Source organism: Streptomyces sp. NRRL F-5123 (genome assembly GCF_000721495.1).
Lineage (GTDB): Bacteria > Actinomycetota > Actinomycetes > Streptomycetales > Streptomycetaceae > Actinacidiphila.
In genome coordinates, this window is sequence record NZ_JOHY01000001.1 from 283,543 (window position 1) to 340,300 (window position 56,758).

Below are 56,758 nucleotides of genomic sequence, written 5' to 3' on the forward strand. Positions count from 1 at the left end.
ACGCCCTGCGGCTCGACCGCCGCCCGCACCGCGTCCAGCACCGCCCGCCGCCGCGCCCCGCGGAACCGCTCCTCCGGATCCCCCACCTCGACCTCCGTCCGTCCCGTGGAGCCCCAGGTGGAGGCCCGTCGAGATTTTTCACGAATGCTACATGTAATAATTCCGGGACTGTCCGCGGGCTCAGGGAGGCACAGATGGCGCCACCGTCCGAACGACCGTCCGATCCGGGGTCCGAGCGGGCCCGGGTGCTGGGCGACGCCCGCGCGGCGGCCGGGGGCGCGGGGGAAGCCGGCGGCGTGGTGTGGAAGCTCAGCGAGCCGGGGCGGCAGCTCGACGCCAACGTCGTACGGCTCGGGCCCGGCGCGCGGGTCGCGCCGCACGTCGAGTCCGACCTCGACGTGCTCGTGCTGGTCCTCGGCGGCAGCGGTGAACTCGCGGGCGGCGACGCGCCCGAACCGCTCGCCGAGGGCTCCCTCGCATGGCTGCCGCACGGCGCCCGCCGCTCCCTCACCGCGGGCGGCGCGGGGCTGACCTATCTGACCGTCCACCGCCGCCGGCCCGGCATGACGATCGGCCACCGCCCACCGGGCTGAGACCGGGCGGCCCGTCGTAGGCTGAGGCCCGTGCACATCTGCTTCGTCTGTACGGGGAACATCTGCCGCTCTCCCTCCGCCGAGCTGGTCTTCCGGGAGAAGCTGCGCGAGGCGGGCCTCGCGGGCGAGGTGCGGGTCAGCAGCGCCGGGATCGGGGACTGGCACGAGGGCGAGGGCATCGACGAGCGGGCCGGGGAGGCGCTCGCCCGGCACGGTTACCCCGTCGGGCACGTCGCCGCCCAGGTCGGCACCGGCCACCTGCGCGCGGACCTGCTCGTCGCGATGGACCGCGGGCACGAGAAGGCGCTGCGGGCGCTCGTCGACGACCCGTCACGAGTCCGGCTGCTGCGCTCGTTCGACCCGGACGCCGACGGCACGGACGTACCTGACCCGTACTACGGCGGCCCGGCCGGCTTCGACGCGGTGCTGGCCATGATCGAGGACGCCTCTCCCGGCCTGCTGGACTGGGTGCGCGAGCACCTGGAGGGATGAGCGGCGGCGCGGCGGGCACCGCGGTCGCCCGGCTCACCGGGCTGCGGGTCACCGCCGAGCGCCGGGTGTCCGGCGCCCTCGCCGAGGTCGAAGTCGACGGCGGCCGGGTCGTGATGGCCAAGCACGCCACCGCCCCCGGCGCGGTCGCCGCCGAGGCCGCGGGCCTGGAGTGGCTCGCGGCGGCCCGCGCGGTGCGGATCCCCCCGGTCCGCGGCCGCGACGCGCAGTGGCTGGTGACCGACCGGGTCGCGGAGGGCGCGGCCACCCCCGCCGCCGCCGAGCGCTTCGGCCGCGGCCTCGCGGCCCTGCACGCGGCGGGTGCCCCCGCGTTCGGCGCCGCGCCACCGGGCGGCCCGGCCGAGGCGTACATCGGCGCCGCCCCGATGCGCAACGCGCCCGGCGGCGGCCGCGCCGACTGGCCGCGCTGGTACGCCGAGCACCGGGTCCTGCCGTACCTGCGGACGGCGGTCGACGCCGGGGAGATCGGCGCCGCGGACGCCGCCGCGGTGGAGCGGGTGTGCGTGCGGCTGCCGGAGATCGCCGGGCCCGCCGAACCGCCCGCCCGGCTGCACGGCGACCTGTGGAGCGGCAACGTGCTGTGGGGCGCGGACGGCGAGGTGCGGCTGATCGACCCGGCCGCGCACGGCGGCCACCGGGAGACCGACCTCGCGATGCTGCGGCTGTTCGGCTGCCCGCACCTGGACCGCGTCCTCGCCGCCTACGACGAGGCGGCCCCGCTCGCCCCCGGCGCCGCGGCCCGCGTCCCGCTGCACCAGCTCTTCCCACTGCTGGTCCACACCGTCCTGTTCGGCGGCGGCTACGCCCGGCAGGCCGGCGCCGCGGCCCGCGCGGCACTCGCCGCCTGACGCCGCGGGCGGGAACGTAGGCTTCCGGCCATGGACTATGTGAAGCTCGGGACCACCGGACTCGACGTCTCCCGTATCTGCCTCGGCTGCATGAGCTACGGCATCGCGGACCGCGGCAACCACAGCTGGACGCTCGACGAGGAGGCGAGCCGGCCGTTCGTCCGGCAGGCCGTCGAGGCGGGGATCAACTTCTTCGACACCGCGAACGTCTACTCCGACGGCACCAGCGAGGAGATCGTCGGCCGGGCGCTGCGCGACTTCGCGTCCCGCGACGACATCGTGCTCGCCACGAAGGTGCACGGCCGGATGCGGCCCGGCCCCAACGGCGGCGGCCTGTCCCGCAAGGCGATCCTGACCGAGATCGACCACAGCCTGCGCCGGCTCGGCACCGACCACGTCGACCTTTACCAGATCCACCGCTTCGACCCGCACACCCCCGTCGAGGAGACGATGGAGGCGCTGCACGACGTGGTGAAGGCGGGCAAGGCCCGCTACATCGGGGCGAGTTCGATGTACGCCTGGCAGTTCTCCAAGATGCAGTACGCCGCCGAGCGGCACGGCTGGACGCGCTTCGCCAGCATGCAGGACCACTACAACCTGCTCTACCGCGAGGAGGAGCGGGAGATGCTGCCGCTGTGCGCGGACCAGGGCGTCGGCGTCATCCCGTGGAGCCCGCTGGCGCGCGGCCGGCTGACCCGGCCGTGGGACGCGACCAGCGCCCGCAGCGAGACCGACGAGTTCGGCAAGACGCTCTACCAGGACGGCGACCGGCACATCGTCGAGGCGGTCGCGGCCGTCGCCGCGGAGCACGGCGTCAGCCCCGCGCAGATCGCGCTCGCCTGGCTGCTGCGGCAGCCCGGCGTGACCGCGCCGATCGTCGGTGCGACGAAGCAGCAGCACCTCGCCGACGCGGTCGCCGCGGTCGCGGTGGAGCTGAGCGACGACGACTGCCGCCGCCTGGAGGAGCACTACAGCCCGCGCGGCATCGCCGGCCACGCGTAGCACGCGCGACGCGGGGGGCGGGCCCTGCCGGACCGTCCCCCGCGTGCGCACTCCCTTGCGTCGGTGTGTCAGGTCACCGTGACCGCCACGGTGGCCGGAGCGGCGGGGGTGCCGGTCGGGTCGGTGGCGGTCGCCTTCAGGGTGTGCGGTCCGGCGGCGAGCGGCTCGCCCGCGGTGCACGTCCAGCTGCCGTCCGTACCGGCGGACGCGGTGCACAGCGCCGCGCCGTCCGCCGTCACGGCGACCTGCGCACCCGGCTCGGCGGTCCCGGTGACGGCCGGGGCGGCGCCGACGGCGGCGCCCGCCGCGGGGGAGGAGACGGTCACCGGCGGGGCGAACAGCGTGCTGTCCGGCACCCCGTCGCCGCTGATCCGCACCGCGACGCTGTGCACCGTCACCTGCCCGCCGCCGTTGCGCAGCCGGAAGTCGGCGGCGGAGTGCTGCTGCCCGCCGAAGTAGGCGTCGTCGGCGGTCACGGTGGCGGTCCTCCAGGTGTTGCTGCCGGTCAGCTGGATGCCCGCGGTCGACTTGTACGGGTCGGAGGTGCCGTTGTCGTACTGCACGGAGAACGACCCCGTGCCCTGGTCGTAGTAGGAGACGGTGAAGGCGGCCGAGTAGTACCCGGCGTGGGCGATCGAGTCGTCGATGTCGAAGTAGACGTTGCTCTGGGTGCTGGTGCGCGCGGACAGTCCGCCGATCACCGAGGCGGTCGTCGGGCCGTCGAAGCCGCCCGAGGGCCGCTCGTCCTGGCTCATCCCGTACGCGTGGTCGTCCTCGCCGACGACCGCGCCGACCACGGCGGTGCCCGGCGGCAGGTCGGAGGCGTCGAAGGCGACCGGGGCCGACGCGTCGCCGGTCAGGCCGGACGGGTCGGCGACGGTGGCCGTGAGGGTCTGCCGCCCCGGCGTGAAGCCGCCCTCGGGGGCGCAGCTCCAGGCCCCGGTGCCGTCCGCCGTCGCACTGCACAGCGGCCCGGACACCTCCGTCACGGTCACGGTGCCGTTCGGCACGGACGTGCCGGAGACCGCGGAGGCCGGCTTGACGGTGGCTCCGGTGCGCGGGGTCGTGACGACCGGGGCCGGCGGGAAGGCGTGCCGGTCGGGCACCCAGGCGCCGGTGACGGTCAGGCCCACGCTGTGCACGCTGAAGGGCCCGGCGGCCGAGTGCAGCCGCAGGTCGCCGCCGCCTGCCTGCAGGCCGCCGAACCAGGCCCCGTCGAGCGTGACCTTCGCGGACTTCCAGGTGCCGCTGCCGGTCAGCGCGATGGTGCCGGCCTCGTGGTAGCGGTCGCCGGCGCCCGCGTCGTACTGCACCGACAGCGAGCCGCTCCCCGCGTCGTAGTACGAGACGTCCACCGTCGCGCCGTAGGAGCCGGTGGCGGCGACGTCGTCGCCGACGTCGAACGCCATGTCGGTGTCCGCGGTGCGGGCGGTGAACCCGGCGACGTCGCCGGGGGCCGCGGCCGTGGCGCCGGTCAGCGAGAGGCCGAAGTCGCGGTCGGTGCCGCCGAGCACGGTGCCGACGGTGGCGCTGCCGGACTTCACTGCGGCGTCCAGCCCGAGCTGCACGCCGCCCAGGTGCCTGGCCGCCTTCGGGGCGGTGCCGGTGACGGGGGCGAAGGGCAGGTCCGCGGTCGGCGCGGCGGTCTGCTGCACCACGTACGTCTTCCCCTTCTCGACCGGCACGGTCAGCAGGCCGGCGGTGCTCGCCTCGACGACCGCCTTGCCGCTCTTGCCGTCCACGACCTCGGTCGCCTTGCCCGGCCACGGGTTCTTGACCGTCAGACTGCCGGTGGCGGCGGCCTCGATCGCGGCGGTCGTCAGCTGCCCGCCCTGTACCTGCACGTCCGCCTTGCCACCGCCCTGGAGGTAGACGCTGCCCGCGCCGTTCCAGTCGGCGGGCCAGGCCGGGGCGAAGCGCACGATGCCGTCGTAGCTCTGCGCCAGCGCCTCGGCGACGGCGGTCGCGGCGCCGGACTCCTGCTCGATGTAGGGCTGGAAGCCCACCGAGTTCCCCAGGTCGGCGAAGCCGTTGGGGTAGACCTGGTGCCCCTCGGTGATCGAGACCAGGGCGGCGCGCACCTCGGCGGGGTCCTGCAGCCGGGCCGCGTCGACGGCGTCCATCGACCAGTCGTTGCCGCCCTTGTTGGGCCGGTGGTCGTACGAGCGCTGCTCCAGCGCGAAGAGCTTCGGGTCCTGGTCGCTGACGGTGTTCCACGGCCACAGCGGTTCCAGCTCGATGTTCTCGCCGTTGCGGCGCTCGGCGGCCGGCTCGTACGAGATCGCGATCATGTCCGTGCCGGTCGCGTCGGCCGCCGCCGTCTCCGCCTCGGTGTAGCCGGGGTTGAGCAGCTTGCTGCGGGTGGCCTGGTCGGTGCGCGGGTAGGGCGGGATCTGCTTCAGCGCGGTGCCGACCCGGGACACCAGGTCCTTGTCGGCGCCCCCGGCCCTGCCGAGGATGCCGGCGATCTGCCCGACGAGGGGGAGGACGGCGCGGTCGACGGCGATGTCGGTCGTCGGGTCCTGCACCGCCCACTGCGTCTCGTGCGCGTTGGCGTCGGCGTGCAGCAGGCCGTCGGCGCCCGGCTTCTGGTAGGCGAGCTGGAATTCGGTGACGGACTTGATGAACGGCCAGTAGCGCTCGAGCTGGGCCTTGTCGCCGGTTCCCTGGTACTGCTCCCACATGTACAGGGCGATCTCCGGGCCCGAGGAGATGTCCAGCGCGTTCCAGTTGGGGCTGCCGGGCTCGCTGCACGAGCCGTTCTCACCGGGGCCGGGGGAGATGCCGTTGCCGTTGAAGCGCATCGTCTCCGGCACGCAGGCACCGGGTCGGCCGCCCATCTGCTGCTTGGTCCACGCCTCGACGGCCGGCAGGTCGTCGGCGTACATGTCGAGGATCGGGGTGTTGAGCCGGTAGTTGCCGCTGCTCATGTTGGACGCGATCTGGGTGCGCAGGTTCCACAGCCAGTACGCGGACGGGGTCCAGGTCTGGCCGTCCTTGTTCCATGCGAACATGTCGGCCTCGCCGGCCTGGCTGCCCGGCAGGATGCCCTCCTTCATCGACGCCGCTTCCTCGTAGAGGTAGAGCGTGCGGAGGTTCTCGATGTAGTCGGCGCTGCCGTCGGCCGAGGTCATCGAGATCAGGCCGGTGTGCGACCAGAAGTCGCCCCACCAGCGGTCCTGGCCCTTCAGCAGCTTCCCGGTGGACGCGGTGGCGTCCTTGCCGATGACCTTCGCCGCGGCCTGGGCCGCGGCCTTCGGGGTGCCGCCGGTCCAGCCGGGGGAGGCGACGACGACCCGGAAGGTGCCGTCGGCGTGCGGGGTGAAGCCGACCTTCACCTCGGTGGGGCTCGCCACCGTGGTGCTCACCCGGCGGCCGCCGGCGGTGACGGCGGCGAGGGAGCCGAAGGTCTTGCCGGTGCCGATCGGCGGGGCCTGGTCCGTCCAGGTCTCCGCGAGGGTGCCGACGGTGCCGGACACGGCGGCGGCGGGCTTGCGGGGCGACCACAGGCTGATGCTCGCGGTCTGCGGGACGGCCGGGTCGGCGCCGGAGACGTCGACGACCAGCTCGTCCTTGTCCGCCGACACCCATGCGGTGAGCGACATGCCGCCACCGGACTCGTGCAGCACCCCGTCGGTGAGGTCGAGCTCGCCGTGGAAGTCGGCGGCGTGCGAGATGACCGACAGGCCGGGGATGGTGAGCCGGCCCGGCGACTTGCGGTCGGGCATGGTGTCGGAGCGGTTGAGCTGGGCGGTGAAGCCGTTCTCCGCCCACGCGGCCACGCCCAGCGCGCCGTTGCCGAGCGGCACCGACGCGGTGGGGTTCAGGTCGGGCGCGCCGAGGACGAGGTTCGAGCGGCTGACCACGCCGGACGTGTCGAGGTCGAACTGCCCGTGCCGCCATGCGGTGGTGGGCCCGGTGGCCGCGGTGGCGGAGCCCGCGTCCAGCACGGCCGCGCCCGCGAGGGCGGTGAGCGCGGCCGTGCAGAGCGCGACGGCCCGTCTGTACGGAACCCGCCGGGGTCGGCGGGGAGATATCTGCACGATGCCCTCCAGGGCGTCGATACGGCTCTCGGTCTACGGCGGCGCCGTAGTTGTCCGATGAATGTGCCCGCTTCCTGCCGGGTTCCCTGCGCAGCATGACGTCCGCGTGCCCGAACAGGGTGCGCGACTGGCATAACATCGGATGACTGTCGTTCTAGGCCATCGACGGGGACGCCGTAAAGACCCCTGACGCAAGCAAAGTGCCGGCCCGCGGCATCAGCCGCGGGCCGGCACGTCGGACGTCCGCAAACGTGTCCGGGAACGGGGGTGGTGAGCCGGCGTCAGCCGCCGGCGGGCGCGGGCATCCCGAGATCGACCGGGCCGCCGCCGGGCCCGCCCGACTTGCACATGTCGTGGCAGTCCTTCTCCAGGCTGCAGCACAGCGAGCACACCGCCCCGGCGTGGAAGGGGCAGCCGGCGACGTCCGGGCGCTCGAAGTCCTCCGCGCACACCGAGCAGGTCAGCGTCACCGCCGACAGCAGCCCGTCCTCGGCGAAGAGCGGCTCGGGCTGGTCGTCGACGCGCGCGATGTAGTAGCGGCCCTTGGTGGCCACCGCCAGCAGCGGCGACAGCACCATCGCGACCAGCAGTGCGATGAAGGGCGAGAAGGCCTTGGCGTACTCGCCGAAGGCGTGGAAGTAGGCGGCGATGGAGACGGCGGAGGCCATCAGCATCGAACCGAAGCCCACCGGGTTGAAGTTGTACAGGTGCGCGCGCTTGAACTCGACGTAGGACGGGCTGAACCCCAGCGGCTTGTTGATGACCAGGTCGGCGACGACCGCGCCGATCCACGCGATGGCCACGTTGGAGTAGAAGCCCAGCACGGTGTTGAGGAACCCGAAGACGCCGCCCTCCATCAGGGCGAGCGCGATCCCGACGTTGAGAAAGATGTAGACGACCCGGCCGGGGTGGCGGTGCGTCAGCCGGGAGAAGAAGTTGGACCAGGACAGCGAGCCGGAGTACGCGTTTGTCGTGTTGATCTTGATCTGGGAGAGGATCACGAAGAAGGTCGCCAGCCCCAGCGCGACCGGCGCGGCGAACGTGTGGATGCCCGAGACGAACTGCTGGATCGGCTCGTTCGCCTTGCTCAGGCCGACGTGCCCGGCGATGTAGAAGGCGAGGAAGGCGCCGCCGATCTGCTTGGCCGCGCCCAGCACCACCCAGCCCGGCCCCGCCGCCAGCACCGCGCTCCACCAGCGGCGGGAGTTGGCGGGCGTCTTGTCGGGCATGAAGCGCAGGTAGTCGACCTGCTCGCCGATCTGCGCGATGAGCGACAGCGCCACACCGGCGCCCGCGCCCACCCCCAGCAGGCTGACCGACGAGCCGGTCGGCGAGTCGCCGGCGAAGTGGGTGAACCGCGAGAAGGCGTGCGGGTCCTGGACCGCGATCGACACGAAGGGCGCCACCATCAGCACCAGCCATACCGGCTGCGTCCACACCTGCATCTTCGACAGCGCGGTCATCCCGTAGAACACCAGCGGCAGGATGATGAGCGCGCAGATCAGATAGCCCACGGCCAGCGGGATGTGCAGGCCCAGTTCGAGCGCCTGGGCCATGATCGAGCCTTCGAGGGCGAAGAAGATGAAGGTGAAGCTGGCGTAGATGATCGACGTCAGCGTGGAGCCGAGATAGCCGAATCCCGCGCCCCGGGTCAGCAGGTCCATGTCGATCGAGTAGCGGGCGGAGTAGTACGAGATCGGAATTCCGGTGAGGAAGATGGTGACCGCGGCGGCGAGAATCGCCAGCAGCGCGCTGCCGAATCCGTGCGAGATGGCGATGGAGCCGCCGATCGCGAAGTCGGCGAGGTAGGCGATGCCGCCGAGCGCGGTGGTGGCCACCACGTAAGGGGTCCAGCGGCGGAAGGACTTCGGCGCGTAGCGCAGCGAGTAGTCCTCCAGTGTGGTGTTCCGCGCCCAGTTGCTGTACCGGCGGGTCCTGGTGCCGGTGGCGCCGCCGGGGGGCGCGGAGGTGTCGACCGTGTCCGTCACGAGAACTCCCCTTTTTACGTCCGCGGGTCGTGGTTCCGCCGCCCGGGCGGGGGCCCCGGCGGCGTTGGAAGAGTCCCGCTCGCGTGTTTCCCGGCGATGTCCGGCTCTTTAAAAGGGATGACCGGGAGGGAATAAGCGTGACGCGCGTAGAAAGAAAGGCAGAGAAATCGAGAAAAGGGGTTGTCCCGGCGCGCGGAAAGACGCGCGCATTCCTGCCGCGGACCCGGGGGTGCCGGCCTGGAATTCCGGGCCGCGGGGGGTACGGGCCGCCCGCCGCGGCGGGCCGCCGGGCGCCGTCGCGGGTACGGCCGCCGGGCAGATGCTTCCCCCAGAAAATATTTCCTGCGGAAGGTACTGTCAATGCCCGGGCCGTGCACGGCCGTTGGAGGCCCCCGCGGGGAGGAGTGAGGTCACAGTTGCGCGAGGACCGCGAAGTCGAAGGCGTCCGCCCTGGCGAGGTAGACGGGCTGGTCCAGGTGGCTGCCGCGCAACCGCAGCGCGCCGCGCGGGCCCTCGTACCCGACCGACTGCCGTACCGCGTGCATCGCCCGTACGTCGCAGCCGCCCGCGAGCGCGGCCAGCGCGCCCAGCAGCCGCAGCCCCTCGTAGCAGGACTCGCCGAGGCTGCCCACGACCGGGGCGTCCAGCCCGAAGCGGCCGGCCAGCCGCCCGGCGAAGTCCAGCGACTGCGCGGTGGCCAGCGATGCGAAGTAGCCCGCTGCCGCCCACAGCCCCGCGGTGCCGTCGGCGCCGCTGGCCAGCAGGATGTTCTCGTCCATGTGGGTGCTCAGCCGCTGGCAGCGGGCAGGCAGCCCGCGGGCGGCGAACGCCCGGTTGAAGCCGGCCGCGTCCGCGCCCACCAGCAGCATCAGCACCGCGTCCGCCTCCGCTCGCTCGATCTGCCGCAGCACCGGGCCGAAGTCGGCGGTGCCCAGCGGCAGCAGCGCCTCGCCCACCGTGCGCCCGCCGCAGCCCCGCGCGTACCGCCGGGCCGCGGCCGCCGTGACGCGCGGCCACACGTAGTCGTTGCCGACCGTGAACCAGCGCCGCACCCCCGTCGCCTCCGCCAGCATCCGCATCGCGGGGCCCAGTTGGCGGCGGTCCGTCTCGCCGGTCAGGAAGACGCCCGGGGTGCGCTCGCCGCCCTCGTACTGCGCGGTGTAGACGTACGGCACCAGGTGCGCGACCCGCGGGGCCAGCTCCCGTCGCACCGCGGAGATGTGCCAGCCGACCACCGCGTCGACCGCCCCCAGCCGCACCAGCGCCTCGACCTCGTCGGCCACCTGCCGAGGCGGCCCCGCCCCGTCCACCGGGACCAGCCGCACCGGCCGGCCCGCCACCCCGCCGGCCGCGTTCAGCTCCTCCGCGGCGAGCTGCGCGGCCAGCTCGCAGGACGGCCCGAGGATGCCGCCCGGGCCGTGCAGCGGCACCACCAGGGCCACCGTCAGCGGCCGGTCCGCGCCGGACGCGGCGGACCCGCCCGGCGGCGCGGTGCGGAGGCTGCGGGCCGGCGGGAGCATGCGGCCACCTCCGGAGGGGGCGAGGGCACGTGGGCGGCGCGCGGCGGCGCGGCACGGCGGACGGCGGGGAATGTCGGACCCGGTCCCGGCACCCTTGCGGAGACCTCCTAATGTGGCCGAACAGTAGCCCCGGGAAAGGACACCGGCAAACATGCCCTCGCAGCCGCCGCGGCAGCCCGGACGCGACCTCGCGCTCGTCCTCAGCCGCGCCGAACGACTCGTCGTGGCACGGCAGTCGGAGGTGCTGGCGGCCGAGGGCTGCTCGGTCGAGCAGTGGCGGGTGCTCAGCGCGGTCGCCGGGGCCGGCGGGCTGCCCATGTCGGAGATCGCCGACTACGCGCTGATGCCCGCGCCGAGCCTGACCAAGCTGGTCGACAAGATGGTCGCCGACACCCTGGTCCACCGCCGGGCCGACCCCGGCGACCGCCGCCGGGTGCTGCTGCACCTGGCCCCGCGCGGCCGGGCGCTGCACCAGCGGGTGGCCGCCCTGGTCGCCGCCGACCACGCCCGGCTGCTCGAAGCCGTCGGCGACGCGGGCGGGCTGGCCGCGGCACTGACCGTGCTCGCGGACCTCGCCGCGGAGGCGGGCGCCTCCCCCGGCCGGACCCGCGTCCCGCGCTGACCGGGCGGTGCGGGCCGCGGGGCGGTCAGCCCTGCCAGCGCCACTCCGCGACCTCCGGCAGGTCCACGCCGTGCTCGCGGATCCATGCGTGGTGCTGCAGCCGGATCCCCTCCATGTGCTGCCGGACCCCCGCGGCGGTGACCGCCAGCCCGGGGACGCGGTCGATGACGTCCATGACCAGGCGGTAGCGGTCCAGGTCGTTGCGCAGCACCATGTCGAACGGCGTGGTGGTGGTGCCGATCTCCTTGTAGCCGCGCACGTGCAGGTGCGCGTGGCCGCGGCGGCGGTAGGCGAGCCGGTGGATCAGCCACGGGTAGCCGTGGTAGGCGAAGATCACCGGCTTGTCCGGGGTGAAGAGCGCGTCGTACTCCGCGTCCGACATGCCGTGCGGGTGCTCGTCCCGGGGCAGCAGCCGCGCGAGGTCCACGACGTTGACGACCCGTACGGCCAGCTGCGGCAGGTGGTGCCGGAGCAGTTGGGCCGCGGCCAGCACCTCCAGGGTGGGGACGTCGCCCGCGCACGCCAGCACCACGTCGGGCCCGCGCCGCACGTCCTCGCTGCCGGCCCACTCCCACAGGCCCGCGCCGCGCGCGCAGTGCGCGATCGCGGCGTCCATCGGCAGCCAGTCGAAGGACGGCTGCTTGCCCGCGACCACCACGTTGACGTAGTCGCGCGAGGCGAGGACGTGGTCGGCGACCGACAGCAGGGTGTTGGTGTCCGGCGGCAGGTAGACCCGGACGACCTCGGGCGCCTTGTTGAGGACGTGGTCGATGAAGCCGGGGTCCTGGTGCGAGAAGCCGTTGTGGTCCTGCCGCCACACATGCGAGGTGAGCAGGTAGTTGAGCGACGCGATCGGGCGGCGCCAGGGCAGTTTGCGGGTGGTGCGCAGCCACTTGATGTGCTGGTTGACCATCGAGTCGACGATGTGCACGAAGGCCTCGTAGCAGGAGAACAGGCCGTGCCTGCCGGTCAGGAGGTAGCCCTCCAGCCAGCCCTGGCAGGTGTGCTCGGAGAGGATCTCCATGACCCGGCCGTGCCGGTCCAGGTTCTCGTCGACGGCGAGGACTTCCGCCTGCCAGGCCTTGCCGGTCGACCGGTAGACCGCCTGCAGCCGGTTGGACGCGGTCTCGTCGGGCCCGACGAGCCGGAAGTCGCGGCGGCCGGCGGTCTCGGCCATGACCAGGTCCAGCAGCTCGCCGAGGACCCGGGTGGGCTCGTGCCGCGAGCCGCCGGGGGTGTCGACGGGCACGGCGAAGCGGTCCAGCGGCGGCAGCGGGAGGTGTTGCAGCAGTAGCCCGCCGTTGGCGTGCGGGTTGGCGCCGAGCCGCCGCTCGCCGGCCGGTACGCACTCCAGGACCTGCGGGCGCGGGCGGCCGTCCTCGTCGAACAGCTCGGCCGGGCGGTACGAGCGCAGCCACTCCTCCAGCTGCCGCAGGTGCCCGGGGTTGTCGCGGACGCCGGCCAGCGGCACCTGGTGGGCGCGCCAGGTGTTCTCGACGGGCTCCCCGTCGACCTCCTTCGGGCCCGTCCAGCCCTTCGGCGTGCGCAGCACGATGACCGGCCAGCGCGGCCGCTCCGTGGAACCGCCGGTGCGGGCGGTGTCCTGGAAGGCGGCGATGCGGTCCAGGGCGGTGTCCATCGCCGCGGCCATCGCGCGGTGCACCTCGGCGGGGTCGTCGCCGACGACGTGGAGCGGTTCGTGGCCGTAGCCGTGCAGCAGCTCGTCCAGCTCCGGTCGCGGGAGGCGGGCCAGGACGGTGGGGTTGGCGATCTTGTAGCCGTTCAGGTGCAGGATCGGCAGCACCGCGCCGTCGTGCACGGGGTCGAGGAACTTGTTGCCGTGCCAGGAGGCCGCGAGCGGCCCGGTCTCGGCCTCGCCGTCGCCGATCACGCACGCGACCAGCAGGTCGGGGTTGTCCAGCGCGGCGCCGTACGCGTGGCTGAGCGCGTAGCCCAGCTCGCCGCCCTCGTGGATGGAGCCCGGTGTCTCGGGCGCGACGTGCGAGGGCACGCCGCCGGGGAAGGAGAACTGCTTGAAGAGCCGCCCCATGCCCGCGGCGTCCCGCGTCACGTCGGGGTAGGTCTCGGTGTAGCTGCCCTCCAGCCAGGAGTTCGCCAGCACCGCGGGCCCGCCGTGGCCGGGGCCCCACACGCAGATCGCGTCCAGGCCGCGGGCGCGGACCACCCGGTTGAGGTGGGTGTGCACCAGGTTCAGCCCGGGGGAGGTGCCCCAGTGGCCCAGTAGCCGCGGCTTGATGTGCTCGGCGCGCAGCGGTTCGGTGAGCAGCGGGTTGTCCATGAGGTAGATCTGGCCGACCGCGAGGTAGTTCGCGGCCCGCCAGTGGGCGTCGAGGGCCCGCAGCTCGTCGTCGGGCAGGGCCGGGCCGGCGAGCGTGGGGGGCGTCGCGGGTTCGGATGCGTCGGGCATGCTGGCCTCCAGGCGGCGTGGGAGTCGTCCCGCACCAGCCTTCCCGCCCGCGGCGCCGGGCAGCGGGGCCGTTCGGGGGGATGTCCGGAAGCGGCCGGGCGACCCGGGCGGGGGAGGGCGGTGGGAGCTGCCGTGGGGACGGCCGCCGGAGGCAGCTGTGGGAGGCGGCGCGCCGCGGGCGTAGGCTCGTGGGCGGGCGACGAGGACGCGGGAGGCTGCCGATGCCGGGCTGGGGTGTGGCGCAGCGTGCGCTGTGGATCACGGCGGCGGCGGGGATCGCCCTCGACCAGTCCACCAAGGCGGTCGCGGCGGAGCTGGTGGAGGGCCACCAGCCCAGCCACCTGCTCGGCGGGCTGGTCACCTTCACGGCCTACCGCAACTCGGGGGCCGCCGGTTCCTTCGCGCCGCGCGCGACGCTGGTCTTCACCCTGCTGGCGATCTGCGTACTGGCCTTCATCGCCCGCAAGGCGCCGGAGATACGCTCCACCGGCTGGGCCGTCGGGCTCGGGCTGGTCTTCGCGGGCGCGGGCGGCAACCTCGCCGACCGGCTCTTCCGCACCCCGGGCTTCGGACGGGGAGCGGTGCTGGACTTCATCCAGGTCGGGCACGGCGGCATCTTCAACCTGAGCGACCAGTGCGTGACGGCGGGCGTCGTCGTGGTCATGGTCCAGCTGGTACGCGGCGTCCCGCTCTCCTCGCCGGCCCCCGCGTCCCGCACCTGACCGCGGCGCCCGGCAGGCGCGGGCCTCAGCCGGCGCCCTCCCCGGCCTCGAACTCCGCCGACATGGCCCGTACCAGCGCGGGCAGTCCGACGGCCAGCGCGTGCTGCTCCTCCGCGGACAGCGCGGCGAGCCAGCGCTCGTGCCGCAGCCGCATCGCGTCGGCGATCCGGACCGCGACCTCGCGGCCCGTACCGGTCAGCACCACCTTCTGGAAGCGCCGGTTGCTGGGGTCGCGGGAGCGCTCGACCCACCCCTTGTCCGTCATGCCGGCCACCAGCCGGCTCACGGTGCTCTTCTCCAGACCGAGGTACGAGCCGAGTTCGTGCTGCACGCACGGTCCGCCGGACAGGTACCCGAGCGCGAGCGACTCCGAGAGCGAGGCCCCGAGTCCCGGCACGACCCGCGACGGATCCAGCACACCACGTTGCCTGAACAGGCCGTCCATCGCCATTTCCAGCACATGGTGCGGTCCGGTGTGCATTACCACCTCCGTGGGTTGCGAGGGACAACCCTTGATCGGCGCGCCGCCGCCGCGGCGAGGGAGGCCGTGGGGGCAGTTGTTCTGTGCAACTCGGTGATCCACTCATGGTATCCGACCGGAGGGATCCCGGGCCGGGAGTGCTCACCGTACTGAAAGCACGCCAATTCGACGAGCTGTCAGGACGGTTGGGATCGTGCCGGAGCCGCGGCCGGAAAGGCAGCGGTGGCCGTCTCCTCTGACAGGCGAGGAGACGGCCACCGGACAAGAGGCGCCGCGAGTCGGCGCGGGTGTCAGCCGACCGGGTCGGCGGCCGACTCGGAGCCGGTGTCCGGGGCCGCGGGCGTGACGGCGGACCGCGTGCCGGAGCCGGACTTCATCAGGGCGCGGGTGCCGTCGAACGCGGCGCGGGCGACCAGCAGGATGATAAGGCCGTTGATCACGTGGAAGCCCATGATGACGGTGCCGGCGGTGGTGCTCTTGTCGTCGTCCCGGCCGCCGATGGTGTTGATGAGGACCTGCACGGGCACCAGCAGCGCGATCAGGAAGGTGGTGCCGATCAGCTTGCGGGGCACCTTGGCCACGGCGCCGACGACGGTCGCGACCACGGCCAGCGGCAGGATGATCATCTCCCCGTTCACCTTGTGCGCGTCGAAGGTGCTGTCCGTCTGCGGCTTGGTGAAGACGGCGACGCCGGCGAGGTAGAACTGCACGCCTATCGCGACGAGCAGCAGGACACACAGGACGAGGAAGACCTTGCGCATGGCGGGGCGTCCTTTCGGAATGCGGGCATGCCGGAATCCGGCCGTGACGGAACGACACCGGCTGACTCTGTCTGCGCGCCCAGGGTAGCGAGCCGGGACCCGCCCTACCCGGCCCCTGGGGGGAACCTAGGGGTTGTCCCGGAATCCGTGCAGCGTACGGCCGTTGACACGTAGGGGCCTACGGCGTGGCGCCGGCCGTCATCAGCGAGAGGATCGTCCGGCTCGCCAGATCGCCGGCCGCGCCGGGCTCCAGGCGGCCCTCGGCGACCTCCTCGGCGGCCAGGTGCATCAGCGTGTAGACGGTCGCGACCAGCCAGTCGGCCGGCAGGTCGGTGCGGAAGTCGCCCGACTCGCGGCCGCGCTGCACCAGCCGCCCTATCGTGCCGAGCACCGACTCGGCGTAGCCGCGCAACCGCTCCGGCGACAGCGTGGTGGAGGCCACCCGGTAGAGGTTGCGGTGCCGCTCCAGCACCTGCCAGGAGGAGCCGATCAGCTGCCCGAGCACCTCGCGCGGCGGGCCGTCGTCCAGCGGCAGCAGTGCGATCGCGTCCAAGGTCTGTGTGAAGGCGCGCTCCAGCGCCGCGTCGACGAGCGCCTCGCGGGTGGGGAAGTGCGTGTAGAGCGTCACCCGGCTCACCCCCGCGGTGCGGGCGATGGCCGACATGTTGACGTTCCCGTCGAGCGGGACGCACGCGAGTGCGGCGTCCAGGATGGCGGCGATGCTCCGCTCGGCGTCGGAGCGGCGGCGCCGTCCCGTCTCGCCGCTCGGGGCCGCCGGGTCGTCGTGCATGGCCGTCAGGATATCCGCATGTCCGTGCCCGGCCGGGCCGTGCGGCGGTGCGGCCCGCCGCACGGATCTCGGGTTCAGGACACCGTGCTTTGACAGCATGTTAGATTTAAGGAGCTGTCGGCGGGGACGGTGTGCGCGGAGCCTTGCGGGTCCGTACCCCCGGCGCGGTGCGGCCCGCACACGTTCATCCACCGGACGCGAGACAGGGACGACGAGGACACCGCCCGTGACTGCTGACCTGATCACCCTCGACCTGCTCGCCGTCGCGCTCACCGCGGCGGCCTGGCTCGCGGCGGGCGCCACCGCCGTCTCCCGCAAGGCGCTGATCGCCGCCTCCCTCACCGGACTCGGCGTGCTGCTGACCGCGATACGCGTGGTGCTCGTGGTGCTGCTCGGCACCGGCGGCGGATGGTGGTTCGTCCAGGAGAAGGCGCTGCTCGAACTCCCGCTGCAGGCCGTCACCGCCGGGGCCGCCGCGGTCGTCGCCACCCGGCGGCTGCTCCGGCCGGCCCTGGCCCGCGGCCCGCTGGAGGGCGACACCGCGCCGGTGGCCGTACCGCTGTTCGCCGCCGGGATCGCCGCCCTGTCCGGCCTGGTCGTGACACTGCTGATCGGCTACCCGGTCACCGTGGCCGTCGCGCTGGTCACCGTCGCGCTGGTGGCGCTGCTCGCGGTGGCCGCCTGGTGGGTGCTGGACGGGCGGCCGCGCGGTGTCGTGCTCGGCGCCGGAGGAGTGGCCTTCGTGGTCGGGGTGGCGGGCGCGCTGACCACCTTCGCCGGGACCCCGGCGACCGACGCCGGCGGCGGCCCCGCGATCGCCTACCCGCCCGCGAGGGGCGTCTCGGTGGCCACCCTCACCGGCCCCTCCGCCCCCGCCCCCGGCGGCACCGTGCGCCACTACAGCCTCCAGGCCCGCAAGGCGACGGTCACGCTGGCCTCCGGCCGCAAGGTCGCCGCCTGGACCTTCGACGGCACCGTGCCCGGCCCGCCGATCACCGCCGTGCAGGGCGACCTGGTCGAGGTCACCCTGCACAACGTCGACATATCCGCGGGGGTGTCGATCCACTGGCACGGCTACGACGTCCCGTCCGCCGAGGACGGCGCCGTCGGCCTCACACAGGACGCCGTCACTCCCGGGCACAGCCTCACCTACCGCTTCCTGGCCACCCAGGCGGGCACGTACTGGTACCACACCCACCAGGACTCCAACCAGGGCGTGCAGAAAGGGCTGTTCGGCTCGCTCGTCGTCACGCCGAGGCCCGCGCGCTCCCGGGCCGCGACCGGCGTGACCGCTGCGGCCGACATCTCCGTGCCGGTGCACACCTTCGACGGCCTGACCGCCGTCGGGGACCGGGACACCCTCGACACCCGGCAGGTCGCGCCCGGCAAGCCCGTCCTGCTGCGGCTGATCAACACCGACAACGTCACCCACCGCTTCACCCTGGCCGGAGCGCCCTTCACCCTCGACGCGGTGGACGGCAACGCCGTCGGCGGCCCCGGCACCCTGCGGCAGACCGCGCTCAGCCTCGCCGCGGGCGGCCGCTACGACCTGCGGCTGACGATGCCGGCCACCTCCGTCGCGCTGCTGGTCGACGACGACCGGGCGCACGGCCTGCGCCTGCTCCCCGGCGGCGGCAGGGCCGCGGCGGCGCCGGACACCGCGTCCTGGCCCGAACTCGACCTGCTCTCCTACGGCCGCCCCGCCGCCCGTCCGGCCACGGACGCGGGCCCCTTCGACCGCCGCTTCACCCTCGTCCTGGACCGCGGCCTGTCGCTGTCCGGGCCGGTCAAGGGCCGCGACTGGACGGTCAACGGCCACGCCTTCCCGGACGTGCCGACCCTCGTGGTGCGCAAGGGCGACCGGGTGGAGATGACCGTGGTCAACCGCAGCCTGGCCACCCACCCCTGGCATCTGCACGGCCACTCGGTCCGCGTCCTGTCCCGGAACGGCGACGCCGTGACCGGCAGCCCGCTGACCATGGACACCTTCGACGTCAAGCCGGGCGAGGTGTGGAAGGTCGCCTTCACCGCCGACAACCCGGGCCTGTGGATGGTCCACTGCCACAACCTGGTGCACGCCTCGCAGGGCATGTCCCTGACGCTGGCCTACGAGGGCGTCACCGACCCGTACGACATGGCGGGCATGCACGGCGACTGACGGCCGCCGCCGCGGCCCGTGTCCGCCAGGTACGAGGCGACGAGCGCGTGGGCCGCCGCGCGGTCCAGCGCCCGCCCCCGCCGGTACAGCTCGGCGTGCCCGCGCTCGTCGAGAGCCGCCACGGTCTGCGCGACCACCCGCGCCACGTCGGGGTTGTGGGTGTCCGGCGCGCCCCGGAGGACGTCGGCGGCGCCGACGATCTCCGCCGCCGCGTCCGGCCGGCCCAGGTCCAGGTGCAGCCGGGCCGCGGCCACCGAGGCCTGGGCCACCACCGGCATGTCCGGTACGGAGCCGGCCAGCCGGAAGGACTCCGCGGCGTGCCGGAACGCCCGCTCCGGATCGCCCTCCGCCATCGCCTGGTGCGCCAGCGCCGCGCCGAGCACCGCCCGCAGCAGCACCGGTGCCGAGGCGTCCCGGTCCAGCTCCTGGACCGCCGCCCGGTACTCCCCGGCGGCCTCGCCCAGATCACCGCGCGCCCGGTGCAGATTGCCCAGCGCCACCCGGGCGTAGAACAGTTCGCGGGCCGGAGCGGCGCCGGGAAGCGGACGCAGCATCGCGGTCAGCTCGGCCCGCGCCCGCTCGACGTCGCCGCGCCTGACGCGCGCGGTGGCGAGCGCGGCACGCTGCGAGATCGCCGGGTTCTCCGGGTCCAGCTCCCGCAGCAGGCCGATGGCGGAGGTCAGTTCCCCGATGACGGCGTCGAAGTCGCCGAGCACGGCGTCGGCGTCCGCGAGCGCGGTGAGCGCCAGCGCCGCCGCCCAGCGCTCGCCGGACACCCGGAACGCCCCCACCGCCGCCGCCAGGTCCTCGCGCATCCCCGCGACCTCACCGTGGTTGCCGCGCAGGAAGCCGCGCATCATCAGCAGCATGCCGCGTGCCCACGGTCCGCAGCCCGGCAGGTCGCGGTCGGCCGCCCACAGGCCGGAGTGCACGTCGTCGTCCCACAGCGCCAGTGTCACCTCGATCAGCGCCCGCGCCGGATACGCCTCCGCCTCCGGGACACCGGCCGCCACCGACCGCGCCTGCGCCCGGTCCGGTCCTGGCGTGACGGTGCCGCCGGACATCAGCCGGTTGAACAGGCACAGGGCCATGGCCGTCGCACGCGGCCCGGGCGGGGCGTCGCCCGGCACCCGCAGGGCCTCCAACAGCCGCTGCGCCGCCTCGGCGTGCGCGCCCTGCACCGTCCACAGCCACCCGAGCGCCGCCACCAGCCGCACCGCGCGTGGGGCGTCGGCCTCCGACACGAAATGCCGGAGCGCCGCGAGCAGGCTCGCCTGCTCGCCGGACAGCCGCGCGACCCAGGCCGGCTGCGCGGCACCGCGCAGGTCGTCCGCGGCGCCCTCGGCCAGCTCCAGGCAGTACCCGGCGTGGTCGGACCGCGCCCGCGCCGACTCGTCGCTCCCCGCCAGGCGTTGCAGGGCGAACTCGCGGATCGTCTCCAGCATCCGGTAGCGGGCCACCGGCCCGTCGACGACCTGGAGCAGGGACTTGTCGGCGAGCGCCGTGACGTGGCCGAGCACCTCGGCGGTGGCCATGCCGCCCCGCGCGCACACCCCTTCGGCGGTCTCCAGCGAGATCGCCGCCGGGACGACCGCCAGCCGCGCGGCGACCCACCGCTCCTGCCCGGTGAGCAGGTCCCAGCTCCAGCCGACCACCGCGCCCAGCGTGCGGTGCCGTGCGGCGGCCGCGCGGCTGCCGCCGTCCAGCAGCCGGAAGCGGTCGGTCAGCCGCCGTACGACCTCCTCCAGCGGCATCGTCCGCAGCCGGGCGGCGGCCAGTTCGAGCGACAGCGGAAGCCCGTCCAGCCTGCGGCACACCTCGACCACCGCCGCCACGTTCTCCTCCCGGACGGCGAAGCCCGGCCGGGCCGCGGCCGCCCGCTCGGCGAAGAGCTGCACCGCGGGGAGCGCCACCGAGTCCGCGGCGCTCGCCCCCGGTTCCGGCAGCTCCAGCGGACGTACCGGGCACAGCATCTCGCCCGGCAACCCGAGCGGCTCACGGCTCGTGGCCAGCACCCGCAGCCGCGGGCAGCGGCCCAGCAACTCCTCGGCGAAGGCGGCGACCTCCGCCGGCAGGTGCTCGCAGTTGTCGAGGACGAGCAGGCACTCCCCGCCGCGGAGAGCCTCCACCAGCGGGCCCAGCGGGTCGTCCGCGGCGGGACCGCCGTGCGGCCCCGGTGGGCGCAGCGCGAGCGCGGCGGCCGCCGCGCTCGCCAGGTCCCGCCCCCTGGCCACCGGTGCCAGCTCCACCAGCCAGACTCCGCCTCCCGCGGAGTCGGCCACCCCGGCGGCCACCGCCCCGGCCAGCCGCGTCTTGCCCACCCCGCCGGGGCCGACCAGCGTGACCAGCCGCCCCTGTGCGAGCCGCGCGGTGACCTGTCCGACCTCCGCGGACCGCCCCACCAGGCGATTCAGCGGCGCGCGGAGATTCCCCGCCGGGCGCGCGGGCGGGACCGGCCGGGGCGCGGGCGTGCCGCGCAGCACCGCCAGGTGCGCCGCCCGCAGCTCCGGGCCGGGGTCGGCGCCCAACTCGTCCGCGAGCAGCCGCCGGTAGGCGTCGAACGCGCTCAGCGCCTCCGCGGCCCGCCCCTGCGTGTGCAGCGTGCGCACCAGCAGCACCCGCAGCGGCTCGCGCAGCGGGAAGCGGGCGGTGAGCGCCTCCAGTTCGGCGACGGCCTCCCCGTGGTCCGCCGCGAATTGCAGCTCCGCGGTGATCCGCGCCTGGACCGCGTCGACCCTGGCCTCGGCGAGCCGCGCGGCGGCAGCGGCGGCGGGAGCGGTGCCCGTCAGGCCGGTGAGCGCCTCCCCGCGCCAGAGGCCCAGCGCCTCGCGCAGCGCCTCGGCCGCGCGCCGGCCGTCCCCCTCGGCGAGCAGCCGCCTGCCCAGCGCGGCGAGCCTCTCGAAGCGCCGCGCGTCCACGGCGTCGGGCGGCACGTCGAGGCGGTAGCCGCCGTCCGCCGCCACCAGCAGGGCCCGCGCGTCGCCCAGCGCCCGCCGCAGCCGGGACACCAGCGACTGGAGCGCATGGGACGGGTCGGCCGGGCCGCCGTCCGGCCACAGCCCGGTGACCAGCGACTCGACGGAAACGGTCCGGCCGGCGCCGAGCGCGAGCAGGGCGAGGAGCGTACGAAGCCGCGTACCGCCGACGTCCACCGGGCGGTCGTCCACGGTCACCCGCAGCGGCCCCAGGACCCCGATCCTCATGGCACGAACCCCCGTCTCCCGCGGCCCGGACCGCCCCGCGGCGAACGGCGGACCTCCCGGCGGCGGGCCCCCGGCGACCGCGGACGCGGCACGGCGAACCGGAGGCCCAGCGTAGCGGGAGCCCGGCCCGACAGCCGCCCCGCCAGGGAGAGTTGCACGCCCTGGGCCATGTCGCCTGCCGTGCACGCCCTGGCCCACGCCGCCTGCCGTGCACGCCCTGGCCCACGCCGCCTGCCGGGCACGCCCTGGCCCACGTCGCCTGCCGGGCACGCCTCGGGCCACGCCGCCCCCCGTCAGGGCCGGCCGGGTCCCCCCTCCGGATCCGGCCGGCCCGCCCGCCGGCGGTCGCGCCGGCGGTGCCGGAGGGACCGGAACCGCCGGCGTGCCACGCGGAGCGACGGGGGCCCGGGGCATCGGCAGCGGGAGAAGTCGCCCGGCCGGCGGCCCGGGCAGGGCGGCGTGGCGGAACGACGATGCACGGGACGGCTCGCAGATCGCTCGCACGCCGCTCGCATCCGCCGTGCGCGGGGCGGGAGCGGGCTGCGACCGGCGGGTGCTGCACTGGCCGCATGACTTCCCGTCCACTGCCCGGCAGCCCCGCCTCCGACCCCGCTGCCTTCGTCGTCCGCTTCTCCCGGGAGATGGCGCTGTCCGAGGAGGATCCGGCCGCCGTCGTCGACCGCTACCACTCGCCCGACGTCGTCCAGTGCAACGACGGGGCGGAGATGACCCGCGACATGCTCGTCGCGCATGCCGGACCGGTCCGGCGCAATGTCCTCGACGTACGCGTCGACGTCCAGGACAGCGTCGTGGACCCGGACGGGGCCGCGGTCCGCTACACGCTGCGCGCAGAGATGCGCAGGGGACCGGTGATCGTCACCGAGGTCTACGCCTTCGTGCGGTTCGCGCCCGACGGGCGGGTGCGCAGGATCGACCAGATCACCCGCGATCTGCCGCCGCCCGGCGGCGCGGACGCGTCCTGAGGCGCCGCCCCGCGCGGCGGGTCAGGCCGTGAAGGGGACCGGCCGCGGGCGAGGGCGGCATCGGGGGTCGCCGGGCGCAGGATGTGGTCGCGGACGAGGCCGCGCCCGCGATGTCGGCCCGGGAGCGGTACCGCGTCGGGACGATCTGCAACTGCCGGGTGGCCGGCGGCAGCGCGCGCTGGTGGACGACCTCCCGGACGCCCGCCATGAGGTGGTCGCCGAAGCTGCTGAGGGTGCCGCCGAGGACGACGATGTCCGGGTTGAGCAGGCTGGTGGCGTAGGCGACGGCCGCTGGCGAGGACCCGGCCGGCGGTCCTGAGGGCGCCCACCGCGGCGCTGTCGCCGCGCTTGACCCGGTCGATGTCGTCCCGCGCGTCGTGCCCGTCGCCCTGCCCGTGGCCGCGCAGGTCGCGGGCGAGCGCCCAGCCGCCGACGAGCGACTCCAGGCAGCCCCGGTTGCCGCAGCGGCACTGCGGGTCGCCGAAGCCGCTGATCGCCGCCGGGATCGCCGTGCCGACCGTGGGTGACAAGGCCACGCTGCCGTCGTCGCTGCCCGTCCCCGGCATCCCGGACGTGCCCTTCACCCCGCACACCTGCGGGTGATCGCGCCCTGCGCCTTCGCCACGGCGCTGGTCGGGATCATGGAGTCGATGACGACCGCACGGCTCGTCGACGGCCTGACGGGCACCCGTCCGACAAGAGGCGGGAGGCCGTCGGGCAGGGCGTCGCCGCCCTGGTCCTCGCGCGCGGCGTCGCCCGCCGGAGCACCGTCACCCCGCTGACCGGCCCGGACGGCGGGCGGCTCGGCTACGCCCTCGGCGGCGAGCTGGTCTTCGTGTCCGCGAGCGACCTCGCCGCACGGTTCGACTACGCGGGCGACCCCGACCGGGTCGTCATCGACCTCGCCGGCACCCGGATCCGGGACGCCTCCTCCGTCGCCGCGCTCGACGCCGTCGAGAGCACGTACGCGCAGCACGGCAAGAGCGTCGAGTTCACCGGCCTGGACGACGCGAGCGCCCGGCTGCGCGGCCGGCTGCGGGAGGCCGTGGCACCGGCCGCCGATGTGTGACGACACGTCAGATCCGGGGCGTGGCAGGATGCCTGCCATGACGACGCGACGCACGATCACCAGGAAGGACCGGGTCCGCAACCGGGTGGTCGTCCTCTTCCACCGCATCGGGCTGCCCTTCGGGCCGATGCAGCTGCTGACCGTTCCCGGCCGCAGGACGGGCATCCCGCGCACCACCCCGGTGGCCCCGGTGACCATCCACGGAGCCACCTACATCTGCCAGGCCTATCCGCGCGCGGACTGGGTGCAGAACGCCCGCGCCGCCGGCCGCGGCACCCTCACCCGCGGCCGCGAGACCCGCGAGGTCGACCTCGTCGAGGTGCCGGTGGCCGAGCGCGGGGTCGTCCTGCGGGAATTCCCGGCGCAGAACCCGCGGGGCGTCGGTGCCTTCCTGCGCAACGGCCTGGTCCACGAACCCACCGCCGACGCCTTCGCGGCCGCGGCCCCGGCCGTGCCGATGTTCCGCGCCGTCGCCCGGGAGCGGGCGCGGGGCTGACCGCGCGCCCGCCCCCGGACCGGCAAGGGCCTTGGTACAGTCGGTGGAGCAGGAAGATCAGCTCCGGGCCCGCGGGTCCGGGACGAGGGAGGCCACGCGTGGCGGGTGACGACGACATCTCCGGGTGAGTCCGGAGCCCCTGGCCACCGGGCGGCGCACGCGGTGCACCGCCGGGGGCCGCTTCGTCGTCCCTGAACGCCCGCCGGTGAGCGCGCGCTCCCTGCCCTGCCGTACCCGAGGTCCTGTCATGTCCGACGCCCAGATCATCTGCTCCCACCTGTCCTTCAGCTGGCCCGGGGACATCCCGGTCCTCCAGGACCTGTCCTTCACCGTCGGCCCCGGCCGCACCGGGCTCGTCGCGCCCAACGGCGCGGGCAAGTCCACCCTGCTCCGGCTGATCGCCGGGGATCTGCAGCCCACCGGCGGCACCGTCACCGTCGGCGGTGTGCTCGGCTACCTGCCGCAGACGCTGCCGCTCAGCGGCGACCTCAGCGTCGCCGACGTCCTCGGGGTCACCCCCGTCATCGCGGCGCTGGACGCCATCGAGTCCGGCGACACCGACGAGCGCCACTACGCCGTCATCGGCGACGACTGGGACGTGGAGGACCGCAGCCGCGCCCAGTTGGAACGGCTCGGCCTCGGCGACGTCACGCTCGACCGGCGGCTGCACACCCTCAGCGGCGGCCAGACCGTCACGCTGGGCCTGGCCGCGCAACTGCTCGCCAGGCCCGACGTGCTGCTGCTCGACGAGCCGACCAACAACCTGGACGGCCCTGCGCGGCAGCGGCTGCACACCGTCGTCGAGGAGTGGACCGGCTGCCTGCTGCTGGTCAGCCACGACCGCGCGCTGCTCGACCTGATGGACCGCATCGCCGAGCTCGACGACGGCGTGATCCGCACGTACGGCGGCGACTTCACCTCCTACCAGGAGGCCGTGGCCGCCGAGCAGGAGGTCGCCCTGAAGAACCTGCGCGCGGCCGAGGCCGACGTCAAGCGGGAGAAGCGGGAGATGCAGCAGGCCCGTGAGCGCGCCGAGCGGCGGGCGAACAACGCGGCCCGCAACATCGCGAACGCCGGCCTGCCGAAGATCGTCGCCGGCGGGCTCAAGCGCCGCGCACAGGAATCCGCGGGCAAGGCGGGCGGCACCCACGCCGCCCGGCTCGGCGACGCGCGGGCCCGGGCGGACGAGGCCGGGCGGGCGGTGCGCGACGACGACCAGATCGCGCTGGACCTGCCCGCCACCCGGGTGCCCGCCGGCCGCACCGTCTTCACCGGCGAGGGGCTGCGGATCCGCCTCGGGCAGCGCGAGGTCTTCGCCGGGGAGGGCGCCGACCTGGTCGTCCGCGGCCCCGAGCGCATCGCGCTGACCGGGGCGAACGGCGCGGGCAAGTCCACGCTGCTGCGGCTGCTCAGCGGTGACCTCGAGCCGGCCGCCGGCCGGGTGACCCGGGCCGCGGGCCGCTCGGCGTACCTCTCGCAGCGCCTGGACCTGCTGGACCCGGCGCGGTCCGTCGCCGGCAACCTGGCCGGGTACGCCCCCGGCATGCCGGTGGCCGAGCGGCTGAACCTGCTGGCCCGCTTCCTCTTCCGCGGGCCGCGCGCCACCGAGCTGCCGGTCGGCGCGATGTCCGGCGGCGAGCTGTTGCGCGCGACGCTGGCCTGCGTGCTGTATGCCGAGCCCGCGCCGCAGCTGCTGCTGCTCGACGAGCCGACCAACAACCTCGACCTCGGCGGGGTGGCCAGGCTGGAGTCGGCGCTGACGGCCTACCAGGGCGCCTTCGTGGTCGTCAGCCACGACGAGCGCTTCCTTGCCGAGATCGGCGTGACCCGCCGCCTGGACCTCGCCGACGGCGTCCTGCGCGAGGCGGTTCCACCGCAGGGGTGACCGGGGGGCCCGCGGTCCGGCCCGGGCCCGGGGCGCGGGGTTGCGGATTGCACGCCTGGCGCCCCGCGTCCCGGCTCCGGACCCCGTCGTCCGCGCCCCGCGCGCCCCGCGTCGCGGGTCCGGGACCCCGAACTCCGTGCCCCGCGCGCCCTGAACCCCGCGTCGCGCGCCGCGGGGTCCGGGGCGCGGGCCCCGCACTCCGGGCGCCCGCACTCCCCGCCGCGGGCCCCGTGCCCCGGGCCCCGCGCACCGGACCCGGGACCCCTCGCCCCGAACTCTGCGCCCGCGCCCCGGACCCGGGCTGCGGGGCCCGCGCCGCGGAACGGCTGCGGCGGTGCACACCGCCGTGCCCCGGCGTCGCGCACGCGCTCCGCGCCGCCTCGGGCGGTCCGGACCGCCCGAGGCGGCGCGTGATGCGCGGGAGGAATCCGGGCGTGCCCGTTGACCCGCGCGTGGGAGCGCTCCCACTATGGCTGCGGGTCACGCTCCTTCCCCCCCACGCGACAAGGAGGATCCATGACCACCCTTCAGCCACGCCTGCGCCGCAGCCGCCTCTGGGCGGCGACCACGGCGGGCGCGCTCGTCGCGGCCGGTGCCGCCTGGGCCGTGCACGCGCCGTCCGGCGCGGCCGCGGCCACGGCCGGCTGCGCCGTCGACTACTCCGTCACCAACTCCTGGCAGGGCGGCTTCGGCGCGTCCGTGACGATCCACAACCTCGGCGACGCCGTCACGTCCTGGTCCCTCACCTGGACGTTCGGCTCCGGCCAGACCGTCAGCCAGGCGTGGAGCGCGAACGTGACGGTCGGCGCCGCCCGGGTGACCGCGACCAACGTCGACTACAACGGAGCCATCCCCTCGGGAGGCACCGCCTCCTTCGGCTTCAACGGCGCGCTCACCGGCTCGGCCACCGCCACCCCGCCCACCGACTTCGCCCTCAACGGCGTCGCCTGCACGGGCGCCACCTCGCCCACCACGCCGCCCACCACGGCCCCGACGACCCCGCCCACCACGCCGCCGACCTCCACCCCGCCCGCCACCGGGCAGGGCCGCCAGGTCGAGAAGCTCGACCGCGGAGTCATCTCGGTCCGCAGCGGCTCCGGCAACCTGGTGTCCTGGCGCTGGCTCGGCACCGACCCGGACGACGTCGCCTTCAACGTCTACCGCGACGGCGCCAAGGTCAACTCCGCACCGCTGACCGGCGCGACGGACTACCTCGACAGCGGTGCCGCGGCCGGCGCCTCGTACACCGTGCGCGCGGTGGTGAACGGCGCCGAGCAGGCGGCGTCGCCGGCCTCGCTGTCCTTCGCCAACGGCTACCACGACGTGCCGATCTCCCCGCCGGCCGGCGGCACCACCCCCGACGGCGTCGCCTACACCTACGAGGCCAACGACGCCTCGGTCGGCGACCTCGACGGCGACGGCCGGCTGGACCTGGTCCTCAAGTGGTATCCGACCAACGCCAAGGACAACTCGCAGTCCGGCTACACCGGTGACACGATCCTGGACGGCATCACCCTCGACGGCACCCGGCTGTGGCGCATCGACCTCGGCCGCAACATCCGCTCGGGCGCGCACTACACGCAGTTCCAGGTCTACGACTACGACGGCGACGGCAAGGCCGAGGTCGTCACGAAGACCGCGGACGGCACGGTCGACGGCGCCGGCAAGGTCATCGGCAGCTCCGGCGCCGACTACCGCAACTCCTCCGGCTACGTCCTGTCGGGCCCGGAGTACCTGACGGTCTTCAACGGGCAGAGCGGCGCGGCCATGCAGACCGTGAACTACGACCCGCCGCGCGGCACCGTCTCCTCGTGGGGCGACTCGTACGGCAACCGTGTCGACCGCTTCCTGGCCGGCACCGCCTACCTCGACGGCACGCGCCCGTCGATCATCATGGCCCGCGGCTACTACACCCGCACGGTGATCGCCGCGTGGGACTGGCGGGGCGGCAAGCTCACCGAGCGCTGGAAGTTCGACAGCAACGACTCCGGCAACAGCTCCTACGCCGGCCAGGGCGATCATCAGCTCGCCACCGCCGACCTCGACGGGGACGGCAAGGACGAGATCGAGTACGGCGCCATGGCGATCGACGACAACGGCGCGAAGCTGTGGAACACCGGCCAGGGCCACGGCGACGCCCTGCATGTCGGCGACCTCGACCCCGGTCACCCCGGCCTGGAGGTCTTCAAGGTCGACGAGGACACCTCCAAGCTCGCGGCGTGGTTCGCCGACGCGAGGACCGGCCAGATCCTGTGGTCCAACCCCAGCTGCGGCTGCGACAACGGCCGCGGGGTCTCCGACGACATCTACGCCGGCAGCGCCGGCGCCGAGTCCTGGTCCTCCGGCGTCAGCGGCCTGTTCAGCGCCAAGGGCCAGAACATCGGCCGCAAGCCCGGCTCCACGAACTTCCTCGCCTGGTGGGACGGCGACCCGGTCCGCGAACTGCTCGACGACACCCACATCGACAAGTACGGCACCAGCTCCGACACCCGGCTGCTGACCGCGTCCGGCGTCCACTCCGACAACGGCACCAAGGCCACCCCGACCCTGTCCGGCGACCTGTTCGGCGACTGGCGCGAGGAGGTCGTCTGGCCCACGACCGACAACCGGGCGCTGCGGATCTACGCGACCCCGACCCCGACCGACCTGCGGATCACCACGCTCCTGCACGACACGCAGTACCGCACCGCCCTCGCGTGGCAGAACACCGCGTACAACCAGCCCCCGCACCCCAGCTTCTTCCTCGGCAACGGCATGCCGACCCCGCCGCGGCCGCAGGTCTACACACCCTGACGCCGTCCGGGTGCCGGCGGCCCGGGCGGGGGGCACCCCCCGTCCGGGCCCCCGGGCCGCGGGCGCGGGCGGGAGGCAGAATGGCGGGGTGCCGTTCACACTGAGCCACCCCGCCGCCGTGCTCCCGCTGCTGCCCGGCGGGCTGCCCCGCGGCCCGCTGGTGGCCTCGGCGCTGGTCGCCGGGTCGCTCGCGCCCGACGTGCCGTACTTCACCGAGTCGCTGGTGCACGGCACCTTCGGCTACGGGGAATTCACCCACAGCCCGCTCGGCATCCCCACCGCGGACGTGGCGATCGCCGCGCTGCTGGCCGCCGGGTGGCACTGGCTGCTGCGCGAGCCGCTGCTCGCGCTGCTGCCCGCCCGCTGGGCCGGCGCCGCCGAGGCGCTCACCGCCCCCACCGGCCGCAGCCGCGGCGCCGCGGGCGCGGGCTGGTTCGCGCTGTCCGCCGCGGCGGGCGCGGCCACCCATGTGGCCTGGGACGCCTTCACGCACGGCGGCCGGGTGGGCGTACGCCTGCTGCCGGTGCTCGACCGCACCGTGCTGGGGCATCCCCTCTACTACGACCTCCAGTTCTCCACGTCCGTGCTGGGCCTGGCCGCGATCGGCTGGTACGGCGCCCGCACGCTGCGGGCCGCCGTTGTCACTGCCACTGCCACTGCCACTGCCACTGCCGCTCCCGCTCCCGCCGCCGAGCGCGGGGCGCGCCGGTTGCGGCTGTCCCGCCGGACGAAGGCGGCGGCGACCGTCCTGATCGGCGCGGCCGCGGCGGTGGGCGTGGCGACGCGGCTGGCGGGCTGGGACGGCCCGCTGCGCGACGCGACCGTATTCGACCTGATCCCGTCGGTCGCCTTCGGCGGCGGCGCGGGCGCCGCCGTGGGCCTGGCCGGTTACGCGGCGGTGGCCCGGGCCGCGATGGTCCGCCGCGGCGGCGCCGGGTGAACGGTCCAGCCGAGGGCGGGTGCGGGGCTGCGGTGGTGGCACCGGGGTCCGGCGGTGGCCTCCGGTCGTGCGGGTGGTCCCTGTCGGTCGCCCGGCCGTGCGGGCGGGGCCGGGTGCCGGCCTGCGGCGGTGGCGCCGTGACCGCGACCTGACGCCCGGCTCCGCCACCGGCCGTGCGGGTGGGAACGCGGCACCGCGTCGGCCCTCGGCCGCGGCGGCGCGCCCCGGCCGGCCTGCCGCCCCGGCGGCAGGTCCCCGCGGGCACGGATTCGCAACCCTCCCGGGGCAACCCGCGGGCGGGGCCGAATGGTTGCTACAGGTATGGCCAGTGATTCACGTACGGCGGTGGTGACCCGGGGCTGGGCGTGCCTGCTCCCGCGGTGTCGGCCGCGCGTCGCGGCGTTGCCGACTGCGGCGGCGCGCAGCGGGTAGGCGCCCGCAACACCCCGCTGCTCGCACATACTTCCGCACCGAAGGACTTCACCTCCATGGTTTCCCCCTCCCCGCGCGTCCTGCTCTCCGGCCTGGGCGCGGTCGCGCTCACCGCGCTCGCCGGCTGCGGCACCGCCGTCGGCTCCGGCGCGCAGGATCACGCGGCGACGTCCGGCGGCACCCCGCCGGGCGCCGTCCGGACCGTGCCGGCCCCGGCGCCGACGACGGCGTCGCCGGCGCCGCGGATGCCCGCCGGGATCGGGCCGGACATGCTCGCGCGCATACCCCGGCAGAGCCGCCAGTTGGTCGTGGTCACCGGTCGCGGAATCGATTCCTCGCAGGCCACGGTCGTGGTCTACAGCTGGACCGCCGGCGGCTGGCAGCCGGGTGCCGTATGGCCCGCGCACAACGCCAAGGACGGCTGGACCACCGACCACCACGGCGGTGATTTGCGCTCGCCGATCGGCGTCTTCACCCTCTCCGACGCCGGCGGGCTGCGCGCCGACCCCGGCAGCAAGCTGCCCTACCACCACTCCGGCGGCTTCCACGTCGGCGGCCGCGGCTTCGAGGGCGAGCCGCTCGCCGGATCCTTCGACTACGTCGTGGCGATCGACTACAACCGCAAGCCCGGGACGTCCCCGCTGGACTGGACGCGGCCGCTGGGCGCGTCCAGGGGCGGCGGCATCTGGTTCCACGTCGACCACGGCGGCCCGACGCACGGCTGCGTGAGCGTCTCGCAGGCGCACATGAAGCAGCTGCTCGCGACCCTCGACCCGGCGCTCCACCCGGTCGTGGTGATGGGTGACGCGGCGTCACTCGCCGCCTGAGTCATGCGCGCCTTCCGGGCTCTCCGCGCCTGCCCGCCCGGGCGCCTCGGCCGCCGCCGCGCGGAAGACGTCGGCGTGCCGGGCGCACCAGTCGGCGAAACCGGCGGGCGGGCGGCCCAGCAACTGCTCGACGGTGTCCGTGCGGAAGCCCGTGGTGTCGGCCCGCAGGAGCCGGAAGCCCTCGACGATCGCCTCGGCGAGGGCGGGCGGCGCGCCGTTCGGGAAGCGGGCGGCCACCGCCTCCTCGGGTGTCGCCACGGGGCGGGCGGTGAGAGCGGTCCCCGCCGCGGCCGACAGCATCGCCGCCTGCTCGGCGACGGTGAGCGGTTCGGCACCGGTGAGCGCGTACGCCCGGCCCGCGTGCCCGTCCGTGGTGAGGACGTGCGCGGCCACCGCGGCGATGTCCGCGGGGTCGATGAGCGTCATCCGGCCGGGGCCGACGGGGTCGAGGACGTAGCGGCCCGCGCGGATCGTGGGCAGCCAGTCCAGCGCGTTGGTCATGAAGCCGACCGGTCGCAGGATCGTCGACGGTATGCCGGAGCCGCGCACGATCTCCTCGCGCGCGTGGTGCCAGCGGCCCATCGCGGGCATCGGGTCGCCGAGCACGTTGGTGGACGACAGCAGCACCAGGTGCCGTACGCCCGCGGCCCGCGCGGCGGCGACCGCGTTCGCGGTGGTCGCGGTGGAGATGCCGGGGGTGAGCAGGAAGGCCCGCTCGACGCCGGCGAAGGCCGCCGCGAGGCCGGGTGGGTCGGTGAAGTCGCCGACGACGCGTTCGGCCCGGGCGGGCAGGTCGGCCGCCCTGCCCGCGTCGCGGATCAGGACGCGCGGGGCGGCCCCTGCCGCGTCGAGCTGCCGGACCAGCTCGCGGCCGATGTTCCCGGTGGCTCCGGTGACGAGTAGCATGGCTCTCCCCAAGGTCGTTTGCCGTCTAATGACCTGACGGGGCGAAACGCTAGCCGGTTAATGATTAGCCGTCAATCGATCTCGCGCGCGGCTGTCGGCGCCTCGCCCGAGGGGGAGTGGGACGCGACGCCATGCCCGAATTCCTCGACCTGCACAGCCGGACGACCAAGGCCCTGCGCGCGCTCGCGGACGAGGGCATGCGCCGCCACGGCCTGCACTACGGGCAGCACCACCTGCTCGCCGCGCTGTGGGAGCGGGACGGTCGCACGCCCGGCGAGGTCGCGGCGAAGCTGCACGTCACGACGCCCACGGTGGTGAAGATGGCCGACCGCATGACGGCCTCGGGGCTGCTGGAGCGGCGCCGCGACGACCGCGACAACCGGCTGGTGCGGCTGTGGCTCACCGACGCGGGGCGCGCCCTGCGCGAGCCCGTCGAGACCGAGCGGCTGCGGCTGGAGCAGCAGGTCACCGCCGGTCTCGGGGCCGCCGAGCGCGAGCAGTTGATGGCCGCGCTCGGCAAGGTGCTGCACGCCGCGGACGCCCTGCTCGGCGAGGGCTGACACCTTCCCCGGACGAGGTCGGCCGCCGGGCCCGGCGAACCGCAGCAGCAGGTCCTTCAGCTCCGTCGCGCGGTAGTGGTCCTTGCCGTACGCGGGGTCGGAGCGCAGCGGCAGCGGGCCGTCGGGCAGTCGGCCGTGGCTGTCGCGCACGCACGACGGGTCCAGGCCGACGACCTGGAGCGAGGTGCGGATGCCCACTTGGGCTTGGTGATCGACATCGCCGCCCGCACCCTGGCCGCCGGGTCGGTGCCGTCCGGGTGCGGCAGCCGCATCGCGTCCTCCTTGCTCAACGGGAGCCGCGCCGGACGGGGTTGCCCTCGAAGCGGCCGCAGCCCGCGCCGAGGGCCGCGTACGCGTGCAGCGCGTGCGGCGGCAGGACGCGCTCCGGCCCGGCCAGGGCGGTGCGCAGGGTGGCGAGGTCGGCGAAGGCGGGGTGCGGGGCGGGCTGCGGCGCGGTCGGGGAGAGGCTGACCACGACGACGTGCTCCGGCCCGTGCCGCTCGCGGAAGTCGGTGAGCTGCCGGGCGAGCGCGGTGGCCTGGGGCGCCTGCCGGCCGGCCGCGGCGGCGACGCCGGGCCCCATGGCACCGGTTGGGAAACCGTCGGCGCGTCAGATCTATTGTGTACGGTGTATAGTTTACGATGTATACGAGGCTGGAAGCATGCGCCGGCCGCACCGCCGCGAGGAGCCGATGCCCATGACCACCGAGACCTTCCCGACCACCCGCACCGTCGAGCTGTCCGCGGGCCCGGTCGACTACCGCGACACCGGCGGTACGGGCCCCGCCGTCGTGCTGCTGCACGGCCTGCTGATGGACGGCACGCTGTGGGACGACGTGGCGGCGCGGCTGCGCGACGGCCACCGGGTCCTCGTGCCGACCCTGCCGATGGGTGCCCACACCCGCCCCGCGCGCGCCGGCGCCGACCTGTCGCCAGGCGGACTGGCCCGTCTGGTCGGCGAGTTCCTGGACCGCCTCGACCTGCACGACGCCACCCTGGTCGGCAACGACACCGGTGGTGCTCTCGTCCAACTGCTCGTCGCGCAGGCCGCGGAGGGAGCCGCGGGCGCCGCCGCCGCGATGGAGCGGGTCGGCGCGGTGGTCCTCGCCTCCTGCGACGCCTACGACAACTTCCCGCCCGGCCTCACCGGCCGGACCGTGGTCCTCGCAGGCAATCTGCCGCCCGCCCTGTTCGGGCTGTTCATGCAGCAGATGCGGCTACGCCCGATGCGCCGGCTGCCCGTCGCGTTCGGGCAGCTCACCAAGCGCGGCGACGCCGCCACCGCCCGCTGGACCCGCGCCCTGCTGGCCGACGCGGGCGTACGGCGGGACGCGATCCGCGTGCTGCGCGGCATCGCCGCCGACCGGCACGCCCTGGAGCGCGCCGCCGCCGCGCTGCCCGGGCTCGACAGGCCCGCGCTGGTGGTGTGGGCCGAGGGTGACCGCGTCATGCCGCCCGAGCACGGCCGCCGGCTCGCGGCGGAGATCCCGCGGGCCCGGCTGGTCGTCGTCCCGGACAGCCGCACCCTGCTGCCGCTGGACCAGCCGGGGCCGCTCGCCGACGCCGTCCGCGAGCTGGTGCGCAGCCGCTGACGGTACGCCGGGCGGTACGGGGCCGGGCGGCCCTCAGGTCGTCGCCTCGGCGGCGACCGGCCCGCCGCCCAGCGCGTTGCGCAGCCGCGGCTCGGGCATGGCCAGGCTCGTCATCCGGCGCCAGCCGATCAGCCGCTCGTAGCTGTGGACCGCGTGGATGCCCGCCCGCAGCAGCGCCGTCTTCGCCGCCGGCCAGCGCAGGATCTCGCCCATGTGCGTCATCACCGCGACGCTGACGTCGCGGTAGATGGCGATCTCGGCCATCGCGCACTCGCGCAGGGTGTGCTGGATCAGCCGCCCGTGGCCGTCCCGGGCCAGCCGGAGCAGCTCCTCGTGGCAGTAGGCGAGGTGGTTGTCCTCGTCGCGGGCGATCTGCCGCACCGCGCGGCCGATCTCCGGGTGCGTGCCGAACAGCTTGACCAGCAGCGCCATCTGCTCCGAGGCGCGCTGCTCGGTCACCCGGCTGTGGGCCAGGTAGGTGACGATGTCCTGCTCGCCCAGCGGCTCGTCGGCCTTCAGCCGGGAGTGCGCGAGCCCGATCCCGGACCGCTCCAGCAGCATCGTGTAGTCGGTGTCCGCGGGCACCGGCGTCGGTTCCAGGTGGCGGCCGTGCAGCAGGCCGTTGAAGATCCGGCCGTGCTTCTCCTCGTCCGCGCCGTGCCGGGCGATCTTCGGGGCCAGCTCCGCGAGCGCGGGCGGCACCAGGGCCGCGATCCGGCAGTTCTCCCAGCCGCCCTGCGACTCGCCGCTCGCCGCGATGGAGCAGAAGAGCCGGAAGGACTCGTCGTTGTCGAGGATCTCCGTGAAAAGGCTGCGCGCCGACAGCATGGCGCTTCTCCTCTCGCCGCCACCGGATGTCACGACGAGTCAAGGCCGAGCCCGCGGAGCCCGCAACCGGGCGGTCCCGGCGCTGCGCCGTCCGGGGTACTCCGGGCGGTGAAGACCCCGCCAGGACCGTTCCGAGCCGCCGGCCCGGTCCTGGCGGGGAGCGGGGTCAGCGGCGGGTCCGCCGCAGGTCCTGGGCGAGGGCGGTGTAGGCGCCCTTCGGCCGGTAGTCCTCGTCGAGGATCGCCGCCTCGCCCTCGCCCCGGAAGGCGTCGGGCACCCAGGAGTGCTTGTCCGTGAAGCCCCACACCGTGAAGCCGGTGCAGTGCGGGGTGCGCAGGCAGCCGTCAAGCAGCGCCCGGTAGGCCCGCTGCTGCGCCTCGGCCTCGCCGTCGTCGGAGGGCAGCGGGATGCGCACGTCGGCCTCGGTGACCGCGGTCTGGACGCCGAGCGCGTCGAAGCGCGCCATGGTGGCGGCGAGGTCGTGCGGCGCCGGGTGGCGCGTGTCCAGGTGGCCCTGGAAGCCCACGCCCTGGACGGGGATGCCCTTCTTGCGCAGCTCGGCGACGAGGTCGTACAGCGCCTCGCTCTTGGGGCCCGCGCTCTCGATGCCGTAGTCGTTGATGAAGAGCACGGCCTTCGGGTCCGCCTCGTGGGCCCAGGTGAAGGCGTCCTCGATGTAGCCGGGGCCGAGCTTCTGCAGCCACATGCCGGTGCGGTAGGAGCCGTCGTCGGTGAAGGCCTCGTTGACGACGTCCCACTGCCAGATCCGGCCCTTGAAGTGCGTGACCTCGCTGGTGATGTGGTCGTGCAGGATCTGCCGCAGCTCGTCGGCGCCGAAGTCCCGCGCGGTCAGCCAGAGCGGCAGCTGCTGGTACCAGACCAGCGCGTGGCCGCGGACCACCTGACCGTGCGCCTCGGCGTACGCCACCAGGGCGTCGGCCTGCGTGTAGTCGTAGCGGCCGCGGGACGGCTCGACGGTGCCCCACTTCATCACGTTCTCCGGGGTGACCGAGGAGAACTCGCTGCCGACCTTCGCCGCGTAGGGCGCCTCGTGCGCCAGCGCGTCGGAGTCGACGGCCGTGCCGACGCGTATGCCCGCCTGCTGCGCCAGGACGCGCAGCGGCGGGCCGGCCGCGGTGGACGCCGGTGCCCGGTGGCGGTCCCCGCCCGAGCCGGACGTGCCGGACACCACCCGCGGCACGACGACGGCCAGCACGCCGGCGGCGACCGCGGCCACCGCGGCGACCGCGACGGCGCGGGGCATTCTCCTCATGGGCGTCCTTCGGGCAGGCGGAACGGCGGTCCTCGAAAGACCGATTCTCCGAAACTTTCGGAATCGATCACGCAACTTGCGGACGCAACTTATGGCCTGCTCCCCGGCCGGTCAATATCCCGGACACACCCTGTTCCGCCGGCGCCCCTCGCCGGTACGTCCCGCCGTGCCGTTCAGTCCAGGCCGCGGGCCTGCCGGAAGCGCGCCAGACCGTCCGGGAGTTCCACCAGCCGCTCCGGATACCCCTTGCGGTCGGCGGCCGGAAGTTTCCAGGGCTCGTGCACCGCCGCCCCTTCCACCGCGGCCAGTTCGGGCACCCAGCGGCGGACGTAGCCGCCGTCCGGGTCGTAACGGCGCGCCTGGAGGAGCGGGTTGAGGACCCGGTTCGGCCGGGTGTCCGTGCCGGTGCCCGCCACCCACTGCCAGTTGAGCTGGTTGTTGGCGACATCGCCGTCCACCAGCAGGTCCAGGAAGTGCGCCGCGCCCACCCGCCAGTCCACGTACAGCGTCTTCGTCAGGAAGCTCGCCACCAGCAGCCGCGCCCGGTTGTGCATCCAGCCCTCCGCGCGCAGCTGGCGCATCCCCGCGTCCACGACCGGGTACCCGGTCAGGCCCTCCCGCCAGGCCAGCGCGTCGGCCTCGGCCGCCCGGCCGGTGCGCCAGCGGTCGTGCCGGGTGCGGTAGTCGGCCGCCGACACCTGCGGGCGGACCGCGAGCAGCTGCCGGTTGAAGTCCCGCCAGCACAGCTGCCGCACGAACGCCTCCGCGCCCGGCCCGCCCGCCGCCCGCACCCGGTGCACCGTCTCGACCGCCGACAGCGTCCCGAAGTGCAGATGCGGCGACAGCCGCGAGGTGCGGTCGCCCGCCAGGTCGTCCTGCCCTGTCGCGTACGACGCCAGGCCGCCGCGCAGCCATGCCGTCAGCCGCCGCCGGGCCGCCCGCTCGCCGCCCTCCGCGGGACCCGCGGACACCTCCGGCAGCGCCGCCGAGCCCACCTCGTCCGGCACCGGCACCCGGCGCGGCGCGGGCAGCGTGTCCCGCAGCCGGTAGCCGGACCAGTGCCGGAAGTACGGTGTGAAGACCGCGAAGTGGTCCGAACCCTGCGGGGTCAGCGCGCCCGGCGGCACCGCCGTGACGACCGTGTCGTGCACGTGCAGCCGCCGCCCCGCCGCCGTCAGCGCCCGCCGCAGCCGGTCCTCGCGGCGCTGCCCGAAACCGCTGTCGGCCGCCGCGAGGTGGACCTCGGCCGCGTCGCACTCGGCAGCCACCGCGCACACCTCAGCCGCCGGATCCCCCTCGCGCACCACCAGCCGCCCGCCCCGCTCGCGCAGCCCCGCGTCGAGGTCGGCCAGGCACGCGGTGAGGAAGGCCGTCCGGTGCGGGGCGGCGAAACCGGCCCGTGCCACCGCCGGGTCCCGCACGAACAGCGGCACCACCTCGTCGGCCGCCGCCAGTGCCGCCCGCAGCGGCGGATGGTCGTGCAGTCGCAGGTCACCCGTGAAGAGCACCACCGCACGCCTCATCCGCCCGCGCCTCCCGCCTTCTCCTGTTCTGCCGAACGCGCCGCCGCCCGTGCGATGTTGCGGGCCATGCCGCCGAAGACCGCGGCGTGGAAGGGCGCGACCCCCCACCAGTAGGCGTGGCCCAGCAGCCCGCGCGGCAGGAAGACGGCCCGCTGCCGGTAGCGGGTGCGCCCTTCGGCATCCCGGTCGGCGCGCATCTCCAGCCAGGCCAGGCCCGGCAGCCGCATCTCGGCCCGCAGCCGCAGCAGCCGCCCGCGCTCGATCTCCTCGACGCGCCAGAAGTCCAGCGAGTCGCCGACCCGCAGCCGGTGCGCGTCCCGCCGCCCGCGCCGCAGCCCGACCCCGCCGAACAGCCGGTCGACCAGCCCGCGCACCGCCCAGGCCACGCCGAGCGAATACCAGCCGTGCTCGCCGCCGATGCCCTCGATCACCCGCCACAGCGCCTGCGGGCTCGCGTCGACGACCGTCTGCCGCCGGTCGGTGTAGAGGCTGCCGCCCGCCCAGTCCGGGTCCGTCGGCAGCGGGTCGCTGGGGGCGCCGGGGACGGCCGCCGACGACCAGCGCGTGTCGACCTGCGCCTCGCGCACCCGGCGCAGCGCCAGGGTGAGGGCGCGGTCCACCCCGACAGGGCCGCCCGGCGGGTCCGGGACGTAGGTCCCGATGTCGTGCTCGTGGCAGACCACCTCGTGCCGCAGCGACTCCGCCAGCGGCCGGGCCACTCCCGCCGGGACGGGGGTGACCAGGCCGATCCACAGGCTGGACAGCCGCGGGGTGAGCACCGGCACCGGCAGGATCAGCCGCCGTGGCAGCCCCGCGACCGCCGCGTAGCGCCGCATCAGATCCCGGTAGCTGAGCACGTCGGGACCGCCCACGTCGAAGCCCCGGCTGACGTCCGCGGGCATCGCGGCGCTGCCGACGAGCAGGCGCAGCACGTCCCGAACGGCCACCGGCTGGACCCGGGTGCGCACCCAGCTCGGCGTGACCATCACCGGCAGCCGCTCGGTGAGGTAGCGCAGCATCTCGAACGACGCCGAGCCCGACCCGATGACGACCGCCGCCCGCAGCACCGTCGTCGGCACCCCCGAGGCCAGCAGCACCTCGCCGACCTCCGTGCGCGAACGCAGATGCGGCGACAGCTCGCGGCACGGCACGCCCTGCGGGATGAGCCCGCCGAGGTAGACGATGCGCCGCACCCCGGCCGCCCGCGCCCGCTCGCCGAAGAGCCGGGCCGCCCGGCGGTCGGTCGCCTCGAAGTCCCGCCCGCTGCCGAGCGAGTGCACCAGGTAGTACGCGACATCGGCGCCCGCCGTCGCGGCCGCCACCGACGCCTCGTCCGTCACGTCCCCGGCGACCACCTCCGCCCGGCCCGCCCACGGCTGGTCGCGCAGCTTGACCGGCGTGCGGGCCAGGCAGCGCACCCGGTAGCCGGCGGCCAGCAGTTCGGGAACCAGCCGTCCGCCGATGTAGCCGGTCGCGCCCGTCACCAGGCAGAGCCGCCCGGCGCCCGGTCCCGTCACCGGCTCCGCGTCCCGGCCCGCTCCCCGGGCCGTCGCCGCGTCGCCCACTTCCGCTCCCCCCGCCGGTCGCCGCGACCGCTGCCGCGCTGTCGGCCCCAGCACACCACGCCGGGCCCGCCGCCGCCGGGCGCTGCGGCCGCAGGTCACCCGAAGCGAGCAACGCCGCGCCCAACGGGGGCGGGGGCGGGGGAGGGGAGCGCGAGGGGGCGGGGCGGGAGCCGCGCGCTCTTCCCCGCCCCGCTCACACCTCCAGGTCGTTCTCGATGGACTTGAGCTGGTGCCGGGCCATCGCCAGGTTCGCCCGGCCGCGGTCCAGCGCCAGGTAGAGGAAGAGCCCGGACTTGCCGCGGCCGTGCAGCAGCCGGATCAGGTGGTACTGCGAGCCCAGTGTGATGAGGATGTCCTCGATCTCGTCCTTGAGGCCGAGCATCTCCATGGTGCGGACCTTGGCGCGGACCACGTCGGTGTTCCCCGCAGCGGCCACGGTGAGGTCGAGGTCCTTCCCGCCGCCGAGCGTGCCCAGGGCCATGCCGCTGGTGTGGTCGACGAGCGCCACGCCTATGACGCCCTCGATCGAGGTCATCGCGTCCTTGAGGGCGGTTTCGGTGTTGGCCATGATCTTCCTGCTTCCCTTCGACGGTGTGTCAGGTACTTGCGGTGGGTGGGGGGTCCTGGGCACCGGGGGCGCGGCGGCTCCCGCCGGGTCCGGTGCTCCGGCCGCCTCGCGGCCGTCCCGGGGGCGCGGCCTCGCGGCCCGGCTGCCGCGCGCCGCCCGCGGCCGTTGCTCGCCGGTCACGGCGCGCCGCCGCCGGGCCGCGAGGCCGTACCCTCCGGCTCCGCGGCGGAGCCGCCCAGCAGCGCGGCCACCCGGGCGCCGCTGCGGCGCGACTCCAGGTGCAGCCGGCCGACGTTGGTGTGCGGCCCGGCCAGGACCAGCAGGACGGCGTCGCGCCCGGCCGGGTAGAGCGCGACGCAGCCGCCGCCGCTGCGGATCAGCAGCTCGCGGAGGGACTCCTGGCCCGCCGCTTCGGTCAGCCGCAGCCCCACGCCGAGGGCGGCGGCGCTCAGTGCCGCGAAGCCCTCGGCCGGCAGGCCGGGCGCGTCGCCGGCGAGCAGCAGGCCGTCGGCGGTCGCGGCGACCGCGCCGGTCACATCCGGCAGCCGTGCCCGCAGGCCTTCCAACTCCATGCGTATCGCGGCTTCGTGGGCCATCGATCTTCTCCTCTCGGCACGCAGGGCACGCCGCTGCAGCACGCGCTTCACCGCCGCGCCCCCTTCACAACCGCTCCAGGGCGACCAGCAGCCGGCGCAGCAGCGCAGCGTCCGGCGTGTCGCCGATGCTCTGCACCCAGGCCGGGGCCCGGCCGGGCGGCCGGCTTCCCGGGCGCGGGGTCTCCACCAGGCCGAGCGCGGCCAGCCGGCGGACGTCCACCAGCGCGTGGAAGGCGGGCCGCCCCAGCAGCGCCGCGATGGCCGACGGGGTGCGCACCCCGTCGGCGAGGCCCAGCACCGCGGCCTGACCGCGCGGCAGGTACGGCGGGCGGGCGCCCGCCGCGCGGGCCGCGGGCGCGGGCGTCACGGGCGCCGCGTCCAGCTCCGGGTGCGGCCACAGCCGCTCCAGCAGCCGGCGCCGCCGTGCCGCCTCGCCCTCCACCGCCGCCACCGGCACCCCGTCGGGCGAGCCGAACCAGTGCCGTACCCCGTGCCGGAAGCGGGTCGGGCCCGCGGCCGGAGCGAGGACGAAGTAGGACGCGTCGTGCAGCGCGCCGAGCCGGCTGATCTCCAGCTCGCCCGCGGCGATCCGGCCGCGCTCCACGAGCCGCCGCCCCACCGCGCATTCCGCGCCGGCCTCGGCGACCGCCTCCCGCCAGGCCTCCGGGCCCACCCGGCCGCCGGCGGTGAGCAGCACCTCGATGCCGGGCGCCGCCGGGCTCTCGGCGTGCACCACCGCCCCCCGGTCGAGGTAGAGCGCGCCGGTGTCGCGCAGCAGCACGCCGGTGGCGCGCTGCCCGGCGAGCCGGGCGAGCATGGGGGAGTGCGCCGCCGTCCCACCCGTCCCGCCGCCGCTCGCACCGCGGGCCGTCATGCCACGACCAGCTCCTCGGCGAGCTCCCGCATCCTGCGCAGGGCCAGCGCCAGGTTCGCCTGCGCCCGGTCCAGCCAGACGTAGAGGAACACCCCGCCCTCGTAAGGGGCTTCGAGGAAGCGGATCAGGTGGTAGCCGGTACGGGTGAGGACCACCGCCTCCTCGGCGGCGGGGCCGGGACCGGTGTGTCCTGCGGTGAAGACCGGGTGCTCGGCGGTGGCCCGGGCGTAGCCGGCGGTCTCGGCCGCGACGGTCTCGTGGTCGCCCGCCGCGGCCTCGCCGACCACCCCGAGCGCCAGCCCGCTGATCCACTCCACCAGGGCGGCGCCGCGCGCCCCCGGCAGCGCCATTGCCCGCAGCAGGCACTCGTCGATCCCGGACACACGACTCCCCTCGCCGCACGCTGCCGCGCGACCGCCCTGTCCGGCGGTGACGAGCACGCTACGCACGGTGCCGCTCGTTCCGGTGAGTTCTGGCATTTTCCTGCGGTACATGCGGGCGGCGGGTTTAAGATGCCCTCGCCCGCCCCGGGGCGGCTCCCGTACGGCGCCCGCCCCGCGGCCCGGCGCACCGTCAGGAGCGGTGCCCCACCGTGCTGACGCCCAGGGCGAGCAGCCCGTCCAGGACGAGGTCGACGCCGACAGCCGCGAGCAGCAGCCCCAGCAGCCGGGCCACCAGCTCGACGACGGTGTGGTGGGTGCGCTGGAGCAGCGGCCCGAGCAGCAGCACGCACGCCAGGTCCACCGCGATGACGGTGGCGAACGCCGCGACCACGGTGCCGCGCCAGCTCCAGTCGGTGCGCTCGGCGGTCTCGATCAGCAGGCCGGTCATCGCCAGCGGGCTGACCACGTACGGCATCAGCAACTGCCGCATGCCGCTGGTCAGGTCGGGCCCGTCCTCGCCCGGCGCCTCGGCCCCGGTGTGCATCCCGAGCACCAGGCCGACCGCGTAGAGGAAGAAGATGATCCCGCCGGCCAGGGCCAACGCGGGCGTGGAGATGTGGAACAGCTCCAGCAGCCAGGGCGACGACAGGCCGGTCGCCACGCCGATCAGAACCGCGCCCGCCGACGACACCAGCGCGATGACGCGCACATCCCGCCGGGGGTGGTGCTGGGCGAGCCCGGCGAAGGCGAGCAGGACCTTGGGCGGCCCGATCACGGAGAAGAACGTGATGAAGGCGGCGGAGTACGTCAGGCTGATCATAACCGGCATCATGCGCAACAACCGGCCGCATAACGGGTATTGACGCCCGCCCGTTCGAAGGTTCGGTCGCGCGGCAGTATCGTTGCCCAGGGCAAGCAGGATCTGGAGAGAGAGACCCCATGAGCGCCCAAGCAGATGCCGCGCAGACCGGTACAGCCGCACCGCCGACAGGCTACTCGCACCGGCAGATCATGATCATCCTGTCGGGCCTGCTGCTGGCGATGTTCCTCGCCGCACTCGACCAGACCGTGGTGTCCACCGCCATCTACAAGATCGGCGAGAGCCTCGACGGGCTGACCGCACAGGCCTGGGTGACGACCGCCTTCCTCATCACCTCGACCATCGCCACCCCGCTCTACGGCAAGCTGTCCGACCAGTACGGCCGCAAGCCCTTCTTCCTCTTCGCGATATCCGTCTTCGTCGTCGGCTCCGCGCTGTGCATGCTCTCGACGTCGATGTACATGCTCGCCGCCTTCCGCGCCTTCCAGGGTATAGGCGCCGGCGGCCTGTTCTCGCTGGCCTTCGCGATCATCGGCGACATCATCCCGCCGCGCGAACGCGCCAAGTACCAGGGCTACTTCATGGCGGTCTTCGGCACCTCCAGCGTGCTCGGACCGGTCATCGGCGGCTGGCTCGCCGGCCAGGACTCGCTGCTCGGCATCGACGGCTGGCGGTGGATCTTCCTGGTCAACGTGCCGATCGGGATCGCCGCGCTCGTCGTCGTCGCCAAGGTGCTGCACATCAAGCAGGACAAGCGCCCGCACAAGGTCGACTCGTTCGGCGCCGCGGCGCTCGTCGTCGCGCTCGTGCCGCTGCTGATCATCGCCGAGCAGGGCCGCGTGTGGGGCTGGGGCAGCGGCCGCGCGCTGGGCTGCTACGTCATCGGCGCCGTCGGCATCGTCTGCTTCCTCCTCGCCGAGCGCCGCGCGGGCGAGGAGGCGCTGCTGCCGCTGCGGCTCTTCCGCAACGGCGTCTTCGCGCTGGGCTCCGCCCAGTCCGCGATCATCGGCATCGGGATGTTCGGCGGCATCACCCTGATCCCGTTCTACCTCCAGCTGGTCAAGGGCAACTCGCCCACCAAGGCCGGCCTGCTGATGCTGCCGCTGGTGCTCGGCATCATGGTCTTCTCGGCCGTCTCCGGCATCATCACCTCGCGCACCGGCCGCTACAAGATCTTCCCGGTCATCGGCTGCGCCCTGCTCGTCGCCGGCATGCTGATGCTCTGGCAGATCGACGCCGACAGCAGCCTGCTGTACGCGGACGCGGCGATGTTCCTGATCGGCGCCGGTCTCGGCCTGAACTTCCAGACCATCGTGCTGGCCATGCAGAACGCCGTGCCGCCGCAGGACATCGGCGTGGCGACGTCCTCGACGACGTTCTTCCGGCAGATGGGCGGCACGCTCGGCGTCGCCGTCTTCCTGTCCATCGTCTACTCGGTCGTCCCCGGCAAGATCAGCTCCGCCTTCGCCGCCGCCCGCGGCACGCAGGAGTTCCAGCAGGCCGCGGCCGCACACCCGGACCAGCTCAAGACGCTCACCGGCGGCAGCTCGGACAACCTCAACGACACGTCGTTCCTGAGCCACTTCGACCCGGTGCTCGGCCACCCCTTCAAGGTCGGCTTCACCGACGCCATGAACGTCGCCTTCCTGGCCTGCGGCGGCGTCCTGGTGCTCGCGATGCTGCTCTCCACGATGCTCAAGGAAGTGCCGCTGCGCACCACCGGCGCGGCATTCGAGAAGCGCGAGGAGCCGCCGGCCGGCGCCGACGAGGCGACCGCCGGGACGGGCGGCGCCGACGGGCCGGCCGCCTAGCAGCGAGCACGGCGCGAGGCCGTGGGATCCGATCGGGCCGCAGCTCCGCGGGGCGGCGGCCGGGTGGTCGTCGTCGGCGTGGACGACTCCGACTCGTCCTGGCGCGCCGTCGCCTACGCCGTCGGCCTCGCCCGCCGGCAGGACGCGCTGCTGGTGCTCGTCCATGTGCTGCCGCAGCACGCCGCCGCGATGTTCGGCGGCGTCGCGTGGATGCTCGCCACCGACGACGTCGCGCTCGCCGCGCAGTTGCGCGACCGCATCGCCCGCGGGCTCGGGTCCGCCCCCGGGCTGCCCGTGCCACGCTGGGAATTCCACCTGCTGCGGTCGGCGAGCGTCGCGACGGGCCTCGCGGCGACCGCCGACGAGCTGCGCGCCGACACCGTCGTCATCGGCACCTCCCGCGGCCTGCGGCACCGGCTCTTCGGCTCCCCGGGCGCCCGCCTGGTCAGGACCCGCCGCTGGCCGGTGATCGTGGTGCCGTGACGGCGCCCGCGAACCCGGGTCGGGCAGCGTGCGGTCCGGGTCCGCCGGGCGGACGGCGCGGGCCCGGGCGGGCCGCACGGCAGCCGTGCCGCCCGGAGGCGCCGGCCGGGCGGCGTGGTGCCGCGTCCGCCGGGCGGACGGCGTGCAAGGCCGCGACGGACGCGTGGCCGCGTATCAGCGGGACGCGTGTCGCACCCCGTGACAGCGGGGGCCACGGTTGCTTGAATGCCGGAGGCGCCCGACCCGCCGCGGCGCCGCCGCTGTCCGCCGACCGCTGGAGCGTCCGCCGTGCAGATGTCCCGCCGTACCCTGCTCTCGACGCTCCCCGCCGGTGCCCTGCTGGCCCTCGCCGGGCGGATACCCGCCGCGAACGCCGCCGACCCGGGCGACGCCGCCCGCGTCATCGCCAACGCCACCGCCGTCTTCTGCGGCACCGCGGACTCCAACGCACGCCCCGAGGTCGCCGGCAAGCTCGCCGCGATCCAGTCCGCCGCCACCTCCCACCTCGCCGCCATGGACGCCGCGGGCAGCGGCGAGCTCTTCCACGGCCTGGCCCTCGGCACCAGCGACCCGCACCTGAGCACCTCCTTCCAGTACCTCTACGAGATCGCGGTCGCCACCCGCGCCCCCGGCTCCGCGCTGCTCGCCGACAGCGCCGTCCAGCAACGCGTCGTCGACGGCCTGACCTGGCTCTACGACCACTACTACGGCGACCTGTCGGCCGGCTACTACGGCAACTGGTTCACCTGGGAGATCGGCATCTCCACCTACGCCGGCCGCACCCTCGTGCTGCTCGGCGACACCCTCGCCGCCACCGCGCCCGACCTCACCGCCACCTACGTCGCGGCCATGGACGCGTACCTGCGCAACGGCAAGGACGGCGACGTCGACCTCGACTCGCGCTTCCACACCGGCGCCAACCTCGCCGACATCACCACCAACCGGATCCTGCAGGGCGCCGCGCTCGGCGACGCCGCCCGCATCACCAAGGCCGTCACCGACCAGCTCACCGTCTACGCCACCGTCGACCCGTACGCCCTCCAGCACGGCGTCACCGACGGCTTCTACGCCGACGGCTCCTTCCTCCAGCACTCCTCCGTCGCCTACACCGGCTCCTACGGCACCGGGCTGCTCACCCGCGTCGCACAGACCGTCAAACTCCTGGACGGCACGGGCTACGCGCCCGACGGCGGCAGCCTCGCCGACATCGCCGCCGGCTGGGTCGCCGGCAGCTTTGCGCCGCTGGTCGTCGAGGGCTGGACGACCGAGGCGGTCAAGGGCCGCGCCGTCTCCCGGACCGGCACCGGATACGCCGACACCGCACCCGTCATCGAGGCCGCCACCGACCTGTCCGGCCACGCCACCGCCGAACACGCCGCCGCGCTCGCCTCGTACGTCAAGCACCTGCGCCAGGTCACCCGGGCGGCGCCCGACCCGGCCGGCTTCGTCTCCCCGGTCAGCGTCGCCGCCTACGCCGCGATCCTCGCCGACCCCGACGTGCCCGCGCGCGACATCAACCCCGCCGCCCTGCACAGCGCCTACCCCGCCATGGACCGCAGCGTCCACCGCCGCCCCGGCTGGACCTTCGTGCTCGCCCGCAGTTCTGCACGCATCAGCGGCTACGAGTACATGAGCGGCGAGAACCTGCTGCCCTGGCACCAGGGCGTCGGCGCCCACTACCTCTACCTCGCCGGGCAGGACCAGACGGAAGCCTTCGGCGTCGACTACTTCACCACCGTGCCGCCCGACCGGCTCGCCGGCGTCACCGCCCCCGACGAGACCCGGCTCAGCGTCCCCGAGCTGTACGGCACGCAGTGGTACGACAACCCCGCCGCCGGCTTCACCTCCTCCTCGGAGTCCCAGAACGCCTACGTCTACTTCCCGCGGGGCACCAACACGCACTCCGGCGGCGCCGCACTCGGCCCGTACGGCAGCGCCGCCATGGTCTACGCGCCCGACGCCGCCTGGAGCGCAGCGCAGGCGGGCCTGCTCCCCGCCGATTTCACCGCCTACCGCGCCGCCGACGCGACCAGGTCGTGGTTCATGCTGGACGACGAGGTCGTGGTACTCGCCGCCGGGGTCGGCGACTCCGCCGGGCGCCCCGTCACCACGACCGCAGACGCGCGCATCGCCGCGGCGTCCGCCGCCGTGACCCTCACCGGCCGCACCCGGCACGGCGCCCCCGTCACCGGACCCGGCACGGCGCCGCTGGCCTGGCTGCGGTACGCCGACGCCGCGCAGGGGACGGCGGTCGGCTACGCCCTCCTCGGCCCGCACCGGCCCGACGCCACGGTCGGGCTCGACACCGTCACCCGCAGCCGCCGCACCGTACGGCTGAGCAACCCCGACACGGCCGTCACCAAGCAGGTCTTCACCCTGACCGTCCACCAGGCCGCCGGCGCCCCGCACGCGGCGTTCGCGTACGCGATCCTCCCCGGCGCGAGCGAGTCGCAGCTGCGGGCGTACGCCGCCGGCGGGCCCGTGTCGGTGCTCGCCAACACCACCGCGGTCCAGGCCGTACGGCACGCCGGGCTCGGCCTGCTCGGCGTCAACACCTTCACGCCCGGGCGGCACCGCGTCGGGCGCCTCACCGTCGACGGGGCGGCGTGCGTGCTGGTGCGCGAGGCGCGTGACGGGACGGTGGAGGTGGCGGTCGCCGACCCCACCACCGGGCGGGACTCGGTGACCCTCCACCTCGCCGGCCGCCCCCTGCGCCCCACCGCCCCTTCCCCCGCGATTGCCGCCCGCGCGGGGGCGGGAGGCACGACGCTGCGGGTGACGACCCGCCACACGTACGGCGCGTCCCTGAGGGTGACCTTGCACTGACCTCGCCGGAGGTCCGCCCCGGGCCGCCCCGTGGGGTGCGTTTCGCGACGCTCGCGCGCCGTGGCTGAGCGCGCAGTTCCCCGCGCTCCTGAGGTCCCGCCCCTTGCGGTGGATTGTTCGTCTGCCGGTCCGGTCCGATCCGGCCGGCCGCGCAGTTCCCCGCGCCCCCGACGAACGCCCACCCTCGCTGCGCCGCAGAAAGCTTGCGCCTGCCGCGCAGGCCAACACCCAGGGGCGCGGGGAACTGCGCGCCCGGCCCACCAGCGGTCGCAAGTCGCGAATCGCACCTTGCGAGGCACCCCGTGGCGTCAAGGGGCGCGCGGAACTGCGCGCTCAGCCCACCACGCACCGCGAGTCGCACCCCACGGGGCAGCCCGTGGCGCAACGGGGCGCCGGGGAACCGGCGGTGGGGGAGGGGGCGTCACCCCGGGTGGAGGTGACAGGCGTGAGCGGACCCGCTTTCCTCGCCGCCTACGCGGCAGCATTCATCCTCGCCGGCATCGGCACCGCCCTCGTACGGTCGGGCCGGAGGAAGCGGCTCGCCGCGGCCCCGGGCACCGGCTGGATGCCGCCCGATCCCTACACCGTCGCCGTGCTGAGCGGCGGCCCCACGCGCGTGGTGGACACCGCCGTCCACGCCCTCGTCGCCGAGGGCCGGTTACGGGTCGGCCGCGACCACCGGATCACGGCCTGCGGTGCCCCCGCGCCTGCCGACGCGGTGGCCGGGGACGTCGTCAACGCGGTGAGCGGCACCCACGGCGCGACCCTCACGACGGTACGGGCCCGCGTCGGGCGTGGCGCGGCGGTCGACCAGGTCGTCGCCCACGCCACCGCGCGCGGGCTGCTGCTGACGCCGGGTCAGCGCGCGTCCTCCGCTCTCGCCGAGCTCGCGCCGATGCTCGCCGTCTTCTGCGCCGGGCTGGGCCGGCTCGGCTACGGCGTCCACCGGCACCACCCGGTGGGCCTGCTGCTGGCCGAGCTGGTGGTCAGCGCGATGGTCGTGCTGATGGTCGGCAACTCCACGCCGCGCCGCACCCCCGCGGCCGAGCGGATGCTGGAGCAGGTCCGCGGCACGGCCCCGACCGCCGCGGCCCCCGCGCACGCGGGGTCCTCCGGCGTGCTCGGCGGCGACCCGTTCGCGCCGGCGGCGGTGATGGGCGTCGCGCTGCTCGGCGCGGGCGCGGTCATGGACGGCGACCTGCGCGAAGCGCTCTTCGGCGGCCTGAACACCTCCTCCGCCGGCGGTGGCGGCGCGAGCTGCGGGACGGACTCGGGCGGCGGCGACAGCGGTGGCAGCGGGTGCGGCGGCGGCTGCGGGGGCGGTTGCGGCGGGTGCGGCGGATGACGTCCACGGCCGCGCCCGAGCTGGGCTACGGCATCGGCTGGCGCCGCCCCATCGACCTGACCGTCGAGCGCCTGCCCGGCGTCGACTTCGTCGAGGCCATTGCGGAGGGCCTCGACCCGCAACGGCTCCTCCCGTCCCTGGCGGTGCTGCGGGAGCGCGGCGTCCCGGTGGTGCCGCACGGCGTCTCGCTGTCGCTGGGCGGTGCGCAGCGGCCCGACCCGGCGCGGCTCGCGCACCTGGCCGCCTGCGCGCAGGCGCTGGACGCGCCGCTGGTCAGTGAGCACATCGCCTTCACCCGGGCCGGGCAGTGGGAGGCCGGGCACCTGATCCCCGTGCCCCGGACGTGGGACACCGTCGCCGTCGTCGCGGAGAACGTCAGGATCGCCCAGGACCACCTGCCCGTACCGCTGGCGCTGGAGAACATCGCACCGCTGCTCGCCTGGCCCGGCGAGGAGCTGACGGAGGGGCAGTTCCTCGCCGAGATCGCCGGCCGCACGGGCGCGCTGCTGCTCGTGGACGTCGCCAACCTGCACACCGCGCGGGTCAACCTCGGCATCGACCCGCACCAGGTCCTGCGGGAGCTGCCGCTGGAGCGCGTCGGGTACGTCCACGTCGCCGGAGGCGTCGAGCGCGACGGGGTGTGGCACGACACCCACACCCACCCCGTGCCCGCGCCCGTGCTCGACCTGCTCGCCGACCTCGCGGGCCGGGCCCGGCTGCCCGGCGTTCTCCTCGAACGCGACGGCGCCTATCCGACGGACGCGGAACTCGCGGGCGAACTCGCCGCGATCCGCGCCGCCGTCGCGCGCGGGTGCCGCGTATGACCACGGCCGAGCGGGCGGCCCTGGGCGCGGCCCAGGAGGCGCTGCTCGCCTCGCTCGTGGGCGGCGCCGACGCCCCGCCGGGCTTCGATCCGGAACGCCTGCGCGTCCAGGCCGCCGTCCTGCGCGCCAAGCGCCGGCATGCCGCCGAGGAGTCCCCGCCCGCCCCGCGCCCTCGCCTCTTCCGCCGCCGCCCGTCCGGCGGGGGGCCGCGGTAGGCCGTGCCCGGCAGATCCCGTCCGCCCGGCGGCGTCCGGCAAGCGCGCTCAACCTGCCCTCGGCGGGAGGCGCCCACCCTCCACCGTGAACCGTGCGGCCCGGGAGGGGCCCCCGGGCCGTGCGGCCCGGGGGCCCCACCCGCCGCCTCGCGGCCCGGAGGTGCCCCCACCCTCCGCCTTGCACCCGGGGCACCTCCCGGGCGAAGCGCCGGCGGAGCACCGGACACAGCCGACCCCGCCCTCCGGGCGGACGGCGCTCTTTGCCGGACCGGCCAGGGAATCCGCGTGCGCCCGGCGCCCTCCGGGCGGAACACTGGGCGGATGACCTCCGCGACCTCCCTCACCCCGCAGGAGCGGGCGCTCGGCCACGTCGCCGGGCTCGCGTCCGGGCCGCCGCTGGACCCGGCGCTGCGGGTGACCCTCAACTTCCATCCGGACCGCCCGGTGGGAGGCAGGCCGATCCTGGACGCGATGGCCGAGGACGGCGTCTACCGCTCGCAGTTCGTGACGGGCACGAGCAACGGCGGGCTGACCGCCCGCCCCGGCGGTGACCGGTGGCGCTGGGAGAGCCGGATCTTCGCCGGGGCGTACGACGACGCGCCCGCCCACGAGCGGCCCGTGTACGGGGCGCTCAACTTCCGCCGCAAGCCGGCCGGCGGCGCCCCGCGGTTCGGGTCCGCCCACTTCCGGCTGACCGCCGAGCCGCTGGCTCGGACCACGTTCTGCTACCCCGACAGCTTCCACGAGCCCGCCGACTTCGGCGTGGCGGCGCGTATGCCCCTGGTCGAACTGGCCCTCGCCGACCGCCGGGACGACCTCGACGACTACGTCGAGGCGCAGGTCCACGGCCCCGTCCGCCCCGACCGCCACGTCGAGGCGCTGGTCCTCGACCCCTGCTACCGCGGTACGCCGGTCGAGGCCGCGGCGCTGCGCCTGGGCTGCGCCGTGGAATGGCACGCCGGATTCCGGCTCGCCGCCGCCGACCTGCGCGGCCGCGCCGCCTACCGGGGCCAGGAATACGTCGACCTGGCCGCCCGGATCGCCGTCGACGGCGTTCTCGACCCGCGCGTCGTCGGTGTCGCCGCCCGCTCCGGCGACCACGACCCGCAGGCGGTCAAGAAGGTGTGGCACTACCTCGCCCGCTTCGGCGCCCCGGCCCGGTGACGCGCCCCCAGGGGCGTACGGGGGGTATCCCGGGCGAAGCCCACGGGGGAGAACCGCACGACCGGCCACCGCGACAGGACACCCGGCGGGCCACCACAAGGGGCAGCCCCTTCGCGGTCCTACGGGCCGCCCCGCAGCGTCCGGTGGAGGTGGGTGGTGAGGGCGGACGGGGTGGGGGAGGGGAAGCGGGCCGAGAGGTGGCCGTCGGGGCGGACCACGAACGCCTCGGGCGCCGCCGCCCGGTAGGCCCGGCGGAAGGCCTTGTCCCGGTCGTGGACGCGCGGCACCCCGAGCCCGTCGCCGGGCGCGCCCGGCGCGAGGACCGCGAAGACGTTCAGCCGCCCGCGCGCGGCGCTCCGCGCGGCCGTCGCGCAGGCCCGCAGCTCCTGCGTGGGGGAGTCCTCGTCGGCGTACAGCAGCAGCGTGTGGTGCGGGCTGCGCAGCAGGTCGAAGAGCCGCACCGGGTAGGCCGCGATGTCGCCCGTCAGCCCGTGGCAGTCGGGCGCCCGGTCGCCGGGCCGGGGACCGGGCCGGCCGCCGGGCCCGGATTCGGGTTCCGGCTCGACGAGGGGGCTGCCGGCGTAGGAGACGAGGAGCTGCGCCTCGCGCAGCACGTCCGCCTCCGCGCCGCCCTGCCGCGCGTGCAGCACCGTCCGCCCCACCACTTCCGCCCCGACCGGCCGCCGCTCCGCGTCGTAGCTGCCGAGCAGCCCGTCCGCGGCCGCGCCCCGCACGGCGAGGGCGAGCTTCCAGGCGAGGTTGTACGCGTCCTGGATGCCGGTGTTCATGCCCTGCGCGCCGGTCGGCGGGTGGATGTGCGCGGCGTCCCCGGCGAGCAGGACGCGCCCGGCGCCGTAGCGTTCGGCGAGCCGGTGGCTGATGCGGAAGACGGACGACCAGCGCAGCCGCCGCGCGGTGACCTCCTGCGGCGAGAGCCGGTCGAGCACGGCCTGGATGTGCCGCAGCTCCGGCGCCCGCCCGGCCTCCAGGCCGTGCGCGACCTCCGCCCCCGCCCCCGCTCCCGCTCCCGCTCCCGTTTCCGCGCCCGCCGCCAGCTCGGCGGGCACCCGCATCGACATCCGGTAGCGGCCCCGGCCGGGCAGGGGCACGCACACCAGCAGGTCGTCGACCTCGCCCGCGGCGCCGTGGTGCAGCGAGCGGACCGCGTAGCCCGGCGGCAGGTCCCAGTCGACCTCGACGTCGCCGAGCATGTACTCCTCGGGGAAGGCGTCCCCCTCGAAGGCGATCCCCAGCTCCTGCCGGGTGCGGCTGTGCGCGCCGTCGCAGCCGACGAGGTAGCGGGCCCGTACGGTCTCGGCGCCGCCGGGCGCGCCGAGCCGGGCGTTCACCCCGTCGCCGTCCTGTTCGAGGCCGAGCAGCTCGGTGCCGCGCTCGACGTGGCCGCCGTACGCCTCCAGATGCCGGGTCAGCAGCCGCTCGGTGGCGTCCTGCGGCAGCGCCGCGAAGCCGTACGGGACGTCCGGCGGCAACTGCAGCTCGACCCGCGGGCCCGGGCGTCCGTCGACGAAGACCAGCTGGCCGTACAGCGGCACGGCGGCCTCCAGGGCGTCGCGTACCAGGCCCATCGCGTCCCACACCTCGAAGGTGCGCGGCAGCACCCCGACGGCCCTGGCGTACGGCTGCGGTTCGGTGCGCCGGTCGACGACGCGGCAGTCGACACCCCGGCGGCGCAGCTCCAGCGCCGCCGTCAGCCCGACCGGCCCCGCGCCCACCACCAGCACCTCGGTCTCGCCCATGCTCGCTCCCCGGCGTCGGGAGGTTCCGGGAGGGCGGCGCGCGCCGTCGCCACCCCCGGCTGTCACCCGTCCAGCCTGCGCCCGCCCCGCCGCCCCCGCATCTTCACCCGTCCGGGGGGAACCGGCGCGCTGTCCTCGTCATCAGATATAAATGGGCCCTCACGCGCTCGGCACCGTCGGTACGCGCGTACTTTCCATGGGTGGGGACCGGATTCTCGGGGGGTTTGCCATGAGCTGGGGCCAGCAGGGCGACAACAGTGACGGCTACGGCGGCGCCGGCAGCGGCCGGCCGGGCGGCGGGGGTGCGTTCGGCCCGCCTCCGCCTCCGCCGTTCGGTCCTCCGCCCTTCGGTCCGCCGCCGATGCCCTCCGCCCCGCCCGTCCCGCCCGCGCCCGCCGACCCGCTGCGCGCCGTGGCCGTGGGCCTGCTCAACCTCAGCGGCCTCGGCCTCGGCTACCTGCTGACCCGCCGCTGGCTCGCGCTCGCCGTGGCGCTGGTCGGCAGCGGCATCTTCCTGTTCACCGCGCTGCCCGCCGACCCCGACGGCGTGTCCGGCGGCATGCTCGTGACGTATCTGGTCTTCCTCGCGCTGACCGCCGTGCACGGCGCCCTGCGCGGACTGCGCACCCGGCTGTCCTTCCCCCCGCAGGCGCCGCTCGCGCTGCTGATGGGCCTGGTGCTGCTCGCGGTGCCGGCCGGCGCGGTCGTCTACTACAAGGGCGCCAAGGACGACGCGGTCCAGCAGCAGCTGCTGGACCGGCTCGACAAGGCCGACAAGCTCGTGGTGGCCGCCAAGGGCAAGCCGTTCACGTCCGCCAAGGGCGACTTCGACTCGGCCCTCGGCACGTACAACGACTTGTACACCAAGCACGCGGGCTCCAAGGCCGGCAAGAAGGTGCCGGACCGGATGAAGACCTTCTACACCACCGTCGGCGGGGCCTACGACCAGAAGAAGTACTGCGACGCGGTCGACCCGCTCACCTACCTGCGGACGACGGTCCCGCAGCACATCGACGGCACTGCCGTCGCCTCCCTCGCCACCTGGCCGGACGACAGGCTCGCGACCTCGCTCTACGAATGCGGCTGGACCGAGCTGACGTCCTCCACCGACGGCGCCGCGAGCGAGAGCGGCAAGCTCGGCACCCTTCTCACCACCTTCCCCCAGTCCCCGCAGGCGGCGAAGGTCGAGCCGGCGCTCCGCGCGGAGATCGACAGCGCCGGCAAGCTCGCCACCGGCAGCGACCCGTGCTCGGCCCTCGACAAGCTGGACACCCTCGGCTCCGACGCCGCCGAGCTGCCCGGCGGCAAGGCCGGGATCGCCGGCACGCTCGACGCCGACGTCCGCAAGGCGAACGCCTACACCGAGACGGGCATGTACAACTGCGGCGTGTCGCAGTACAAGGACGGCAGCTTCGACGATGCGCTGGACACGCTGAACGACTTCAAGTCCAAGTACCCGAAGGACAAGAACCACGCCTCCGCGCAGAAGATCGCCATAGCCGCGGAGATAGCCACCAAGATCCCCGCAGCGGGCAAGAAGATGCCCGGCAACGGCAGCGGCGGCTCCATCAGCGTGACCTTCACCAACGACAGCCCCGACGCGATCGAGATCCTCTACACGGGCAAGACCACCGGCAGCTTCACCCTCAAGGGGTGCAGCGGGTGCAGCGCGTACATGAGCGACTCCCTCGCGCAGAGCCTGGCCTGCAAGGACAGCAAGGCGCACTACGCCAAGCACACCCTGCACATACCCCCCGGCACCTCGTACATCATGCAGAAGCCGCTGGACGAGAGCGACGACGCGACACCGGTCGCCGACACCCGCAACTTCCAGAGCGGTTACATCTACACCCAGTGCGCGTACGTCCTGCAGTCGTACGGCAGCCTCTGACGCCGGACCGGCCGCGCCCCCGGGATCCCGGCGGGTGCGGCCGTCGGCGTGAAACGGCCCCGCGCCGTCCCCCGTGCGGCCGCCCGTGACGCGCGGCGGGCGCCCGCGGGACGCAACCTGACCGGGAGGCTGCCGCACGACGAGGCGAGGGAACCCGCGATGGCGAAACCGGTGCTGGAGTGGACCGCCCGTGTGCTCGCCGCCGCCGGCCTCGCGGTCGACGCGTACGTCCACGCCGACCTCGCCCCGCAGTACGACGTGGTCAAGGCCACCGTCAGCCAGGGCGACCTCTTCCGTATCGAGGCTGCGCTCTCCGCGCTGGCCGCGCTGCTCGTCCTGGTCTGGCGCCGGCTGCCCGCCGACCTCTTCGGCTGGCTCGTCGCGGCCGGCGGCTTCGCGCTCATCGTCATCTACCGCTACGTGGACGTCGGCAAGTTCGGGCCGGTGCCGGACATGTACGAGCCGGTCTGGTACACGGAGAAGTGGGTCGCCGTGGTGGCGCAGCTGGTGACGGTGGCGGCGTGCTCGGTCCTGATCCCCCTCGACCTGCTGGCGATCCGCGCGCGGCGGCACCGCAGGACGGTGCGCTGACGCTGACGCGGGCGCGTCAGCGGCCGCGCGCGGCGAGCGAGGCGCCGTGCAGCACCAGCAGGGTGACGGCGGTGAGGGCGAGGACCAGCGTCGTCAGGAAGGGCAGACGGCTCCCGGCGGCCCCTTCCGCCGGCGCCGCCGGCGCGGCGGTGGTCGCCGCCGCCAGGGTGCCGGTCAGCGCGAGCGCCGCCCAGCCCGCGGGACCCGCCGGTCCAGGCGGCCCGAAGACCAGCACCGCCGACGCGCCCAGCAACGGCAGCGGGCCCAGCACCCGGCAGCGCCGCCGGCCCAGCCGCTGCGGCAGGCCGCGCACGCCCGCGGCCAGGTCCGCGTCGATGTCCGGCAGCACGTTCGTGACGTGCGCGCCCACGCCGAGCAGCGCGCCCGCCGCGAGCGCCCACGCGGGCGGCCAAGGGTTCCCCGGCAGACCCAGCGTCACGACCGCCGGGAGCAGCCCGAACGCCAGCGCGTACGGCAGCCACGAGGCCGCCGTGCGCTTCACCCCGAGGTTGTACGCCCACGCCGCCGCCACGCCCGCCAGATGGGCGGCGCCGGCGAGCCGGCCCACCGCGAGGGAGAGCGGGACGCACGCGGCGAGCGCGCATCCCGCGGCCGCGGCGATCGCTCTCCGGCCTGCCCCGCCCGCGGCGAGCGGCTTGTCGCGGCGGGCGGCCGCGGTGTCCCGCGGGGCGTCCACGGCGTCGTTGCACCACCCGACGGAGAGCTGGCCGCTCAGCACGGCGGCGGCGAGCAGCACGCAATGGGCGGCGCTCGCACCGGAGGCCGCCGCGAGTGCGGCCACCAGCACGGTGACCACGCCGCACGCCTCCGGGTGACTCGCCCTCACCACACCGCTCACGCCCATCCCCTCCACCATGCCCCGCCGCTCCCCGGCCCCGCCGGTCCCACGCCGCGCGCCCCTCGCGGGGCGGCCAGGGGAGTGCCTCCCGCGGTGGGGGCGGTCCGGCGGTGCCCGCTGCCGGGGGGCGGACACGGGGGTGCCGCTCGCCGTGGCCGGCCGGCCGTCCCGCCGTTGTGGCCGGCCGCGCGGTTTTCCCCCGGAGCCTCGCCCGGGAGGTGCCCCGGACGCCGTGACAGATGCTCACCCCCCTTCCGCACGGGGCGCGCGCATGCCGCGCGGGGCGACGGACCAGGGGCCCGGAGGGGGATCCGCGCGGAGAAGCCCGTACCGCCTCCCGGGTGCGGGGCCGACACGCCACGCCCGCGGAGCATATGAGCCGAAATCATACGTATGCTGGGCGAATGACC

The 56,758-nt window shown here is 75.1% G+C and carries 46 protein-coding genes and 3 pseudogenes (2 of these 49 running past the window's edge); 26 read left to right on the forward strand and 23 right to left on the reverse strand.

The features are described 5' to 3' along the window. A protein-coding gene (locus tag IH54_RS0101285; RefSeq protein WP_031512204.1) for a helix-turn-helix transcriptional regulator crosses the window boundary here: on the reverse strand, window positions 1–86 show its start. It extends 586 nt beyond the left edge of the window; only the first 86 of its 672 coding nucleotides appear in the window; it begins with the start codon at window positions 84–86; its stop codon lies off the left edge, out of view. A 108-nt stretch (window positions 87–194) separates the two neighbouring features. Here IH54_RS0101285 and IH54_RS0101290 point away from each other — a divergent pair, with 108 nt between their 5' ends. The 4 genes from IH54_RS0101290 to IH54_RS0101305 are packed head-to-tail and all read left to right on the forward strand — an operon-like array spanning window position 195 to window position 2,953. Continuing rightward, complete coding sequence (locus IH54_RS0101290; protein ID WP_031512205.1) at window positions 195–593, forward strand: cupin domain-containing protein; 399 nt, start codon at window positions 195–197, stop codon at window positions 591–593. 30 nt (window positions 594–623) lie between these two features. Next, a complete protein-coding gene (locus tag IH54_RS0101295; protein ID WP_031512206.1) occupies window positions 624–1,085 on the forward strand; it encodes a low molecular weight protein-tyrosine-phosphatase in 462 nt (153 codons plus the stop codon). Continuing rightward, window positions 1,082–1,951 (forward strand): fructosamine kinase family protein, encoded by an 870-nt coding sequence (locus IH54_RS0101300; RefSeq protein ID WP_031512208.1) that lies wholly within the window; start codon window positions 1,082–1,084, stop codon window positions 1,949–1,951. The genes IH54_RS0101295 and IH54_RS0101300 overlap by 4 nt, the downstream gene beginning before the upstream one ends. A 30-nt stretch (window positions 1,952–1,981) precedes the next feature. Then, entirely contained in the window at window positions 1,982–2,953 is a 972-nt protein-coding gene (locus IH54_RS0101305; protein ID WP_031512210.1) for an aldo/keto reductase, read from the forward strand. Between the two features lie 68 nt (window positions 2,954–3,021). On the opposite strand, the gene IH54_RS41260 is transcribed toward IH54_RS0101305, so the two are convergent. The 3 genes from IH54_RS41260 to IH54_RS0101320 all read right to left on the reverse strand — a co-directional run bounded on the left by IH54_RS41260 (window position 3,022) and on the right by IH54_RS0101320 (window position 10,504). Then, a complete protein-coding gene (locus IH54_RS41260) occupies window positions 3,022–6,996 on the reverse strand; it encodes an Ig-like domain-containing protein (RefSeq protein WP_052396931.1) in 3,975 nt (1,324 codons plus the stop codon). A 281-nt stretch (window positions 6,997–7,277) separates the two neighbouring features. Further along, complete coding sequence (locus IH54_RS0101315; protein WP_031512212.1) at window positions 7,278–8,984, reverse strand: purine-cytosine permease family protein; 1,707 nt, start codon at window positions 8,982–8,984, stop codon at window positions 7,278–7,280. A gap of 410 nt (window positions 8,985–9,394) precedes the next feature. Further along, window positions 9,395–10,504 (reverse strand): substrate-binding domain-containing protein, encoded by a 1,110-nt coding sequence (locus IH54_RS0101320; protein ID WP_031512213.1) that lies wholly within the window; start codon window positions 10,502–10,504, stop codon window positions 9,395–9,397. 151 nt (window positions 10,505–10,655) lie between these two features. Here IH54_RS0101320 and IH54_RS39175 point away from each other — a divergent pair, with 151 nt between their 5' ends. Beyond that, on the forward strand, window positions 10,656–11,126 hold the full coding sequence (locus tag IH54_RS39175; protein WP_043179392.1) for a MarR family winged helix-turn-helix transcriptional regulator: 471 nt from the start codon (window positions 10,656–10,658) through the stop codon (window positions 11,124–11,126). Window positions 11,127–11,151: 25 nt separating this feature from the next. Here the strand turns inward: IH54_RS39175 and IH54_RS0101330 are convergent, their stop codons facing one another. Next, on the reverse strand, window positions 11,152–13,554 hold the full coding sequence (locus tag IH54_RS0101330) for a phosphoketolase (RefSeq protein ID WP_052396932.1): 2,403 nt from the start codon (window positions 13,552–13,554) through the stop codon (window positions 11,152–11,154). 221 nt (window positions 13,555–13,775) lie between these two features. Here IH54_RS0101330 and IH54_RS42695 point away from each other — a divergent pair, with 221 nt between their 5' ends. Continuing rightward, entirely contained in the window at window positions 13,776–14,276 is a 501-nt protein-coding gene (locus tag IH54_RS42695) for a signal peptidase II (RefSeq protein WP_052396933.1), read from the forward strand. Window positions 14,277–14,301: 25 nt separating this feature from the next. Here the strand turns inward: IH54_RS42695 and IH54_RS39180 are convergent, their stop codons facing one another. The 3 genes from IH54_RS39180 to IH54_RS0101350 all read right to left on the reverse strand — a co-directional run bounded on the left by IH54_RS39180 (window position 14,302) and on the right by IH54_RS0101350 (window position 16,308). Beyond that, a complete protein-coding gene (locus tag IH54_RS39180; RefSeq protein ID WP_043179394.1) occupies window positions 14,302–14,757 on the reverse strand; it encodes a MarR family winged helix-turn-helix transcriptional regulator in 456 nt (151 codons plus the stop codon). 290 nt (window positions 14,758–15,047) lie between these two features. Further along, window positions 15,048–15,518 carry a DUF6220 domain-containing protein gene (locus IH54_RS0101345; RefSeq protein WP_052396934.1) on the reverse strand — a complete coding sequence of 157 codons (471 nt, stop codon included), beginning with the start codon at window positions 15,516–15,518 and terminating at the stop codon, window positions 15,048–15,050. Window positions 15,519–15,696: 178 nt separating this feature from the next. Further along, complete coding sequence (locus tag IH54_RS0101350) at window positions 15,697–16,308, reverse strand: TetR/AcrR family transcriptional regulator (RefSeq protein WP_043179395.1); 612 nt, start codon at window positions 16,306–16,308, stop codon at window positions 15,697–15,699. A gap of 226 nt (window positions 16,309–16,534) precedes the next feature. On the opposite strand from IH54_RS0101350, the gene IH54_RS0101355 reads away from it, so the two are divergent. Continuing rightward, the gene (locus IH54_RS0101355) at window positions 16,535–18,466 is read left to right on the forward strand and encodes a multicopper oxidase family protein (protein WP_199923314.1); all 1,932 of its coding nucleotides are present in this window, start codon (window positions 16,535–16,537) and stop codon (window positions 18,464–18,466) included. Here IH54_RS0101355 and IH54_RS0101360 read toward each other — a convergent pair. Beyond that, window positions 18,415–21,669 (reverse strand): BTAD domain-containing putative transcriptional regulator, encoded by a 3,255-nt coding sequence (locus IH54_RS0101360; RefSeq protein WP_052396935.1) that lies wholly within the window; start codon window positions 21,667–21,669, stop codon window positions 18,415–18,417. The genes IH54_RS0101355 and IH54_RS0101360 overlap by 52 nt on opposite strands. Before the next feature lie 569 nt (window positions 21,670–22,238). On the opposite strand from IH54_RS0101360, the gene IH54_RS0101365 reads away from it, so the two are divergent. Beyond that, the gene (locus IH54_RS0101365) at window positions 22,239–22,652 is read left to right on the forward strand and encodes a nuclear transport factor 2 family protein (RefSeq protein WP_031512223.1); all 414 of its coding nucleotides are present in this window, start codon (window positions 22,239–22,241) and stop codon (window positions 22,650–22,652) included. Window positions 22,653–22,735: 83 nt separating this feature from the next. Continuing rightward, entirely contained in the window at window positions 22,736–22,933 is a 198-nt protein-coding gene (locus tag IH54_RS46500) for a hypothetical protein (RefSeq protein WP_031512225.1), read from the forward strand. 69 nt (window positions 22,934–23,002) lie between these two features. Here IH54_RS46500 and IH54_RS48020 read toward each other — a convergent pair. Then, window positions 23,003–23,218, reverse strand: a pseudogene (locus IH54_RS48020) (ROK family protein); the annotation flags it as partial. On the opposite strand from IH54_RS48020, the pseudogene IH54_RS46505 reads away from it, so the two are divergent. The 6 genes and pseudogenes from IH54_RS46505 to IH54_RS0101405 all read left to right on the forward strand — a co-directional run. After that, a pseudogene (locus IH54_RS46505) lies at window positions 23,145–23,721 on the forward strand (SulP family inorganic anion transporter); the annotation flags it as partial. The pseudogenes IH54_RS48020 and IH54_RS46505 overlap by 74 nt on opposite strands. A 37-nt stretch (window positions 23,722–23,758) precedes the next feature. After that, on the forward strand, window positions 23,759–24,217 hold the full coding sequence (locus IH54_RS0101385; RefSeq protein WP_031512227.1) for a nitroreductase family deazaflavin-dependent oxidoreductase: 459 nt from the start codon (window positions 23,759–23,761) through the stop codon (window positions 24,215–24,217). A 247-nt stretch (window positions 24,218–24,464) separates the two neighbouring features. After that, the gene (locus IH54_RS0101390) at window positions 24,465–26,102 is read left to right on the forward strand and encodes an ABC-F family ATP-binding cassette domain-containing protein (protein WP_031512228.1); all 1,638 of its coding nucleotides are present in this window, start codon (window positions 24,465–24,467) and stop codon (window positions 26,100–26,102) included. 516 nt (window positions 26,103–26,618) lie between these two features. Continuing rightward, window positions 26,619–28,895: a cellulose binding domain-containing protein gene (locus tag IH54_RS0101395; protein ID WP_031512230.1), complete on the forward strand. Its 2,277-nt coding sequence runs from the start codon at window positions 26,619–26,621 to the stop codon at window positions 28,893–28,895. Window positions 28,896–28,983: 88 nt separating this feature from the next. Next, window positions 28,984–29,835, forward strand: a complete 852-nt coding sequence (locus IH54_RS0101400) for a DUF4184 family protein (protein WP_031512231.1) — start codon at window positions 28,984–28,986, stop codon at window positions 29,833–29,835. Between the two features lie 488 nt (window positions 29,836–30,323). After that, window positions 30,324–31,094, forward strand: a complete 771-nt coding sequence (locus IH54_RS0101405) for a L,D-transpeptidase family protein (RefSeq protein WP_078861833.1) — start codon at window positions 30,324–30,326, stop codon at window positions 31,092–31,094. Here IH54_RS0101405 and IH54_RS0101410 read toward each other — a convergent pair. Beyond that, window positions 31,080–32,000, reverse strand: a complete 921-nt coding sequence (locus tag IH54_RS0101410) for an NAD(P)H-binding protein (RefSeq protein WP_078861834.1) — start codon at window positions 31,998–32,000, stop codon at window positions 31,080–31,082. The genes IH54_RS0101405 and IH54_RS0101410 overlap by 15 nt on opposite strands. 131 nt (window positions 32,001–32,131) lie before the next feature. Between IH54_RS0101410 and IH54_RS0101415 the strand changes: the two genes are divergently transcribed. Next, window positions 32,132–32,560 (forward strand): MarR family winged helix-turn-helix transcriptional regulator, encoded by a 429-nt coding sequence (locus IH54_RS0101415; RefSeq protein ID WP_031512234.1) that lies wholly within the window; start codon window positions 32,132–32,134, stop codon window positions 32,558–32,560. 286 nt (window positions 32,561–32,846) lie between these two features. Here IH54_RS0101415 and IH54_RS0101420 read toward each other — a convergent pair whose 3' ends face one another. Further along, the gene (locus tag IH54_RS0101420) at window positions 32,847–33,143 is read right to left on the reverse strand and encodes an inositol-3-phosphate synthase (protein WP_031512235.1); all 297 of its coding nucleotides are present in this window, start codon (window positions 33,141–33,143) and stop codon (window positions 32,847–32,849) included. 115 nt (window positions 33,144–33,258) lie between these two features. Between IH54_RS0101420 and IH54_RS0101425 the strand changes: the two genes are divergently transcribed. Further along, a complete protein-coding gene (locus IH54_RS0101425) occupies window positions 33,259–34,152 on the forward strand; it encodes an alpha/beta fold hydrolase (RefSeq protein ID WP_031512236.1) in 894 nt (297 codons plus the stop codon). A 33-nt stretch (window positions 34,153–34,185) separates the two neighbouring features. On the opposite strand, the gene IH54_RS0101430 is transcribed toward IH54_RS0101425, so the two are convergent. From IH54_RS0101430 to IH54_RS0101470, 9 genes are all read right to left on the reverse strand, one after another. Beyond that, on the reverse strand, window positions 34,186–34,980 hold the full coding sequence (locus tag IH54_RS0101430) for a hypothetical protein (RefSeq protein ID WP_031512237.1): 795 nt from the start codon (window positions 34,978–34,980) through the stop codon (window positions 34,186–34,188). 166 nt (window positions 34,981–35,146) lie between these two features. Further along, a complete protein-coding gene (locus IH54_RS0101435) occupies window positions 35,147–36,253 on the reverse strand; it encodes an endo-1,4-beta-xylanase (protein ID WP_031512238.1) in 1,107 nt (368 codons plus the stop codon). 173 nt (window positions 36,254–36,426) lie between these two features. Next, window positions 36,427–37,776 (reverse strand): cryptochrome/photolyase family protein, encoded by a 1,350-nt coding sequence (locus IH54_RS0101440; RefSeq protein WP_031512239.1) that lies wholly within the window; start codon window positions 37,774–37,776, stop codon window positions 36,427–36,429. Beyond that, on the reverse strand, window positions 37,773–39,293 hold the full coding sequence (locus IH54_RS0101445) for an SDR family oxidoreductase (protein WP_031512240.1): 1,521 nt from the start codon (window positions 39,291–39,293) through the stop codon (window positions 37,773–37,775). The genes IH54_RS0101440 and IH54_RS0101445 overlap by 4 nt, the downstream gene beginning before the upstream one ends. A 241-nt stretch (window positions 39,294–39,534) precedes the next feature. Then, the gene (locus IH54_RS0101450) at window positions 39,535–39,909 is read right to left on the reverse strand and encodes a hypothetical protein (protein WP_031512241.1); all 375 of its coding nucleotides are present in this window, start codon (window positions 39,907–39,909) and stop codon (window positions 39,535–39,537) included. 176 nt (window positions 39,910–40,085) lie between these two features. Further along, window positions 40,086–40,505, reverse strand: a complete 420-nt coding sequence (locus IH54_RS0101455; protein ID WP_052396936.1) for a roadblock/LC7 domain-containing protein — start codon at window positions 40,503–40,505, stop codon at window positions 40,086–40,088. Between the two features lie 64 nt (window positions 40,506–40,569). Beyond that, window positions 40,570–41,379: a hypothetical protein gene (locus tag IH54_RS0101460; RefSeq protein ID WP_052396937.1), complete on the reverse strand. Its 810-nt coding sequence runs from the start codon at window positions 41,377–41,379 to the stop codon at window positions 40,570–40,572. Beyond that, the gene (locus IH54_RS0101465) at window positions 41,376–41,762 is read right to left on the reverse strand and encodes a hypothetical protein (RefSeq protein ID WP_031512244.1); all 387 of its coding nucleotides are present in this window, start codon (window positions 41,760–41,762) and stop codon (window positions 41,376–41,378) included. Before IH54_RS0101465 ends, IH54_RS0101460 begins: the two co-directional genes overlap by 4 nt. 190 nt (window positions 41,763–41,952) lie before the next feature. After that, a complete protein-coding gene (locus tag IH54_RS0101470) occupies window positions 41,953–42,582 on the reverse strand; it encodes a MarC family protein (protein ID WP_031512245.1) in 630 nt (209 codons plus the stop codon). A 119-nt stretch (window positions 42,583–42,701) separates the two neighbouring features. Between IH54_RS0101470 and IH54_RS0101475 the strand changes: the two genes are divergently transcribed. From IH54_RS0101475 to IH54_RS0101500, 6 genes and pseudogenes are all read left to right on the forward strand, one after another. After that, the gene (locus tag IH54_RS0101475; protein WP_078861835.1) at window positions 42,702–44,393 is read left to right on the forward strand and encodes an MDR family MFS transporter; all 1,692 of its coding nucleotides are present in this window, start codon (window positions 42,702–42,704) and stop codon (window positions 44,391–44,393) included. A 21-nt stretch (window positions 44,394–44,414) separates the two neighbouring features. Then, window positions 44,415–44,876, forward strand: coding sequence for a universal stress protein (locus IH54_RS0101480; RefSeq protein ID WP_031512247.1), 462 nt, complete (start codon window positions 44,415–44,417; stop codon window positions 44,874–44,876). 288 nt (window positions 44,877–45,164) lie between these two features. Then, complete coding sequence (locus IH54_RS0101485) at window positions 45,165–47,702, forward strand: polysaccharide lyase family 8 super-sandwich domain-containing protein (RefSeq protein WP_031512248.1); 2,538 nt, start codon at window positions 45,165–45,167, stop codon at window positions 47,700–47,702. A gap of 445 nt (window positions 47,703–48,147) precedes the next feature. After that, on the forward strand, window positions 48,148–49,047 hold the full coding sequence (locus IH54_RS0101490; protein ID WP_031512249.1) for a TIGR04222 domain-containing membrane protein: 900 nt from the start codon (window positions 48,148–48,150) through the stop codon (window positions 49,045–49,047). After that, a pseudogene (locus IH54_RS48025) lies at window positions 49,044–50,411 on the forward strand (DUF692 domain-containing protein). The gene IH54_RS0101490 and the pseudogene IH54_RS48025 overlap by 4 nt, the downstream one beginning before the upstream one ends. After that, window positions 50,408–51,250 carry a DUF3626 domain-containing protein gene (locus tag IH54_RS0101500; RefSeq protein ID WP_031512250.1) on the forward strand — a complete coding sequence of 281 codons (843 nt, stop codon included), beginning with the start codon at window positions 50,408–50,410 and terminating at the stop codon, window positions 51,248–51,250. Before IH54_RS48025 ends, IH54_RS0101500 begins: the two are co-directional and overlap by 4 nt. A 119-nt stretch (window positions 51,251–51,369) precedes the next feature. On the opposite strand, the gene IH54_RS0101505 is transcribed toward IH54_RS0101500, so the two are convergent. After that, window positions 51,370–53,007 carry an FAD-dependent monooxygenase gene (locus IH54_RS0101505; RefSeq protein ID WP_031512251.1) on the reverse strand — a complete coding sequence of 546 codons (1,638 nt, stop codon included), beginning with the start codon at window positions 53,005–53,007 and terminating at the stop codon, window positions 51,370–51,372. Window positions 53,008–53,236: 229 nt separating this feature from the next. Here IH54_RS0101505 and IH54_RS0101510 point away from each other — a divergent pair, with 229 nt between their 5' ends. After that, on the forward strand, window positions 53,237–54,898 hold the full coding sequence (locus IH54_RS0101510; protein WP_234343308.1) for a hypothetical protein: 1,662 nt from the start codon (window positions 53,237–53,239) through the stop codon (window positions 54,896–54,898). 159 nt (window positions 54,899–55,057) lie between these two features. Next, window positions 55,058–55,489 (forward strand): hypothetical protein, encoded by a 432-nt coding sequence (locus tag IH54_RS39200; protein ID WP_043179401.1) that lies wholly within the window; start codon window positions 55,058–55,060, stop codon window positions 55,487–55,489. Between the two features lie 16 nt (window positions 55,490–55,505). On the opposite strand, the gene IH54_RS0101520 is transcribed toward IH54_RS39200, so the two are convergent. Beyond that, window positions 55,506–56,366: a UbiA family prenyltransferase gene (locus IH54_RS0101520; RefSeq protein WP_078861837.1), complete on the reverse strand. Its 861-nt coding sequence runs from the start codon at window positions 56,364–56,366 to the stop codon at window positions 55,506–55,508. Between the two features lie 386 nt (window positions 56,367–56,752). Here IH54_RS0101520 and IH54_RS0101525 point away from each other — a divergent pair, with 386 nt between their 5' ends. Next, on the forward strand, window positions 56,753–56,758 hold the beginning of the coding sequence (locus tag IH54_RS0101525; RefSeq protein ID WP_031512257.1) for a type III polyketide synthase. 1,077 nt of this gene lie beyond the right edge of the window; 6 of the gene's 1,083 nt are visible here — the first part of the coding sequence; the start codon lies at window positions 56,753–56,755; its stop codon lies beyond the right edge, outside the window.

What these genes read in the sequence shown, in the direction of transcription:
- IH54_RS39200 (WP_043179401.1), top strand. Translation starts at nt 55,058, where the DNA reads ATGGCGAAACCGGTGCTGGAGTGGACCGCCCGTGTGCTCGCCGCCGCC.
- IH54_RS0101435 (WP_031512238.1), bottom strand. Translation starts at nt 36,253, where the DNA reads ATGAGGAGAATGCCCCGCGCCGTCGCGGTCGCCGCGGTGGCCGCGGTC.
- IH54_RS0101430 (WP_031512237.1), bottom strand. Translation starts at nt 34,980, where the DNA reads ATGCTGTCGGCGCGCAGCCTTTTCACGGAGATCCTCGACAACGACGAG.
- IH54_RS0101300 (WP_031512208.1), top strand. Translation starts at nt 1,082, where the DNA reads ATGAGCGGCGGCGCGGCGGGCACCGCGGTCGCCCGGCTCACCGGGCTG.
- IH54_RS42695 (WP_052396933.1), top strand. Translation starts at nt 13,776, where the DNA reads ATGCCGGGCTGGGGTGTGGCGCAGCGTGCGCTGTGGATCACGGCGGCG.
- IH54_RS0101415 (WP_031512234.1), top strand. Translation starts at nt 32,132, where the DNA reads ATGCCCGAATTCCTCGACCTGCACAGCCGGACGACCAAGGCCCTGCGC.
- IH54_RS0101395 (WP_031512230.1), top strand. Translation starts at nt 26,619, where the DNA reads ATGACCACCCTTCAGCCACGCCTGCGCCGCAGCCGCCTCTGGGCGGCG.
- IH54_RS0101470 (WP_031512245.1), bottom strand. Translation starts at nt 42,582, where the DNA reads ATGATCAGCCTGACGTACTCCGCCGCCTTCATCACGTTCTTCTCCGTG.
- IH54_RS39180 (WP_043179394.1), bottom strand. Translation starts at nt 14,757, where the DNA reads ATGCACACCGGACCGCACCATGTGCTGGAAATGGCGATGGACGGCCTG.
- IH54_RS0101450 (WP_031512241.1), bottom strand. Translation starts at nt 39,909, where the DNA reads ATGGCCAACACCGAAACCGCCCTCAAGGACGCGATGACCTCGATCGAG.
- IH54_RS0101365 (WP_031512223.1), top strand. Translation starts at nt 22,239, where the DNA reads ATGACTTCCCGTCCACTGCCCGGCAGCCCCGCCTCCGACCCCGCTGCC.
- IH54_RS0101360 (WP_052396935.1), bottom strand. Translation starts at nt 21,669, where the DNA reads ATGAGGATCGGGGTCCTGGGGCCGCTGCGGGTGACCGTGGACGACCGC.
- IH54_RS0101345 (WP_052396934.1), bottom strand. Translation starts at nt 15,518, where the DNA reads ATGCGCAAGGTCTTCCTCGTCCTGTGTGTCCTGCTGCTCGTCGCGATA.
- IH54_RS0101405 (WP_078861833.1), top strand. Translation starts at nt 30,324, where the DNA reads ATGGTTTCCCCCTCCCCGCGCGTCCTGCTCTCCGGCCTGGGCGCGGTC.
- IH54_RS0101520 (WP_078861837.1), bottom strand. Translation starts at nt 56,366, where the DNA reads ATGGTGGAGGGGATGGGCGTGAGCGGTGTGGTGAGGGCGAGTCACCCG.
- IH54_RS0101305 (WP_031512210.1), top strand. Translation starts at nt 1,982, where the DNA reads ATGGACTATGTGAAGCTCGGGACCACCGGACTCGACGTCTCCCGTATC.
- IH54_RS0101390 (WP_031512228.1), top strand. Translation starts at nt 24,465, where the DNA reads ATGTCCGACGCCCAGATCATCTGCTCCCACCTGTCCTTCAGCTGGCCC.
- IH54_RS0101320 (WP_031512213.1), bottom strand. Translation starts at nt 10,504, where the DNA reads ATGCTCCCGCCGGCCCGCAGCCTCCGCACCGCGCCGCCGGGCGGGTCC.
- IH54_RS0101290 (WP_031512205.1), top strand. Translation starts at nt 195, where the DNA reads ATGGCGCCACCGTCCGAACGACCGTCCGATCCGGGGTCCGAGCGGGCC.
- IH54_RS0101505 (WP_031512251.1), bottom strand. Translation starts at nt 53,007, where the DNA reads ATGGGCGAGACCGAGGTGCTGGTGGTGGGCGCGGGGCCGGTCGGGCTG.
- IH54_RS0101410 (WP_078861834.1), bottom strand. Translation starts at nt 32,000, where the DNA reads ATGCTACTCGTCACCGGAGCCACCGGGAACATCGGCCGCGAGCTGGTC.
- IH54_RS0101475 (WP_078861835.1), top strand. Translation starts at nt 42,702, where the DNA reads ATGAGCGCCCAAGCAGATGCCGCGCAGACCGGTACAGCCGCACCGCCG.
- IH54_RS0101500 (WP_031512250.1), top strand. Translation starts at nt 50,408, where the DNA reads ATGACCTCCGCGACCTCCCTCACCCCGCAGGAGCGGGCGCTCGGCCAC.
- IH54_RS0101425 (WP_031512236.1), top strand. Translation starts at nt 33,259, where the DNA reads ATGACCACCGAGACCTTCCCGACCACCCGCACCGTCGAGCTGTCCGCG.
- IH54_RS0101350 (WP_043179395.1), bottom strand. Translation starts at nt 16,308, where the DNA reads ATGCACGACGACCCGGCGGCCCCGAGCGGCGAGACGGGACGGCGCCGC.
- IH54_RS0101330 (WP_052396932.1), bottom strand. Translation starts at nt 13,554, where the DNA reads ATGCCCGACGCATCCGAACCCGCGACGCCCCCCACGCTCGCCGGCCCG.
- IH54_RS0101510 (WP_234343308.1), top strand. Translation starts at nt 53,237, where the DNA reads ATGAGCTGGGGCCAGCAGGGCGACAACAGTGACGGCTACGGCGGCGCC.
- IH54_RS0101455 (WP_052396936.1), bottom strand. Translation starts at nt 40,505, where the DNA reads ATGGCCCACGAAGCCGCGATACGCATGGAGTTGGAAGGCCTGCGGGCA.
- IH54_RS39175 (WP_043179392.1), top strand. Translation starts at nt 10,656, where the DNA reads ATGCCCTCGCAGCCGCCGCGGCAGCCCGGACGCGACCTCGCGCTCGTC.
- IH54_RS0101440 (WP_031512239.1), bottom strand. Translation starts at nt 37,776, where the DNA reads ATGAGGCGTGCGGTGGTGCTCTTCACGGGTGACCTGCGACTGCACGAC.
- IH54_RS0101420 (WP_031512235.1), bottom strand. Translation starts at nt 33,143, where the DNA reads ATGGGGCCCGGCGTCGCCGCCGCGGCCGGCCGGCAGGCGCCCCAGGCC.
- IH54_RS0101460 (WP_052396937.1), bottom strand. Translation starts at nt 41,379, where the DNA reads ATGACGGCCCGCGGTGCGAGCGGCGGCGGGACGGGTGGGACGGCGGCG.
- IH54_RS0101385 (WP_031512227.1), top strand. Translation starts at nt 23,759, where the DNA reads ATGACGACGCGACGCACGATCACCAGGAAGGACCGGGTCCGCAACCGG.